This is a genomic window from Pseudoalteromonas sp. HF66 (assembly GCF_011806445.1).
GTDB classification, from domain to species: Bacteria; Pseudomonadota; Gammaproteobacteria; order Enterobacterales; family Alteromonadaceae; genus Pseudoalteromonas; species Pseudoalteromonas apostichopi.
On sequence record NZ_JAATOU010000001.1, the window covers coordinates 173,015 to 230,685 of the forward strand.

At 41.2% G+C, this 57,671-nt stretch carries 48 protein-coding genes and 1 pseudogene (1 of these 49 cut by a window edge); 33 read left to right on the forward strand and 16 right to left on the reverse strand.

Annotation, left to right across the window (positions count from 1 at the left end; all coding sequences use genetic code 11):
• The 13 genes and pseudogenes from HCZ11_RS00725 to HCZ11_RS00780 all read left to right on the forward strand — a co-directional run.
• On the forward strand, window positions 1–1,215 hold the 3' portion of the coding sequence (locus HCZ11_RS00725) for a S46 family peptidase (protein ID WP_167657336.1). 945 nt of this gene lie to the left of the window's left edge; 1,215 of the gene's 2,160 nt are visible here — the last part of the coding sequence; its start codon lies off the left edge, out of view; it ends in the stop codon at window positions 1,213–1,215.
• Window positions 1,216–1,401: 186 nt separating this feature from the next.
• On the forward strand, window positions 1,402–2,043 hold the full coding sequence (locus tag HCZ11_RS00730; protein ID WP_130052985.1) for a thermostable hemolysin: 642 nt from the start codon (window positions 1,402–1,404) through the stop codon (window positions 2,041–2,043).
• Window positions 2,044–2,084: 41 nt separating this feature from the next.
• Window positions 2,085–3,035, forward strand: a pseudogene (locus tag HCZ11_RS00735) (AMP-binding protein); the annotation flags it as partial.
• 474 nt (window positions 3,036–3,509) lie between these two features.
• Window positions 3,510–4,199, forward strand: a complete 690-nt coding sequence (locus tag HCZ11_RS19535) for a TenA family transcriptional regulator (protein WP_205987957.1) — start codon at window positions 3,510–3,512, stop codon at window positions 4,197–4,199.
• On the forward strand, window positions 4,196–4,972 hold the full coding sequence (locus HCZ11_RS00740) for an SDR family oxidoreductase (protein ID WP_130052983.1): 777 nt from the start codon (window positions 4,196–4,198) through the stop codon (window positions 4,970–4,972). Before HCZ11_RS19535 ends, HCZ11_RS00740 begins: the two co-directional genes overlap by 4 nt.
• 47 nt (window positions 4,973–5,019) lie before the next feature.
• The gene (locus HCZ11_RS00745) at window positions 5,020–5,640 is read left to right on the forward strand and encodes a hypothetical protein (protein ID WP_239978018.1); all 621 of its coding nucleotides are present in this window, start codon (window positions 5,020–5,022) and stop codon (window positions 5,638–5,640) included.
• A 3-nt stretch (window positions 5,641–5,643) separates the two neighbouring features.
• A complete protein-coding gene (locus HCZ11_RS00750) occupies window positions 5,644–6,303 on the forward strand; it encodes a response regulator transcription factor (protein WP_167657339.1) in 660 nt (219 codons plus the stop codon).
• Complete coding sequence (locus tag HCZ11_RS00755) at window positions 6,303–7,613, forward strand: ATP-binding protein (protein ID WP_167657340.1); 1,311 nt, start codon at window positions 6,303–6,305, stop codon at window positions 7,611–7,613. Before HCZ11_RS00750 ends, HCZ11_RS00755 begins: the two co-directional genes overlap by 1 nt.
• Window positions 7,606–7,953 (forward strand): cupredoxin domain-containing protein, encoded by a 348-nt coding sequence (locus tag HCZ11_RS00760; RefSeq protein WP_256854101.1) that lies wholly within the window; start codon window positions 7,606–7,608, stop codon window positions 7,951–7,953. Before HCZ11_RS00755 ends, HCZ11_RS00760 begins: the two co-directional genes overlap by 8 nt.
• Window positions 7,937–8,686: an iron transporter gene (locus tag HCZ11_RS00765; protein WP_250662072.1), complete on the forward strand. Its 750-nt coding sequence runs from the start codon at window positions 7,937–7,939 to the stop codon at window positions 8,684–8,686. Before HCZ11_RS00760 ends, HCZ11_RS00765 begins: the two co-directional genes overlap by 17 nt.
• Window positions 8,686–9,378: a hypothetical protein gene (locus tag HCZ11_RS00770; protein ID WP_239978019.1), complete on the forward strand. Its 693-nt coding sequence runs from the start codon at window positions 8,686–8,688 to the stop codon at window positions 9,376–9,378. The genes HCZ11_RS00765 and HCZ11_RS00770 overlap by 1 nt, the downstream gene beginning before the upstream one ends.
• Window positions 9,379–9,578: 200 nt before the next feature.
• Complete coding sequence (locus tag HCZ11_RS00775; RefSeq protein WP_036972536.1) at window positions 9,579–9,788, forward strand: cold-shock protein; 210 nt, start codon at window positions 9,579–9,581, stop codon at window positions 9,786–9,788.
• A gap of 172 nt (window positions 9,789–9,960) precedes the next feature.
• Window positions 9,961–10,656, forward strand: coding sequence for an ABC transporter substrate-binding protein (locus HCZ11_RS00780; RefSeq protein ID WP_167657341.1), 696 nt, complete (start codon window positions 9,961–9,963; stop codon window positions 10,654–10,656).
• On the opposite strand, the gene HCZ11_RS00785 is transcribed toward HCZ11_RS00780, so the two are convergent.
• From HCZ11_RS00785 to udk, 3 genes are all read right to left on the reverse strand, one after another.
• Window positions 10,653–11,381, reverse strand: a complete 729-nt coding sequence (locus HCZ11_RS00785; RefSeq protein ID WP_167657342.1) for an ABC transporter substrate-binding protein — start codon at window positions 11,379–11,381, stop codon at window positions 10,653–10,655. The genes HCZ11_RS00780 and HCZ11_RS00785 overlap by 4 nt on opposite strands.
• A gap of 157 nt (window positions 11,382–11,538) precedes the next feature.
• Window positions 11,539–12,762, reverse strand: a complete 1,224-nt coding sequence (locus HCZ11_RS00790; RefSeq protein ID WP_130052976.1) for a NupC/NupG family nucleoside CNT transporter — start codon at window positions 12,760–12,762, stop codon at window positions 11,539–11,541.
• Window positions 12,763–12,780: 18 nt separating this feature from the next.
• A complete protein-coding gene (udk, locus tag HCZ11_RS00795) occupies window positions 12,781–13,410 on the reverse strand; it encodes a uridine kinase (protein ID WP_130052975.1) in 630 nt (209 codons plus the stop codon).
• A 191-nt stretch (window positions 13,411–13,601) separates the two neighbouring features.
• Here udk and HCZ11_RS00800 point away from each other — a divergent pair, with 191 nt between their 5' ends.
• The 4 genes from HCZ11_RS00800 (at window position 13,602) to HCZ11_RS00815 (ending at window position 17,328) form a co-directional block, all read left to right on the forward strand.
• Window positions 13,602–14,831: a phosphopentomutase gene (locus HCZ11_RS00800; protein WP_130052974.1), complete on the forward strand. Its 1,230-nt coding sequence runs from the start codon at window positions 13,602–13,604 to the stop codon at window positions 14,829–14,831.
• Window positions 14,831–15,532 carry a purine-nucleoside phosphorylase gene (gene deoD / locus HCZ11_RS00805; protein ID WP_130052973.1) on the forward strand — a complete coding sequence of 234 codons (702 nt, stop codon included), beginning with the start codon at window positions 14,831–14,833 and terminating at the stop codon, window positions 15,530–15,532. Before HCZ11_RS00800 ends, deoD begins: the two co-directional genes overlap by 1 nt.
• Window positions 15,533–15,743: 211 nt before the next feature.
• Window positions 15,744–16,484 carry a ferredoxin--NADP reductase gene (locus HCZ11_RS00810; protein WP_130052972.1) on the forward strand — a complete coding sequence of 247 codons (741 nt, stop codon included), beginning with the start codon at window positions 15,744–15,746 and terminating at the stop codon, window positions 16,482–16,484.
• Between the two features lie 70 nt (window positions 16,485–16,554).
• Window positions 16,555–17,328, forward strand: coding sequence for a nuclear transport factor 2 family protein (locus HCZ11_RS00815; protein WP_254869043.1), 774 nt, complete (start codon window positions 16,555–16,557; stop codon window positions 17,326–17,328).
• Window positions 17,329–17,522: 194 nt separating this feature from the next.
• On the opposite strand, the gene HCZ11_RS00820 is transcribed toward HCZ11_RS00815, so the two are convergent.
• A complete protein-coding gene (locus HCZ11_RS00820) occupies window positions 17,523–18,413 on the reverse strand; it encodes a tetratricopeptide repeat protein (protein WP_130052970.1) in 891 nt (296 codons plus the stop codon).
• Between the two features lie 271 nt (window positions 18,414–18,684).
• Here HCZ11_RS00820 and HCZ11_RS00825 point away from each other — a divergent pair, with 271 nt between their 5' ends.
• Complete coding sequence (locus HCZ11_RS00825) at window positions 18,685–20,058, forward strand: ATP-binding protein (RefSeq protein WP_167657343.1); 1,374 nt, start codon at window positions 18,685–18,687, stop codon at window positions 20,056–20,058.
• A gap of 63 nt (window positions 20,059–20,121) precedes the next feature.
• Here HCZ11_RS00825 and HCZ11_RS00830 read toward each other — a convergent pair whose 3' ends face one another.
• On the reverse strand, window positions 20,122–20,379 hold the full coding sequence (locus HCZ11_RS00830; RefSeq protein WP_130052968.1) for a hypothetical protein: 258 nt from the start codon (window positions 20,377–20,379) through the stop codon (window positions 20,122–20,124).
• Window positions 20,380–20,640: 261 nt separating this feature from the next.
• Between HCZ11_RS00830 and katG the strand changes: the two genes are divergently transcribed.
• Window positions 20,641–22,818, forward strand: a complete 2,178-nt coding sequence (gene katG / locus HCZ11_RS00835) for a catalase/peroxidase HPI (RefSeq protein ID WP_167657344.1) — start codon at window positions 20,641–20,643, stop codon at window positions 22,816–22,818.
• Between the two features lie 558 nt (window positions 22,819–23,376).
• On the opposite strand, the gene HCZ11_RS00840 is transcribed toward katG, so the two are convergent.
• Both HCZ11_RS00840 and HCZ11_RS00845 read right to left on the reverse strand, forming a co-directional pair.
• Window positions 23,377–25,302 carry a hypothetical protein gene (locus HCZ11_RS00840; RefSeq protein ID WP_167657345.1) on the reverse strand — a complete coding sequence of 642 codons (1,926 nt, stop codon included), beginning with the start codon at window positions 25,300–25,302 and terminating at the stop codon, window positions 23,377–23,379.
• Between the two features lie 138 nt (window positions 25,303–25,440).
• On the reverse strand, window positions 25,441–27,039 hold the full coding sequence (locus HCZ11_RS00845; RefSeq protein WP_167657346.1) for an ABC-F family ATPase: 1,599 nt from the start codon (window positions 27,037–27,039) through the stop codon (window positions 25,441–25,443).
• A 517-nt stretch (window positions 27,040–27,556) separates the two neighbouring features.
• Here HCZ11_RS00845 and HCZ11_RS00850 point away from each other — a divergent pair.
• On the forward strand, window positions 27,557–29,182 hold the full coding sequence (locus HCZ11_RS00850; RefSeq protein WP_130052964.1) for a methyl-accepting chemotaxis protein: 1,626 nt from the start codon (window positions 27,557–27,559) through the stop codon (window positions 29,180–29,182).
• A 56-nt stretch (window positions 29,183–29,238) separates the two neighbouring features.
• On the opposite strand, the gene HCZ11_RS00855 is transcribed toward HCZ11_RS00850, so the two are convergent.
• The 3 genes from HCZ11_RS00855 to HCZ11_RS00865 all read right to left on the reverse strand — a co-directional run bounded on the left by HCZ11_RS00855 (window position 29,239) and on the right by HCZ11_RS00865 (window position 31,927).
• Window positions 29,239–29,646 carry a phosphate ABC transporter substrate-binding protein gene (locus HCZ11_RS00855; protein ID WP_130053041.1) on the reverse strand — a complete coding sequence of 136 codons (408 nt, stop codon included), beginning with the start codon at window positions 29,644–29,646 and terminating at the stop codon, window positions 29,239–29,241.
• A 12-nt stretch (window positions 29,647–29,658) separates the two neighbouring features.
• Window positions 29,659–30,804: a porin gene (locus HCZ11_RS00860; RefSeq protein WP_130052963.1), complete on the reverse strand. Its 1,146-nt coding sequence runs from the start codon at window positions 30,802–30,804 to the stop codon at window positions 29,659–29,661.
• Window positions 30,805–31,156: 352 nt separating this feature from the next.
• The gene (locus HCZ11_RS00865; protein ID WP_167657347.1) at window positions 31,157–31,927 is read right to left on the reverse strand and encodes an EAL domain-containing protein; all 771 of its coding nucleotides are present in this window, start codon (window positions 31,925–31,927) and stop codon (window positions 31,157–31,159) included.
• Between the two features lie 669 nt (window positions 31,928–32,596).
• On the opposite strand from HCZ11_RS00865, the gene HCZ11_RS00870 reads away from it, so the two are divergent.
• Both HCZ11_RS00870 and HCZ11_RS00875 read left to right on the forward strand, forming a co-directional pair.
• Entirely contained in the window at window positions 32,597–33,190 is a 594-nt protein-coding gene (locus HCZ11_RS00870; protein WP_167657348.1) for a bifunctional 2-polyprenyl-6-hydroxyphenol methylase/3-demethylubiquinol 3-O-methyltransferase UbiG, read from the forward strand.
• 242 nt (window positions 33,191–33,432) lie between these two features.
• Window positions 33,433–34,521, forward strand: a complete 1,089-nt coding sequence (locus HCZ11_RS00875) for an HNH endonuclease (protein WP_167657349.1) — start codon at window positions 33,433–33,435, stop codon at window positions 34,519–34,521.
• Between the two features lie 4 nt (window positions 34,522–34,525).
• Here HCZ11_RS00875 and HCZ11_RS00880 read toward each other — a convergent pair whose 3' ends face one another.
• Window positions 34,526–37,678, reverse strand: a complete 3,153-nt coding sequence (locus HCZ11_RS00880; RefSeq protein WP_167657350.1) for a DUF3427 domain-containing protein — start codon at window positions 37,676–37,678, stop codon at window positions 34,526–34,528.
• Window positions 37,679–38,036: 358 nt separating this feature from the next.
• Here HCZ11_RS00880 and HCZ11_RS00885 point away from each other — a divergent pair, with 358 nt between their 5' ends.
• Together HCZ11_RS00885 and HCZ11_RS00890 are read left to right on the forward strand one after the other, a co-directional pair.
• Window positions 38,037–38,909: a nuclease-related domain-containing protein gene (locus tag HCZ11_RS00885; protein ID WP_167657351.1), complete on the forward strand. Its 873-nt coding sequence runs from the start codon at window positions 38,037–38,039 to the stop codon at window positions 38,907–38,909.
• A 152-nt stretch (window positions 38,910–39,061) separates the two neighbouring features.
• Window positions 39,062–39,787, forward strand: coding sequence for a hypothetical protein (locus tag HCZ11_RS00890; protein WP_167657352.1), 726 nt, complete (start codon window positions 39,062–39,064; stop codon window positions 39,785–39,787).
• A gap of 48 nt (window positions 39,788–39,835) precedes the next feature.
• Here HCZ11_RS00890 and HCZ11_RS00895 read toward each other — a convergent pair whose 3' ends face one another.
• On the reverse strand, window positions 39,836–40,690 hold the full coding sequence (locus tag HCZ11_RS00895) for a LysR family transcriptional regulator (protein ID WP_167657353.1): 855 nt from the start codon (window positions 40,688–40,690) through the stop codon (window positions 39,836–39,838).
• Window positions 40,691–40,771: 81 nt separating this feature from the next.
• On the opposite strand from HCZ11_RS00895, the gene HCZ11_RS00900 reads away from it, so the two are divergent.
• Entirely contained in the window at window positions 40,772–40,993 is a 222-nt protein-coding gene (locus HCZ11_RS00900) for a DUF2798 domain-containing protein (RefSeq protein WP_130052956.1), read from the forward strand.
• The gene (locus tag HCZ11_RS00905) at window positions 40,990–41,271 is read left to right on the forward strand and encodes a putative quinol monooxygenase (RefSeq protein ID WP_167657354.1); all 282 of its coding nucleotides are present in this window, start codon (window positions 40,990–40,992) and stop codon (window positions 41,269–41,271) included. The genes HCZ11_RS00900 and HCZ11_RS00905 overlap by 4 nt, the downstream gene beginning before the upstream one ends.
• 736 nt (window positions 41,272–42,007) lie before the next feature.
• On the opposite strand, the gene HCZ11_RS00910 is transcribed toward HCZ11_RS00905, so the two are convergent.
• Window positions 42,008–42,313: a hypothetical protein gene (locus HCZ11_RS00910; RefSeq protein ID WP_130052954.1), complete on the reverse strand. Its 306-nt coding sequence runs from the start codon at window positions 42,311–42,313 to the stop codon at window positions 42,008–42,010.
• An 82-nt stretch (window positions 42,314–42,395) separates the two neighbouring features.
• Here HCZ11_RS00910 and HCZ11_RS00915 point away from each other — a divergent pair, with 82 nt between their 5' ends.
• The gene (locus HCZ11_RS00915; RefSeq protein ID WP_254869044.1) at window positions 42,396–43,349 is read left to right on the forward strand and encodes a LysR substrate-binding domain-containing protein; all 954 of its coding nucleotides are present in this window, start codon (window positions 42,396–42,398) and stop codon (window positions 43,347–43,349) included.
• A 136-nt stretch (window positions 43,350–43,485) separates the two neighbouring features.
• On the forward strand, window positions 43,486–44,178 hold the full coding sequence (locus HCZ11_RS00920) for a hypothetical protein (protein WP_130052952.1): 693 nt from the start codon (window positions 43,486–43,488) through the stop codon (window positions 44,176–44,178).
• A 400-nt stretch (window positions 44,179–44,578) separates the two neighbouring features.
• Here the strand turns inward: HCZ11_RS00920 and HCZ11_RS00925 are convergent, their stop codons facing one another.
• Complete coding sequence (locus HCZ11_RS00925; protein WP_167657258.1) at window positions 44,579–47,137, reverse strand: hypothetical protein; 2,559 nt, start codon at window positions 47,135–47,137, stop codon at window positions 44,579–44,581.
• A gap of 108 nt (window positions 47,138–47,245) precedes the next feature.
• Window positions 47,246–48,703 (reverse strand): dGTPase, encoded by a 1,458-nt coding sequence (gene dgt, locus HCZ11_RS00930; protein WP_130052950.1) that lies wholly within the window; start codon window positions 48,701–48,703, stop codon window positions 47,246–47,248.
• A gap of 218 nt (window positions 48,704–48,921) precedes the next feature.
• Between dgt and HCZ11_RS00935 the strand changes: the two genes are divergently transcribed.
• The 4 genes from HCZ11_RS00935 to HCZ11_RS00950 are packed head-to-tail and all read left to right on the forward strand — an operon-like array spanning window position 48,922 to window position 55,647.
• Window positions 48,922–50,334, forward strand: coding sequence for a glycerophosphodiester phosphodiesterase family protein (locus HCZ11_RS00935; RefSeq protein ID WP_254869045.1), 1,413 nt, complete (start codon window positions 48,922–48,924; stop codon window positions 50,332–50,334).
• Between the two features lie 10 nt (window positions 50,335–50,344).
• A complete protein-coding gene (locus HCZ11_RS00940) occupies window positions 50,345–52,660 on the forward strand; it encodes a carboxypeptidase-like regulatory domain-containing protein (RefSeq protein WP_167657355.1) in 2,316 nt (771 codons plus the stop codon).
• A 17-nt stretch (window positions 52,661–52,677) separates the two neighbouring features.
• Window positions 52,678–54,435, forward strand: coding sequence for a hypothetical protein (locus HCZ11_RS00945; RefSeq protein WP_167657356.1), 1,758 nt, complete (start codon window positions 52,678–52,680; stop codon window positions 54,433–54,435).
• 12 nt (window positions 54,436–54,447) lie between these two features.
• Complete coding sequence (locus HCZ11_RS00950; RefSeq protein WP_130052949.1) at window positions 54,448–55,647, forward strand: alkaline phosphatase family protein; 1,200 nt, start codon at window positions 54,448–54,450, stop codon at window positions 55,645–55,647.
• A gap of 230 nt (window positions 55,648–55,877) precedes the next feature.
• On the opposite strand, the gene HCZ11_RS00955 is transcribed toward HCZ11_RS00950, so the two are convergent.
• Window positions 55,878–56,414 (reverse strand): hypothetical protein, encoded by a 537-nt coding sequence (locus HCZ11_RS00955; RefSeq protein WP_167657357.1) that lies wholly within the window; start codon window positions 56,412–56,414, stop codon window positions 55,878–55,880.
• Between the two features lie 195 nt (window positions 56,415–56,609).
• Here HCZ11_RS00955 and HCZ11_RS00960 point away from each other — a divergent pair, with 195 nt between their 5' ends.
• Entirely contained in the window at window positions 56,610–57,557 is a 948-nt protein-coding gene (locus HCZ11_RS00960; protein WP_130052947.1) for a RimK family alpha-L-glutamate ligase, read from the forward strand.
• Window positions 57,558–57,671 lie beyond the last annotated feature (114 nt).

The window sequence follows — 57,671 nt, forward strand, 5'->3', positions numbered from 1 at the left end:
GAAAGCACGATTGCGGGTTACAACAATTACATTAAAAACTATGGCTCAATGATTGAGAGCTTTAACAAAGGTTCAATGTATAGCCGTAAGCAACAATTCGAAAAAGATCTCACAGCGTGGATCAATCAAGATAGTAAGCGCAAAGCTAAATACGGACATGTACTTGCTGATTTATCAGCGCTAGTTGCACAGTCGCAAGAGCATAACCAGCGCGACCGTATGTTAGGTTACGTACACCGCTCACAAATGATTTCAACTGCTCGACGTTTATATCGTTTAGCGTACGAAAAACAAAAGCCAGATGCTGAGCGCGAAAGCGGTTATCAAGAGCGTGATATGCCACGTATCGAGTCACGTTTAAAAAGCATGAGCCGTCGTTATGATGAAGCTGTTGATAAAGCAATATTGCTGTACTTTATTGAGCAGTATGCGGCATTACCAAAGGACCAACGTGTTGCAGAAGTTGATAAAGCGCTTGGTTTAACAAACGGTTTTGACAAGCAAAAACAACAAGCTTTACTTGATGAAATGTATGCTAAATCTGTTCTTGCTGATGAGAGTAAACGCTTATGGATGGCAGGCCTTGACCTTGCACAGTTAAAACAAAGTAGCGATCCTTTCATTCAGTACGCTCAGGCTATTTTTGCTGCCACTAAAGATATAGAAGATGCGAAAAAAGAGCTGGCCGGTAAACAGCAAGCCGCTCGCCCTGCATTAATGGAAGCAATTATCGCTTATAACAAGGCACTTAATAAACCTGTTTATGCTGATGCGAACAGCACCCTACGTGTAACTTACGGCACGGTAGGCGGCTATTCACCGCAAGATGGCATAGTGGCAACCCCCTTTACAACTCTAGAGGGACTGCTTGCTAAAAACACCGGTGTTGAACCATTCAACTCACCAGAAAAGCAAAATGAGTTAATTAAGCAAAAGCTTTATGGTGATTACACCGGCGGTATGAATACTGTTCCGGTTAACTTTTTATCAAATGTAGATACCACAGGTGGTAACTCAGGCTCACCAACGTTAAACGGTAATGCTGAACTGGTTGGTTTATTATTTGATGGTGTTTACGAAAGCATTATTGGTGATTGGGATTACGATGAAAACTTAAATCGCTCAATTCACGTTGATTCACGATACATGTTATGGGTGATGGATAAAGTTGATAATGCGCAAAATCTACTGAAAGAGATGACTATCGTTAAGTAATCTAAGTTTAACGTTAATTTAAGCATTAAAATGCCAGTCTAACAGACTGGCATTTTTGTTTTTAATAAAAATAAAATCATTAAATTTCATTAGTTTGAAAAATATTTATAAAAATTAATTTTTCTTAAGTTTTATTTAAGTTTCGCTCGATAAATTTTACACATAACCTAAGTGGAGCGAACAATTATGCTTTCAGTTCAACAATTACAACAAACTCAAGTTCAAGAGCCAGCCTTTGTTTGCACTCGTGAAGGAGGTCAATTCCGTGACCGCCTTGAGAGCAATATCAAGCAAGGCTTTGCTGCTGCGTATGACGCGAAAATTTCGCAATTCATGCCGCTACTTTGCGAGCTTAATGTTGATGATGAAGTATGTACTTTAGGTCTTCGCTCTGCATCACAGCCTTTGTTTATTGAACAATACCTCCCTGCGTCTATTGAGCACTTTGTCAGTGCCAAGCGTGAGCACATTTTTGAGCTAGGTAATTTATGCTCAACGCATCGAAAAGCCACCTTGGCACATTTTGTTTTAATGAACGAAGCACTTTATCAGGCAGGAGCAAAATATTTAGTGTTTTGCGCAACCCGTAAAGTGAGAGCGTTATTAAAAATGCTTGGTGTGAATTGCAAAGAAATCGGTGTTGCCAATGCACAAGCACTTCAAGATCCAGCCAGCTGGGGTAGCTATTACGACAATCAACCAACCATTTGTGTGGTTGACCTAAACGAAGCACATCAACGTGTATTAAACACCCCAGTTTTATTCAATATCAAACAGCAGTGTTTGCAGTCATCACTTGAGCTTGCTGTATTTTTGGAGGCGTTATGAGCTGGTTAACACAATTACCGCATAAGGATAGCGACACATTGATGGTTTGCCATCAAAGTGATGGTGTACGCTCACTAACTAAACAAGAGTTTACTGAGCAAGTAACTCGTTTACTGCCAACCTTAGCTGAATTTGATGCCCAAGGCATCGCTTATCAATTAGATAACACGCCAGCATGGTGTGTATTGGAAGCCGCGATTAGCGATCTTAAAAGAGTCGCGATTCCGCTACCAACGTTTTTTACTGCTCAGCAAATTGCATTTGGTTTGCAAAACAGTGGGGCAGGGCTATTTGTATGTGACCGCGCATACGAAGGTGAGCATGCTAAGTTAGTGGCGTTAGTTGACGTGTGTAAGCATTACCCTTTATGTGTTTATCAACTGAGTAATACACAGCCTGTGCCTTATTTTGCTAACACGCAAAAGATTACCTTTACATCGGGCTCAACGGGTACACCAAAAGGCGTGTGTTTATCTCTTGAAAGTCAAATGCAGGTAGCTACATCACTCTATCAAAGCATTGGTTTAGAAAAACCAAACCATTTGTGTTTATTGCCGTTACCGGTTTTGCTTGAGAACTTAGCAGGTGTTTATGCGCCGCTATTAGCTGGTGGTACGGTTAATTTGGTCCCTTTAGCTGAACTTGGTTTTTCTGGTGCGCAGTTACTTGAACCTCACAAATTGATTGCTGCAATTGAACGTACTGAGCCAAATACTCTTATTTTAGTGCCAGAACTTCTTACCTGTTTGGTGGCTTTTGCAAAGCAAGGCTGGCAAGCGCCTAAAAGCTTAAAGTTTATTGCTGTAGGTGGCGCGGTTGTAAGTCAGCAGCTTATTAAGCAAGCCCGTAAATGTGGCTTACCTGTGTATCAAGGTTATGGTTTGTCTGAGTCTTCATCCGTGGTGAGTTTAAACACTAGTAATGATGATGACATCGAAACTGCAGGCCGAGTACTTAAACATATTCAATATAAAATTGAAAATGGCCAACTTTATATCAAAGGTTCATTATTTTTAGGTTATTTAGGTCAAGCTGCACAAAATACCGACGATTGGTATGCCACTGGAGACTTAGTTACTGAGCAAGAAGGCCGTTTGGTTATCCAAGGCCGCTTGAAAAATCAGCTTATCACGAGCTTTGGACGCAATATCAGTGCTGAGTGGCCGGAGTCATTATTGCTCAGCCACAGTCAGGTACAGCAAGCTGTCGTTATTGGCGAAGGCCAAGCGTTTTTAGCTGCGCTTATCTTTGCAAACCAAGCGATGAGTGACAATGAGCTTGCAGCACACATTGCTAAACAAAACGCGCAGTTACCCGAATACGCACAGATAAAAAAATGGCATCGTCTGGCAGAGCCAATGAGCCACACCCAAGGTTTATTAACTAGCAATAATCGCCCAAAACGCGATGTTATTAACCAATTTTTTGCTAGAGAAATTTCAGCATTTTACAAAGAGGCGACGAGCATGAGTCAATTTTTCAATACATTACAAGCCGAAACACAAAATGAGCGCGACTATCTTTTAGCTGCGCCGATTATTGGCCGAGTTTTTAAAGGTGAAGTAAGCCTTAGTGAATATGCATCGTTTTTAACTCAAGCATATCACCATGTTAAGCACACAGTGCCACTACTAATGGCTGTGGGTGCAAAGCTTACCGATAAACAAGAGTGGCTGCGTGAAGCTGTTGCAGAATACATTGAAGAAGAGTTAGGCCATCAAGAATGGGTATTAAATGATATTGCTGCATGCGGTTTTGATAAAGAGTTGGTACGTAATTCTCGTCCACAGTTTTCGACCGAATTAATGGTGTCGTATGCCTATGATGCAATTAATCGCGGTAATCCTTTAGCTTTCTTTGGTATGGTTCATGTGCTTGAAGGTACTTCTATTGCATTAGCAGATAATGCTGCAGGACAAATCCGTGAGGTTGTTGGGCTACCTAAAAAGGCTTTTTCATACCTTACTTCGCACGGTGCACTTGATATTGAACACGTTAAGTTCTTCGAATCACTAATGAATAAAATAGACAACGAGGACGACCAACAAGCCATTATTCACGCCGCTAAATGTTTTTACAAACTATACGGCAATATTTTTCGTGACCTCGACTCAGAACCTTTCTTTACAGAGGCGGACATGGAGCAAAGCGCATGAGTAGCCCAGTTTGTGTGCTAACCGGCGCAACTGGGGGCATTGGCCGTGCTATTGCTCTTAGCCTTGTGAAAGAAGGGTGGCGTTTATTGCTGGTAGGCCGAAATGTTAAGCAACTTGCTGCACTGAAGTTGGAGTGTGGTAATGACGCAGAGTATTTTCAGGCTGATCTAAGTAACAGTGAATCCCGTGATGATCTTGCCAAGTTTGCTCAGCAAATTGGTGGTGCAACATTACTTATCAATAATGCAGGCGTCAATGTGATGCAGGGCTTTAGTGAAATCAGTGAGCAGCAAATAGATCACCTGTTAAATATCAACCTGCATGTGCCAATTAAATTATGCCAGCTATTTTTACCACAAATTACACGCAACAAAGGCACGATTGTGAATATAGGTTCATCGTTTGGTAGCATCGGATATCCATATCAAACCTTGTACTGCGCCAGCAAGTTTGGACTTAGAGGTATGACAGAAGCCCTTGCCAGAGAGCTCAGCCACAGCGATGTGAAAATATTGTATTTAGCACCTCGCGCGACTGATACCGCGATCAATTCGCCACAAGTGCGCGCGATGAACAAAGAGCTTGGTAACACGATGGATCCGCCTGAAAAAGTGGCAGATGCATTAATAGATTTAATTAAATCAAAAAAACGTCGCCGTTTTATCGGCTTCCCTGAAACATTATTTGCCCGTATTAACGGCGCATTTCCATCACTAGTTGATAACGCAATAGCAAAACAACTTCCTAAAATTAAAAGTTTTTTTGCGAACTAAATTGATTAAGGTGAATGATTATGACTAAACTAAATTTTAAAGCCCTAATGATGTTAGGTGTTATCATGGCCGCGCCTGCAAAAGCCGACTTTAATAGTGATTTAAGTTCGGTGCAAAAAAAGTGGGCAGTGGTTAATTACGAATTAGTTGATGATGCGCAATTAGATGCCTTTGAAAAACTAGCCAACGAAACGGCTGAATTTACAAAAGCGAATGACCAGCAGGCTGCAAGTCATATTTGGTACGGTATCGTGCTATCGAGTTATGCGGGAGCGAAAGGGGGCTTAGGTGCTCTTGGTCTTGCAAAAGATGCTAAAGCGCAATTTGAAAAAGCGCTAAGCTTAGATCCAAAAGCGCTCGACGGTTCAGCATACACCAGCCTTGCTACCTTGTACGGTAAAGTGCCGGGTTGGCCAATTGGTTTTGGTGATGATGATGAAGCGAAAAAGCTGTTTCAGCAAGCGCTTGAGCTAAATCCTCGTGGTATCGATAGTAACTATTTATATGCTTCATTCCTATATGACGAGCGTAAGTATAAATCAGCTAAAGAATTTTTATTGGTTGCTCAGCAAGCGCCAGCGCGCCCTGATAGACCAAAAGCAGATCTTTACCGCCAACAAGAAATTACTAAACTATTGGCTAAGGTAGAGAAAAAAATAAAGAGATAAACTATGCATTTATTGCTCGTTGAAGACGACCATTTAGTGGCTGAAGGCCTGTGCCGCTCTTTGCGTCAACAAGGATATAGTGTTGAACATAGTTCGACCGTTAAGTCAGCGATGCAATGGCTGCACAACGATGAAATTGAGCTGGTAGTCCTTGATTTAGGGCTACCTGACGGTGATGGCATCGACATTTTAAAGCATATAAAAAAACATCGTAAAAACATTCCTGTGGTGATTTTAACTGCTAGGGGTAGTATCGACGATAAAGTTATGGGTTTAGATTTAGGGGCTGATGATTATCTTGCAAAACCGTTTGATCCCGCTGAATTATTTGCACGTCTTCGGGTTGCAAGCAGGCGCCTGACACAAGCACAAACCAGCACCTTAAAAGTCGGTGATGTTGAAATGGATACCGCGGCTTTTACCGTGAGTTATCAAGGAGAGCCCGTTAATCTTCCGCGTAAAGAGTTCATGCTCCTTAAAGCTTTGTTAGAAAATCAGGGCCGCGTGCAATCAAAACAGCAGCTAGAAAGTAAACTCTATGAGTGGGGCGAAGAGGTGGGATCAAATACCATCGAAGTGCATATTCATCACTTACGTAAAAAATTTCCTAAAGAGTTCATAAAAACCTTACGCGGCATTGGTTATGTGGTAGGTAAACGCTAGTGTCAATTCGTAAGCGACTCACCTTACTTATCTTGTCTATGGTGATCTTAACCTGCTTTTTGGCTTTTACTAAAGGTTATCGAGAAAGTATGAATCAGGCTGAAGCACTGCTTGATAATGAGCTAGTAACGCTTGCGCATGTGTTGATTGAACAGCCGTTAAATAAAGAAACTCCTGCCTATACGAGTAATTTACCGCAGTTATTATTTCAGGTTTGGGTGGATGACAGTTTGGTCTCAAGCTCAAAGTCATTACAAAATAACCCAATCAATCAAAATCACTGGCAAACCGGGTTTAGTGTTGAGAATTTGGCAGGGCAACGAGTCAAAGTATACCGTTTAAGCGAAGGAGATAAGCGGGTGCTTATTGCTGAGCCATTGAGTAAACGTGTGGCACTAACAGAAACAGTGATTTTATCGGCTATGACGCCATTGTTATGGAGCGTACCAATCTTAGCACTGCTTATTAGTGTTTTTGTAAAACAAGGGCTTGCGCCACTCACTCGGTTATCTAATCAACTTAAACATAGACAAGCAAATGACTTTACTGCGATCCCTTGGCAGACCCCAGAACAAGAAATTAAACCCGTAATCAGCCGCTTAAACGATCTATTTAAGCGTGTTGAAAGTGCCTATTTACGAGAACGATTTTTTGCCTCAGATGCGGCCCATGAGCTGCGCACACCGCTTAGTAGCTTAAAAATAAATGTACATAATTTACTTGCCCAAGGTGTCGATAGTGTAGAACTTGATGCGATGGAAAAAGGCGTTGATAAACTGAGTAATATCGTTGAGCAGATGTTGATTTTAGGGCGAACATACCCAGAGCAGTGGCAGGCGCAATTTAGCCCTGTATCGGTATTAGAGGTTAGCCAGCAAGTTGTAGCACAACTTTATGACCGTATCGATGAAAAAGAGCATACAATTAGCATAGATGGTGATGATTTTATTATTGCTGGTGATGAATTCACTTTGATCACTTTATTTGGCAATTTACTGAGTAACGCCATAAAATATACACCAGCTGTGGGAGAGATTTGTATTACTCTTAAAGCCGAAGGTAATCGTTTTATCTGGCAAATTGATGACTCCGGTCCAGGTATTGATGAAGCTCAAAAGCAGCGCATTTTTAACCGTTTTTACCGCGTGGGTGGCGATAAACATCCATCCGGTGAGCAAGGAGCCGGGCTTGGTATGGCTATTGTTGAACACATAGTATCGATTTATAACGCTGATATTGCGCTTGCAGATAGTCACCTCGGTGGCTTGCGAGTAAGCGTCTCTTTTATGCAAGGAGAGATTAGTGAATAAATGGATTTTGGCATTCTCTATGCTGCTACTATGTATGTCGTCTTGGCTTGCTTATGCCAAAGAGTACAAACTGATCTTAAGAGATCATCTATTTTACCCCGCTGAAATTAAAGTACCTGCCAATAAAAAGCTGCGACTATTAATCGAAAATCAAGATGACACTCCTGAAGAGTTCGATAGCTTTGACTTAAACCGCGAAAAAGTGCTCTACCCAGGCCGAACCAGTGTGATTTATATCGGCCCATTAAGCCCTGGGCGTTATGATTTTTTTGGTGAATTTTCGCCTAACACTGCTCGAGGGACTGTTGTGGCTACGGAGGTGGATGATGCTGATAACTAGTCTGCTGATGAGTATAAATCAGCTTCTGCCTGTGGTTATTTTAGCTGTGCTTCTGGGTTTGATTGTGCCTTTAAATCAGCGTCAGCTATGTATTTATGCCGTTATTGGTATTGTGATGAGTTTAGTGTTTGTACAAGGCGCTGCATGGGTGAGCCAGTTATTTGATCATAGAGGCTTAGAGTTCATGCAAATGTTGCTGTGTATTGTGATTTTTGCAGCTGCATTAATTAGTTGTCAGCAACGAAGTCAGGCCGCAGCTGTCGCATTGGTTGCTACCATGACGTTGTATTTAAGTCACTACATGATTTATTTAGTCAGTTTCTGGCACAGCAAAGATACTGCTGAGCCACTGATACTTGGTACCTTATTAGGGGTTGGTATTTGTATTAGCTTTGGTGTGTTACTGTTCTTTTTACTTGAAAGTGTTGTTAAACGCGCAGGCGTGCAGCCTTTAGTTGTGTTGCTTGCCTTAAATGCAACAGCAAAGTTATTGATACTTCTTGATTTAGCAAGTCAGGTAGACCTACTCGATGTGACTTCAAATTATTTAGATTGGCGTGGGTTTCTAGTTGAAAACTCAGAACTAGGGCGGGTATTAAAAGCCTTATTGGGTTACGAAGCCACACCAAGTAAAACAGCGCTTTGGGTGTATGTAGTTGCAGCGTTGGTATTTATCGCCTTAGCGCGTGTTTTAAAAATTAAAAAGACAGAGGAGCCAGTATGCGGTTCTTAATGATTAGCTTAAGCTGTTTGCTGTTAGCAACTATTAGTCAAGTCGCACATGCTGATGGCATGGTGGTCGATAAAGTATATCACCCTTATGTAATGCCTTTTGAGCGCGAAGTAGAGTGGCGTTTAGTGTCGAGACAAACTGATAGCGGCAATGTTTTAGCGCAGCGCGCAGGTTTTGGTGGGGCAATTAATGACACCATGAGTCTTGAAGGTTATTTGGTTGGCGAACGAGACGATAACGGCGATTTTGGGTTATCTTCATACGAGGTCGAGTTACGTTGGCAGCTTGTTGAACAGGGACGATTATGGGCTGACTGGGGGGCACTATTTGAGCTTGAAAAACAACATACAGTGGATGCTTACGAAGCAACGACTGGCTTTTTATGGGAAAAAGAGTTTGGCCGTACAAGCCTGACTATGAATGCATTTTTAGTGTATGAATGGGGCGCAGATATCGAGAATGAGTGGGAAAGCGAGTTTCGTTTGCAGTATCGTTATCGCTATCGATCAGCATTTCAACCATCAATAGAAATTTACGCTGGTGAGGACTTTGTTGGGGTTGGTCCCGGCTTTATTGGTTTACATAGGTTTAGTCCAAAACGTCAGTTAAAATGGGAAGCTGGTTTTATCAGCGAACTGAGTCAATCCGGTAAAGATCATAGCTTTCGCTTAGCATTGGAATTTGAGTTTTAATGACGATAGTGTTTGACTTATCTTAGTAACTCTATATAGTGGGCACCAGCTAGAAAGAAAGCGTGTAATTAATAAATCTTTATTTCGTTGTTGTATAAGTAATACTTGTAGTACCGTCCTGAAGTTTTTAAGTACCATCTCATTTTTTGCTACACCCGCCCATTAGGGCATTTTTAATTTTTTATATCAGGAATAATACTATGTCTAACATCGTATCAGGTACAGTTAAGTGGTTTAACGAATCTAAAGGTTTTGGTTTCATCGAGCAAGAAAATGGCCCAGACGTGTTCGCACACTTCAGCGCTATTAAAAGCGACGGTTTCAAAACTTTAGCTGAAGGCCAACGTGTAGAGTTCACTCTTTCACAAGGTCAAAAAGGCCCACAAGCGGATAACATCACTCCGTTATAATTTTTACTTTTAGTAAAAATTAAGAAGAAGCAAGCTACGGCTTGCTTTTTTTGTGCTTAAAAATTGACTGAGCTAATGAAAATTTCTATATTTAATGCAGCTATTTAATTAGGGTGTATTAATTATCTTAAAATTATTGTTGTTAGCATGCCTAAGTTTTGCACCCGTAGTAATGGCAAAGGATAGTGTCACCATTTACACCGAGCAATTCCCGCCATATAATTTTTCAAACAAAGGGCACCTAGAAGGCATTAATCTTAAATTTGTCAAAGCAATGTGTGTTGATGCAGACATTGAATGTCACTTCGAGCTTTTACCTTGGTCTAGGGCATATCACTTTGCACAGAAAAAACCACAATCAGGCCTAGTCTCTACGGCACGAGTTCCTGATCGAGAAGAGTTATTCAAGTGGGTTGGTCCACTGGCTTCATCACGTAACTTTTTTTATCGCTTACAATCAAATGATCGCATTAATCCTATCGACTTATCTCAAGTAAAAGATCATAGTTTATGTGTTGTCAGAGACAGCATTTACGAAAAATTCGTAGAAAGCATTGGCTATGAAGGTGATAAAAATCTTCTAAAAGTGAGTCACTATTACGAATGTATTAACCTATTTTTTAAAAATAAAATTGAGCTGATCATAGGCTCAGAGCTATCGTTTAAATATCAATTAATGCAGTATGGTCACCAAGGCAGAGAAGTGGTTAAGTTAGTTGAATTGCCTCTGAATGGCGCCGTGGGTAACTTTCTAGCGCTAAATAAAGCATTACCTGATGAGTTAGTTGCTCGATTTCAAGCAAGTTATAACAAGCTGAGTAAACAAGGACTACTAGAAAAGTATATTGAGCAATATAAGGCGAATTAAGGTCGCTGTAGTAACATCACGGTATTGTATTTTGGCGTCACCATCACTTCATTAAATGCTTTTTTTAACGCATCCACATAGCGTTGTTCGGTATTAATATTTGCCGCGAGGTAGCCTTTCATGGTTAAAAAGTCGATACCATGCGTAAAGCTAAAGCGGCGCTCATCTAATGCCAGCTGCTCAGCCATAGCTGCAATATAATTTTTATCATCGATAATTAAATCAACCTTGCCCGACATTAACAGTTGATATGATTTATTGATATCCGAAGTATAGACCACAGTGTAACCACGGTCTGTTAGGCGCTGTGCCGCTAAATCATTACGCTGTACGGCTATTTTGTAATCTTTTGCTTGCTCGTTTGAGGTGATGTTTATATCTGTGCGAGAGCTTAATTTAACAAAGCCCATTTGATAGGTAGCCACTTCACCAATCCAATGAAAGTGTTTTTCGCGCTCAGGGGTCTTCGCCATACTATAAATAAAGATATTAGGTCTCTTAAGTGCCATATTGTAGGCACGGGCCCAAGGATAAAGCTCTATATTTGGGTTTATGTTTGCTTTGGCAAAAATAGCTTTAACTAATTCGGTGCTTTCACCGGAAACTTGGTTATTGATTAAAGTTTGGTTTGGTGGCGACAGCTCAGTCACAACGGTCAGGGTCGGTTCGCAAAGTGCTGGCCAACTAAAGAAAAGGATTAGTATATAAACTCGTAAAAATTTCATTTATGTACTTAAATAGACTTAGTAATTAAATCTTAGCACATAAAACGATAAAAGGGCCTTGCGGCCCTTGGTGAAGTATCGTTCAAGTAAGATAGACCTTTAACCCCTTAAAGTCCTATCCTATTGTTTTGCAACTACGGCTCATCTCATTAAGTTTCTAAGCTAGCGAGAGGAAAAAACCTGCAATTGCTGCACTCATGAGGTTAGCCATAGATCCTGCTAACACTGCTCTGAGCCCTAAGCGTGCGATATCCTTTCGCCGACTAGGCGCCATACCGCCTAATCCACCTAGTAAAATTGCTATCGATGATAAGTTAGCAAACCCACATAACGCGAATGTGACAATCGCTTGTGTGTGCGCACTTAACGTATCGCGATAATTAATAAAGTCGAGGTAAGCAACAAATTCGTTTACTACAACCTTCTGACCTATAAAACTGCCTGCGATTACTGCTTCGTTCCAAGGTACACCTAATAACCATGCAACTGGCGCGAATACGTAACCTAAAATTTCTTGTAGCGTTAATGTTGGATGATCAAACCAACCACCAATACCGCCTAATAGCCCATTTAAAAGTGCAATAAGTGCTACGAAAGCAAGTAACATAGCACCTACATTCAGTGCTAGATGCATACCGTTTGCGGCACCTGATGCAGCTGCATCAATTACGTTAACCGGTTTTTCTTCTTGTACGTCTAAATCAGCTAAATCTTCTTTTGGTGTTTCGGTCTCTGGCACAATCATTTTTGCCATTAAGAAACCACCTGGTGCCGCCATAAAGCTGGCTGCGATTAAGTATTTAAGCTCTACACCAATTGTTACGTAACCCGCCATAACAGAACCTGCTACGGTAGCAAGGCCACCTACCATTACCGCAAACAGCTCTGACTTAGTCATGCTGGCAATAAATGGCTTAACAATCAATGGTGCTTCTGTTTGGCCAACGAAAATATTGGCGGTTGCAGAAAGCGATTCAGGGCGAGAGGTTTTCAATAGCTTTTGTAAGCCACCGCCGAGAATCTTGATTATCCAATCCATTACTCCGATGTGATACAACACAGCAACTAATGCTGAGAAGAACACGATAACGGGCAATACTTGTATCGCAAAAATAAACCCTAAAGTATCTTGCGATGCCAGTGAGCCAAATAAGAAGCTTATACCGTCATTGGCATATCCAATAACCGATGAAACTCCTCGTGACATACTTGCTAGTACGTTTTTGCCCACTTCGAAGAACAAGACAAAGCCACCAATTAACACTTGTAGTAAAAAGGCGATGCCTACTGTTCTTAAATTAATCGCTTTACGGTTAGTTGAAGCCGCAAAAGCAATGCCTAGTAGCACAACAATGCCTACTAAGCTCATAAATGTTGTCATACTGACTATTTCCCGTTGTTATTGTTGCAGTAAATATTTTATTTTACTTTTAATTATATCAATGGCAACGCGATTCATACCGCCGCGAGTGACTACGAGATCAGCTTTGTGTTTTGATGGCTCAATAAACTGATAAAACATAGGTCGCACTGTCGCTTGATATTGATCAACAACGGACTGTAATGTTCTGCCACGCTGCTCCATATCTCGTTGCATACGGCGCATAAGGCAGATATCTAACGGTGTATCAATAAACACCTTAATATCAAATTCTTTTCGAAGTGCCGGATCACTCAGTAGCAAAATACCTTCAACGATAAGTACTTTTGCAGATGCAACTCGGCGCGTTTCATCGCTACGGGTATGCATTGCATAGTCATAAGTTGGTACGTCTACCGATTTTCCAGCGCGCAATTGAAGTAAGTGCTCATGCAAAAGCTCATGCTCGAAAGCATCAGGATGGTCGTAATTGGTTTGCGTTCGATGGTCAAACGGCAAATGCGACTGGTCTTTGTAATAAGCATCTTCTTCGATCACTGCGATCGCGCCCGGTTCAAGCTCATTGACTAATTCGTTATAAATTGTCTTGCTAAAAAGAGACTTGCCCGACGCAGATGCGCCAGCAATAGCTATAATTGTTCGTGTCACTAAAGTTCTCGCCCACACAGAAGGAAACATTGTTAGGTAGATCACAATAGCAAAAAAGACACGATTAATCTCTTTTGCTTCGCTTAGGGATGCAAATTTATAATGTTTCTGTTTTATGAAACAGGACTTATGTCCTGTACCAAAAATTCGAAGAGCATATAAAGTATTCACATATTGATAACGAGGTACCCATGGCAAGAGCACTCATCTTAATGGCAGATAGCCTAGGAATAGGCGCAGCACCTGACGCAGAGAAGTTTGGTGATGTAGGCGCAAATACTTTTGCTCATTTACTTAAAGCCTATGCAGAAGAAACTGGTGAGCATTTATCGCTGCCCAATCTTACCCGTCTAGGTTTAGCTGATGCATGCGAAGCCGCAGGTAAAGAACCTTGTTTAGTAAGTGACCGACAAGCACCTACTGGCGCGTGGGGTTACGCTAAAGAGTTATCAAGTGGTAAAGACACACCTTCTGGACATTGGGAAATGGCCGGTGTACCTGTGTTGTTTGATTGGGGTTATTTTCCAAATACACAGCCGTGTTTTCCACAAGAATTTGTTGATGAGCTTATTGCTCGCGCAGGTATTCCTGGCATCTTAGGTAACTGCTATGCCTCAGGAACGACCATTTTAGAACAACTAGGTGAAGAGCACATGCAAACTGGCATGCCAATTTGCTACACCTCAGTTGATAGCGTGTTTCAAATAGCCGCGCACGAAGAATCATTTGGACTGGAGAAACTTTATCAGGTTTGCGAAATCGCACGGGCGCTGCTTGATGAAATGAACATAGGAAGAGTGATTGCGCGGCCATTTTTGGGTTCGAGCAGCGATGATTTTGCCCGTACAGGTAATCGTCGTGACTACTCGGTGCTTCCACCGTCGCCAACTTTGCTAGATAAATTATCGCAAGACGGTGGTGAAGTGATCAGTATCGGTAAAATTTCTGATATTTATGCGCACCAAGGCATCACCCAAAAACACAAAGCGCCAGGGCTGATGAACTTACTTGAGAAAACCTCAGAAGTTATCGCAAGTGCACCTGATCATAGTTTGATTTTTACAAATTTAGTTGATTTTGATGAAAAGTACGGTCATCGCCGTAATGCAGTTGGCTACGCTAAAGCATTAAAAGAGTTTGATGATTATCTGCCGACCATTTTAAATCAGCTAAATAGCGATGATGTGTTAATCATTACCGCCGATCACGGATGTGATCCAACAGCAGCAGGCACTGACCATACACGTGAATACGTGCCAGTCCTTGCTTACCAACCGGGAATGACAAACACCCCGCTTGGAGAACGAGCTAGTTTTGCAGACATAGGTCAAACCCTTGCCCAGTGGTTTAATCTTCCTGCACTTGAATACGGTGATAGCTTTAACGACAAGCTATTAGCGAACAAAAAAGGAAACCAATAATGAGTACTCCTCATATCAGCGCCGATGTAGGCGAATTTGCAGAAACGGTATTAATGCCGGGTGATCCGCTTCGCGCTCAATACATTGCTGAAAACTTTTTAGATGACGCAAAACAAGTAACAGGCGTTCGTAATATGTATGGTTTTACCGGTACCTACAAAGGTAAACCAGTAAGTATTATGGGCTCTGGGATGGGTATTCCATCAATGTCAATTTATGCCCGTGAATTGATCGTTAGTTACGGCGTTAAAAATCTAATTCGTATTGGTACCTGTGGTGGTATTGGTAGCGATATCAAAATCCGTGACGTTATCTTTGCACAAGGTGCAAGTACTGATTCAAACGTAAACCGTGCGCGCGTTCGTGGTTACGACTTTGCCGCAATTGCTGATTTTGGTTTATTACTAAATGGTGTAAACGCAGCAAAAGAATTAGGTATTGAAGCGAAGGTAGGTAATGTATTTACAACAGATACATTCTATCAAGCAGATAACACTTTTTATCAAGAATTAGACAAGCTAGGCGTACTTGCTGTTGATATGGAAACAGCTGGCATGTACGGCGTAGCCGCTGAATACGGCGCAAAAGCGATGGCACTATTTACTGTAAGTGACCACGTAATCACTGGTGAAGCAACACCAAGTGAAGAGCGTCAAAGCACTTTTAACGAAATGGTTAAAATTGCTTTAGAATCAATTTAAATAAGTTCCTTGGTAACGTATTCACTGAAATTTGGAAACACGCCCAAAGTGAAGTGAGACTAACCTCAAAGCCGCATTTATGCGGCTTTTTTTATAGCTGCCTGTTTACCTCGCGTAAAATCCTGCTCGCAACTTGCAACCGCCCCTTAAAACTTGAAAATTCAACTAATTGTTGCCACTTTTAATAGAGGAACAACAATTGAGGATGTGTATGTCTAATTGGGTTGAAGCTAAGGTTAAAGACGTTAAATGGTGGACTGAGTCATTATTTAGCTTAATCGTTAATGCCGATGTTGAGCCATTTACGGCAGGGCAGTTTACTAAGTTAGCTATGCAAGTGGGTGATAAACGTGTTGCACGCGCATACTCTTATGTGAATGCGCCTAATAATCCCGATCTTGAGTTTTATCTTATTAACGTCAAAGACGGCCAACTTTCTCAGCAGCTAGCACAATTAAAACCAGGTGACTCAGTTACAATTGAACGTCGCGCCACAGGTTTTTTTACCCTTGATGAAGTACCTGGCAGCGAACAACTTTATATGCTGAGTACTGGTACAGCGCTTGGACCTTTTATTTCAATATTAGAGCAGGGTGAAGTGTGGCAAAAATTTGAGCATGTTCACCTAGTGCATGGTGTTCGTTTTAACGAGGACTTAAGCTATCAAGAGCGTATTAAAGCGCTTCAGCAACAGTACCCGAACCTTTACTATTCACCCGTAGTCAGCCGAGAGTCAGCCGAAGTAGGTTTTAATGGCCGGATCACAGATGTAATTAAAGACCATCGTTTGTTTGATGTAATAGGGCATCCTACTGTACCTGATACCGCACAGTTTATGATTTGCGGTAATCCAAAAATGGTAAAAGACACCACAGCTATTTTATTAGAGCTGGGTTTTAGCCGCAACAGACGCCGCGAACCTGGGCAGATAACAGTAGAGCAATATTGGTAAAAAACTATGCCAAGCAGTCATAATTTGCTACCTTAGCGCCTCAATCAGGCATGATGCATTTAGGAAAACTATGAAACCGTTATTTTTTGCAATCAGTTTATTATTCTCTTGGCAGTCAATTGCAAGTGACGAAACAGTAGAGCAAGTCCAACCTCAAATTAGCAATGAACAAAAAGCCGAAAAGAAGGACGTACCTAGCTTAGAGTTTATTGAAGAAAAGCCTGCAACAGAACAAAAATCAGCGTCTGAAACTGAAACAGCGAAAGCAACAGCCGAAAAAACTCAAAGCAGCGATGAGCAAAAAGCCACCGCAGAAGCTTTAAAAGCGGCTGCAGAAGTTGATGACAGCAAAGTGCTAGGCACGCAAACTCCCGCACCTGCAGAGCAACCAAAAACAGTTGCTGAAAAACAGCAAGCAGTTGCAGAAGCTGAAAAAGCCGTTAACCAAGCTAAAGAAGCCCTTACAGCTAAGCAGCAAGAAAAAGCGCGTCAGTCACGTGAATCGATGGCGGTGATTGAACAGCTGATTGCAGCTTATAATGCACGAAACATCGATGCATTCATTAAGATGTATGACGAAAACGTAGAGTTTTATACATTCCCGAATGAGTTGATGTTTAAAGGTAAAGAAAAGCTTATTGCTCGATATGGCATCATGTTTAAAAAGCTAAAGTGCATTAAGTCATCACCAATTAAACGCATTGTGCTTGGCAACATCGTGATTGATCATGAACTCTCTGAAACATGTTCACAAGACCCCAAAGTCGTCGACAAGCGTTCTGAGTTTGTCACCAGCTACAAAATAGAGAATGGCAAAATAACCAAAGTGTTATTCTTCCGTTAGAAAAAGAGCAGCTAAGCTGCTCTTTTTTATGGGTGAAAGTTAGTTGAATTCAAGTTGCAAGGGGAAAGGCGAAAGTTACGAGGTACTAGGTAGCAGCGATTTTACATCGCGTCCCAGCGCCTAGGACCTAGAGCCTAGAACCTAAACCCTAGCGCCTATGACGCGGGATAAACCCGCTGCTACATGGGTTTCGGCTAAGCCATTTCGTTTAACAACGAATTAAAGCTGTCGTTGTCGTGCAGGCTGGCAAAAGCGCTTTCGTGTAATAGCTCGTTACGAAGGTTTGGAGAATACTCAAGTGCCATGCGAATGTCTGCCATTGCATCAGCATGTTTATGCAGTAATGCATACGCACAAGCACGTTGCCAGTAGGCATAGCCGTAGTCGCTATCAATTTCTAGCGCTTGATTACAAAGTTCAATGGCTTCACCTGTTTCGTTAATTTCTAATAGCGCATCCGCTTTATAGGCAATTGCTTCAACGTCTTCAGGTTTACGCTTTAATATTTCGTCAAAAATCTCGATCTTATTCGCAACATCGCTTTCTAAGTTGGCACGCATCCATAAAGAATGAACTTCGTTAGTGATCGAGATCTTTTGTTGGTTTAATAAGATCTCTTCAGATCGCTCACGTAACTTTTCTTCAAGTACTTTCAAGCGATCTTCGTATTCTTGTGTAATCGCACTAACACGTGTGTTTACAATGTCTTCTACTTTGTTTTTCACATCACGCAAGGAATTCCAACCAACCAACACCAAAATTGAAGCTGTAATAGTAATAATGAAAAACACATTATTAATGGTGTCTGTTGTATAAGTAATCGCACGATCTGCGGTATCAAGTTGTGTATGAGCTACTTGCTTAGTTACGTCTTCGCGTAATTTTTGCTGGTCTTGGCGCACTGCTTTTAATTCATCAAGAATATATCGCTCTAACAGTGGCTTATACATTGGTTCTTGAAGCTTATCGAGAGCTTGTTGCTGCTCAACATCGGTTAACGCAGGGCGGTTTTCAGGTTCATTTTGAGCAACTGCAAAAGTGCTAAAGCTCATTAAAAATGTGATTAAAATTAAGGTATAACGCATGAGATATTAATTTTTGATGATTTCTAAGGTAACTGTAACATGCGTTAGCACTGTGGACTAGGCAAAAAAAAACCAGCTCGGGGGAGAGCTGGCCAAACTGCTTAAACAACATAAAGTCGTAAAGGGTATTAACAGGAGTTGGGTACAATATACTCTTATTTATCTGAACAACTACTTAATACTAAATGAGTTTTTAAAAACTTATATTCATTCTGTCAGATTTATAATGTTCGTCTAGACTTAAAGTGTCGTAAAACTAAAAGGTGAGAGTATGCGCCAACAACTAGTCCAACTGCTGTATGGAGTATCAATTTCTTCCGATCTTGACAGTGGCAATGTTGAATTAGCTGAACGCTTAATTCTGAATGCGGTACTAGATGGCCTTGAAATTGGCAGAGCAGGGATATGGTTGTTAAATGCCGAAAATACCGCGATTGAGTGCCGATTACTACTTGATAGAGAAAACGGCAAAGAAATTCAAATGTTAGTATTGCCTCGTGATGCATATCCAGCTTATTTCAAAGCACTCGATACCCAGCGTACTATCACCGCAGAGGATGCTCATACTGACCCTGCCACCTTTGAGTTTAGTGAAAGCTACTTAAAACCACTTAATATTGGCGCTATGTTAGATGCACCAATTCGCTATAAAGGTAAAATGATCGGGATATTTTGCTGTGAGCATATAGGTGGATCACGGCAATGGACAGAAGATGAATGCTCCTTTATTGGTGCATTAGCTGACTTATATGGCAGAGCACTCTCAGCACAAGAGAATGAACGCATGAATGCTGAGCTTGAACGTGCTAATCTGCATTTAGAGCAACGTGTTGCAGAGCGTACTCGTACCCTTGAAAAAACCTTATCTGAGCTTACTGCAATGCAAGAAAAACTAATTGAAGCCGAAAAAATGGCGTCACTTGGTAATCTCGTGGCGGGCATTGCTCATGAGGTAAATACGCCTATTGGCATCGCTGTAACAGCAAATAGCTCGGCTAAGGATAAGCTAAATAGCCTTAATCAACTTATAGAGGCAAATACGCTAACAAAAGCGGCCTTACTTGAGGGTATGAATCATTTAAACGAGTGCATCAAAATTTCCTTTGCGAATCTTGAGCGAGCTGCAAAGCTCATTAGTGATTTTAAGCAAACGGCGGTTGATCAATCATCACTCAATTTACTCGAAACGAATATTAAAGACTATTTTGAAAACATTTTACACAGTCTAATGCCACTAACCCGCAGTAATAATGTTGAAGTGAACATTGACTGCGTTGATGATTTTTCGCTCATTACCGTTCCGGGAGCCCTTAGCCAAATATTCTTAAATCTTGTGAATAACAGCTGTGTTCATGGGTTTATAGGGCGTGAGCAAAATCGAATCGATATTACTGTAAGCATTGATGATGACACCCACAGCTACACAGTCACCTACAAAGACAATGGTCATGGCATGAGTGAAGATGTAATGCATAAAGTGTTCGAACCATTTTTTACTACTAAACGTGGTAGTGGCGGTAGTGGTTTGGGTATGTCGATAGTTTATAACCTTGCAACCCAAGCACTGCAAGGTGAGGTGAGCATTGATAGCATGCCAGATCATGGTGTTACGCTAACCTTTAAATTGCCGCAAAAACTCGCATAACTAATTAATATTCATACAAATTGAAGGCTAAATAATCTGGTGACTGGGTAATAAAATTAAAAATTAATCAGTTTGCTTAGCAAGACAAGAAATATCAGTGCATTTGTTGTCTTTACAAAATTGCTTAATACGCTTTTTAGAATATAAATAATTAATGCTGAAAGGCGTAATTAATAGTGCTATCCAAAACAATGCAGAGCTTCTGAAAATTAGCCCCACAAGCGACGCCACCACAAATCCCGATAACATCAAAATAGGTAAATGGGCGATAAAAAAGTTAATACTTAGCTGTCTAGCAACTTCAGGATTAATTGTTTTCATAAGGGCTACTCGCTGTAAAAAATACCCTTATAAAATGGACGCTTTAATAAAATGAATCAAATCAAATTTTCCTATCGGTGCAATCGATTTAAAACCATCTTTTGCATCTAGCTTTATTTAAATACAACTCCTATAGTTTCAAACAACAGGAACTTATTCGCTATTAGTTATTCATAACTAGTAGAAAATCTCTCTTTATGACGAAAGAGATAAAAGTAATTTCTAGCGTTTCGTCATATTTTAGCTTTTTAGGAGCACGCAATGAGTAATGGAAAAACGGGCGGGTGCCCGGTAATGCATGGTAGTAATACTGTCACAGCTCAATCGAACACTGACTGGTGGCCAAACGCACTTAATTTCGACATTCTTCATCAACACGACAGCAAAACGAACCCTTACGGCAAAGACTTTAATTACGCAGAAGCATTCAAATCACTTGACCTTGAAGCCGTTAAAACCGATTTAAAAAACCTAATGACCGAAAGCCAAGAATGGTGGCCAGCCGATTGGGGTCATTACGGTGGTTTGATGATCCGAATGGCGTGGCACTCAGCAGGTTCATATCGTTTAGAAGATGGCCGTGGTGGCGGTGGTACAGGTAATCAACGGTTTGCACCGTTAAACTCATGGCCAGACAATGCTAACCTAGATAAAGCTCGACGATTACTTTGGCCAATTAAAAAGAAATACGGTAACAAACTTTCTTGGGCCGACTTAATTATTTTAGCTGGTAATATGGCTTACGAATCAATGGGTTTAAAAACCTTCGGTTTTGCAGGTGGCCGCGAAGATATTTGGCACCCAGAAAAAGATGTTTATTGGGGCGCTGAAAAAGAGTGGTTAGCACCAAGTGATGGGCGTTATTCAAATGTAGCCAAGCCAGATACCATGGAAAATCCATTGGCAGCGGTACAAATGGGCTTAATTTATGTTAATCCAGAAGGGGTGAATGGTAACCCTGACCCGCTTAAAACTGCTGAGCAAGTTCGCGAAACATTTGCCCGCATGGCAATGGATGACGAAGAAACAGCTGCGCTGACAGTTGGCGGTCACACTGTGGGTAAAACCCATGGTAATGGTAGCGAAGAAAACGTTGGTCCAGAACCAGAAGCGGCCGATGTGTTTGAGCAGGGTTTAGGTTGGAACAACCATAATTCACGTGGTATTGGTCGCGACACCATGACCTCAGGTATTGAAGGTGCGTGGACAACTCACCCAACAAAATGGGATAACGGTTATTGCTACTTGCTGCTTAACTACGACTGGGAGCTTAAGAAAAGCCCTGCGGGTGCGTGGCAGTGGGAGCCAATTGATATTAAAGAAGAAGACAAACCAGTTGATGTTGAAGATCCATCAATTCGTCTAAATCCTATTATGACCGACGCCGATATGGCGATGAAGATGGACCCAACTTATCGTAAGATCATTGAGCGTTTTAACGATGATTTTGAATACTTTAGTGATGTGTTTGCTCGTGCTTGGTTTAAACTAACGCACCGTGACTTAGGTCCAAAATCACGTTATTTAGGTGCTGATGTACCAAGCGAAGATCTGATCTGGCAAGATCCGATCCCAGCGGTAGATTACACCTTATCAGACAGCGAAATTAGCGAGCTTAAAACTAAGCTACTTAACTGTGGTGTAAGCCAAGCAGAATTAATTGCAACAGCATGGGATAGCGCCCGTACTTATCGTGGCTCAGACCATCGCGGTGGTGCAAACGGTGCACGTATTCGCCTCGCGCCGCAAAAAGATTGGCAGGGCAATGAACCAAAGCGTTTAGCTAAAGTATTAAGCGCACTTGAGTCAGTACAAGCGGGTTTAAGTAAACCAGTAAGCCTAGCTGATTTAATTGTACTTGGTGGGTCAGCTGCTGTTGAACAAGCCGCGAAAGCCGCGGGCGTTGATATAACAGTCCCATTTGCGCCTGGTCGTGGTGATGCCACAGACGAAATGACAGATGCTCACTCGTTCGACGTACTTGAGCCAATTCATGATGGTTTCCGTAATTGGCTCAAAGAAGAGTACACGGTATCAGCAGAGGAGCTAATGTTAGAGCGTTCGCAATTAATGGGCTTAACAGCACCAGAAATGACCGCTCTTGTCGGTGGCATGCGTGTTCTAGGTACTAATCATAATGGTACTTTACACGGTGTATTTACAGATAACGTAGGCACATTAAGTACCGACTTTTTCGTGAACCTAACCGATATGGCTTATACTTGGAAGCCAATAGCGAAAGGCTATTATGACATCATTGAGCGCAGTACTGGTGTAACTAAGTGGACAGCAACGCGCGTTGATTTAGTATTTGGATCAAACTCAATCCTTCGCTCATACGCAGAGTTTTATGCACAAGACGATAACAACGAACGTTTTGTAAAAGACTTTGTCGACGCATGGGTAAAAGTAATGAACGCCGACCGCTTCGATATCTAATTTAAAATTCCGTTAAGTACAAAGGCCACACAGCTGAACTGTGTGGCCTTTTTTATTTAAAGAAGTTAGCGAGTTACAAGGGGAAAGGGGAAAGTTACAAGGGGAAAGGGGAAAGTTACGAAATGCGAGATGCGAGGGGAAAGTTGCGATATGTAGGAGGCGTTTTAACGCCGAACAAGTAGCAGCGATTTTACATCGCGTCCTAGCGCCTAGAACCTAAAGCCTAGCACCAAGGACGCGGGATAAACCCGCTGCTACATGTAGGCGTAAAACTTGTTTCGCGCGGCTGACCTGCAAGCTCTTTTCGACATCCGCTTCGGCACTAAAGTACCTCCTACAATGCCTCGTACAGGGCTTTCATAGCAGAGAAAAACTCTCGAACTAACCAACCCCACAGCTGGACTGACATCTAACATCTGACGACTAAAAGCCAGCGATTTTACATCGCGTCCTAGAACCTAAAGCCTAGCACCAAGGACGCGGGATAAACCCGCTGCTACATGTAGGCGTGAAACTTGTTTCGCGCGTCTGACTGAAGGCTGATAGCTGAAAGCGCTTTTACTTCTCAATACCTAACCAATAACTGTTTTGGTATATGTTTTCTTCAACTTCTTTATCGCTGTAGTTATAGATACGTTGCCAAAACAGGCGGTCGAAAATGAATTTATCTGCATCTTTATGAATAATTTTAAAATTAATTAAAGAAGCATATAAATTTTCATCATCACCTAACACATCATCCTTACAGCTAGAGTAATCAACTGCACTTGGGCACTGAGACATCATTGCAAAACTAATACTGTTATCAGCTTCAAATTGCCAATAGGTATTTGGCGTAAAGTTAGCTCTGTTTTCAAGGCCATATTGATCAGCATAATAAAAGCTGCCTTTACCATCATCATTTATAAACCAGTATGTTTTCAGGTTACCGCTGGTGTAGCCTTGACGTAAGTAGCTAAATAGGTGCTTATAGTCATCAAGAGTGATGGTTGAATCATCAATCACTTCCATGAATTCATACCCTAAGCGAGCCTGACGCTCTTCTTTATTTCGCTCGCGCACCATGAGTGTTTTACCATCAGGCAGAGTGAAAAATTGTAAGCTGGTATCTAGGCCATTGCCGGTTACCTTAACGGTTTCGCCATTATTGTCTAAGTTGTAATGCCACTTGAACGAGTCAGTGCTTCTTGGCGTATTGAATGTTACCGTTGCAGTGTTGGCTGCTGTGATGGTGAAAAATGTTGGTAAATAACGAATCGTTAATCCTTCGCCTGTATCTGAATTTTTATTATTTAAGCGACCAGTATACGTTTTACCCACTTTAAGATCAGGAACCGCAATAGGTGTCAGTTTTTGTAATGCAACAACCGATGTTTGCACCTTCATAGCTTCAGTTAGCTCTTCTGACTCAACAATATTCGCAGCGTCAGCTTCATCATGATAGCTAAGAACATGTTGTAGTTTTAGCACCGCAAAATCATCGAACTGCGCAACAACTTCGGCATTAACGAGGTTAAGGTCAAACTCTACATTCACCTCGTAGCCTTCTTTATTTAGCTGATTTGCATAGGTGTTCGTAAGAAATTTGTCGCCATTAATCGTTAACGTTTTACCTTGTAAGGTCGCCGAAAACTCTGCATAAGGGAATGATGTGGTACTGCCTGAAGCCGTCGGAATATAGCTTGCTATCGATACTTCAAAATAGCTCTCTTCACCTTCGGTATTTAAATGATTCACCGTGTGAAAAGTAGTGTGATCCATATCAGCATAATACGCAGAGCTAAGCTCTGTATTGGATTTATAAAGGGTAACTACTTCGCCTTTATCGGTTGAAACATTAAAAAGCTCAACACGAATAGCATCATCGCGCTTAGCCAACACTTCCATTTCAAGAAGAGCTTGTTGATTACACTCATGCAAGCAATCAATCGCTTGGGTATTTAATGCAATCACATCAGGATTCGACCAATCAAAACGGCTTAACTCACCATTTTGAGCAATCACCCCGGCATCTTCAGTAGCAAATGCCAGCTTTACGCTACCATCGCTTGATTGCCAGTTACCCATCACTTCGCTATTGCTAAGCTCAATCGGTTGCCATGCTGCACGGTTTTCGGCAACATTAATGGTTAGGGTATATTGGTTACTTGCTTTACCATCAGAGACTTCCACAGTAAAAGCATGGTTAGCTACTTCGAATAGGCTTGGCTGTGCACTAAAAGTTACTTGATTACTGCTGGTGGTTACATTTAGCCACTCTGGCTTATCAATAATCGTTGTAGTAACACTGTCGTTTTGCTCATCTTTTAAATCAACAACTAAATTAGCTGATTCAAGTGCTTTAGTAGAGAGAGTGAGCGAGCCAGAAAGCGTCGGTGCAGTATTTTGCTCTACTTTTACATCAGGCGTTTTATCTGTTGATGAACCGCCACCACAGGCTGTTAGAGCCAGAGTCAGTGCCGATACGCTGAGGAGCTTTTTCATTTAGGTCCCTTAAATTTATTGTTCTATTGAAGTCAAAGAAATTTAAGTTACCTAAAATGGGTAATTCAGTAAAGTGAATATGTAACTGAACGTAAACAAAAAAGGTGAGCTAACTTGCTCACCTTTTCGAAGAAGGGGTTATTGCGCTTGTTGCGCAACATGGTCCATATATTCGTCAAACGTGCCCTGAAAATCGATAAGTTGTTGGTCTTTAATATCGATGATACGAGTCGCTAATGAAGATACAAACTCACGGTCGTGGCTCACAAAAATCAGCGTGCCTTGGTAATCTTTTAATGCGTTATTGAGTGCTTCAATGGCTTCCATATCCATGTGGTTGGTTGGCTCGTCCATAATTAGCACATTGATGTCTTGCATCATTAACTTACCAAACAATAGACGGTTCTTTTCACCACCCGAGCAGTTACGCGCTTTTTTGTTAGCGTCATCTGCGGTAAATAGTAAACGGCCTAACATAGCGCGTACCATTAAATCGTTGTGTTTAGCGGTGCGCCACTGCGACATCCAATCGAATAGGGTTAAGTTGTTATCAAAGTCTTTGCTGCTGTCTTGCGGACAATAACCAATGCTGGCATTTTCAGACCACTTAACTATGCCTTCGTTGCTTTGTAATTCATTCACTAGGCAACGAAGTAGGGTGGTTTTACCTACACCGTTTTCACCAATAACCGCAAGCTTAGCGCCAGCTTCAAGTAATAACTCACCACCACTGAACAGGGTTTCACCATCAAAGCCATGACCTAATTTAGTTAGCTCTAACGCTTGGCGATACATCTTTTTGCCTTCATCAAAACGTAGTGATGGACTAATACGACTTGATGCTTTTACTTCATCAAGTTTAATTTTATCCATGCGCTTAGCACGAGAGCTAGCTAGTTTTGCTTTTGATGCATTAGCACCAAAGCGGTTTACGAACTCTTGTAGTTCGTCTATTTCAGCGCTCTTCTTTGCGTTTTCAGCAAGCAGTTGTTCACGCTGCAAGCTTGAAGCTTCGATCCACTTTTCGTAGTTACCAGGGTAAATTCTAAGCTCACCGTAGTCGATATCGGCCATGTGAGTACATACCGAGTTTAAGAAGTGACGGTCGTGCGAGATGATAATCATCGTACACTTACGCTGGTTAAGCTCGTTAGCTAGCCAAGTAATGGTATGAATGTCGAGGTTATTGGTTGGTTCATCAAGTAGCAAAATATCAGGGTTTGCAAACAGTGCCTGTGCTAATAACACACGTAGTTTCCAACCCGGCGCAACGTTTGCCATTAAACCATAATGAAACTCTTGTTCTATGCCCGCTTGGAGCAAAATTTCTTCTGCACGGCTTTCTGCTGTGTAGCCATCCATTTCAGCAAAAATGCTTTCAAGCTCAGCTACTTTCATACCGTCTTCTTCACTCATTTCTGGTAGTGAATAGATACGGTCGCGTTCTTTTTTAACTTTCCAAAGTTCTGCATCACCCATGATCACTGCATCAACCACTGTGTATTGCTCAAACGCAAACTGGTCTTGACTTAGCGTACCTAGCTTTAAACCCGGAGCAATTGACACATTGCCAGAGGTTGGAACAAGCGCACCGCTTAAAATTTTCATAAAGGTTGATTTGCCGCAGCCATTTGCGCCAATTAAACCGTAGCGATTACCGTTACCAAACTTAGCTGAAATGTTCTCAAAAAGGGGCTCTGCACCAAATTGCATGGTGATATTTGCGGTTGAAATCAACGAATTGTTCCTAGAAAAATACTGACAGGGTTATGGGCGCAGTAACTGCGAAAATAAACAAGCAATAGGGTAAATAATAGGCCGCGGATTATACAGAACAGCCCCAAAGAACGCTATTAAAAAGAAGAAAGTTTCAAGGGGGAAGAGTAAAGTTACGACAATTAAGCCCTTAGGACTGGCTTTAGCCGGGAAAAGTATTAGTTAGCGAGTCTCCAGTTGCGAGATTCGAGTGAGCAGCGATTTTACATCGTGTCCTAAAACCTAAAGCCTAGAACCTAGAACCTAGAACCTAGAACCTAGAACCTAAAGCCCTGCGTCTAATGTTTGTTTCGCGCGTCTGGGGCTTATGGTTGAAAGCTGACAGTTCCGTTTTTGTGAATATTGTCTTTTTTCATCAAGTCCCGCTTCCTACAAATGAAACAAATATGAAAAAAAACCTGAAAATATATAAATATAGTTAATACTTTAGGGAAATCGGGCGATAATACTAAGTAATATGACAGTAGAGGTGGATTCAATGTCTGCAGGTATTTCTTTCAATAACTTGAGCATTACAAAAAAAATACACGCCATAACATGCATTGCTATAACGGCATTCGTGATCATAGTAGTAACTAATTTTATAGCGATGAATGACAACAAAATCTCGCTCGACGAGCTAGAGAAATCGTCATATCAGGTAGTTAAACTTACATCTGCAAACGTTGCGCTACTTGAAAAACTAGATGAGTTATACACTCAAGCGGTCACGTTTGGTGAATCAGACTTAGTTGATAGTGCTGCGCAAACGTATAAAACGATTAATGAAAATCTACAAAATATCATCAGCATTAACGACAGCTATGTGCATGCCGATACCAAAAAACAATTAGAGCTTTACGCACAAACCTCGTCGAGCATTGCAACCTCAATGATCGATGGTACTGCCGATTTCAGTAAAATTCAGCAGCAAGCACAGCAAAAAACACAGCAATATGAGGCTGTACTAGCAGGCTTTAAACAAGCACAAACTCGCGCAGATGATCGCTTTTTTGAGCTGGTTCAAGCAACTAAAGCTCGTTCAGATAACGCACTTAATTTAATGCTTGTAGTGTCTGTTGTATCGCTGATCTTACTAATTGTTACCTCTATTTGGATTGCTCGTGGAATTGGCTCATCAGCAAGTGCTGCAGCAAATAACTTACGTCTATTAGCAGATGGTAAAGGGTCGTTAAGCACGCAACTTGAAGTACATGCAAAAGATGAGATTGGTCAGGTATCGATTAACTTCAACGCGTTTATTCAACTGTTAAAAGCTGCGGTACTTGAAGTAATAGCGGTTTGTGAACCATTAATGGAGAACTCAACGCGACTAGTGCAAGGTATGGAGCGAGCTGAACGCGCGACAACTAAACAAACATCAGATGCTGATATTGTTAAGCAGTCGATGGAAGAAATGCGTCAAAGTGTTGCTGATATCTCTCATTCGGCGGCAAACGCATCACAAGCTGCGCAAACAGCCGAGCGAGAGGTTGAGCAGAGTAAAACGCAAATACAGCGCTCTGTAACCGAATCTCGCACATTGAGTGAAGAAATAAATCAAGCTTCATCAACGATTAATCAACTAGCTAATGACACCAAAAATGTGACGCAAATCTTAAATGTGATCACCTCAATTGCCGAACAAACTAATTTACTAGCGCTAAACGCGGCTATTGAAGCCGCGCGTGCAGGTGAACAAGGACGGGGCTTTGCGGTTGTTGCAGATGAAGTGCGTGAACTGGCTTCTAGAACATCGCATTCAACAAACGAGATCAGAGAGCTACTTTCTACCTTAACAACTGCGGCAAGTGATGCTGTAAATGCGATGAATTCAGCACGAGACATGGCTACAAATAATGCAGAGGCTGCTGAAAGTACTGGGCAGTCTATTGATAAGATCTCTGAACAGATCTTAGAAATTAACGGTATGAACTCACAAATTGCAGCAGCAACTGAAGAGCAAACATCGGTTGCGAGCATGGTAGTCGAAAATGTGTCGAACATGCATATGTCATTTGAAGAAACGATGGACTCATTGTCGGCGGTACGTGATGTCGCGAAGAATCTTCATTACTTATCTGATTCACTACTCGACGCCACTGCAAAATTTAAAGTTGAGTAATTTAAGCGAATAAAAAACCAGGCAATGCCTGGTTTTTTATTATCAGGAGTTGGTACTTAAAAAGTACCAACCACTTTTACTTTGTCTGTGACTTTTGCAGCATCAATATAACCAATGGCGTCGCTGTTGGTAGCAACAAAGTCAATAACAGCTTGATCGTTGCCAAGTTTTTCAGGTGGAGTGCCTTTGCCTGTAAATACCAGTTTTGACCAATAAGCGTTTAGCTGGCTGCTCGACTTGCCAACCACCTTATCGTTAAACTCATCGCTTACGCTGTTGCCGTCTTGGTTTACCGGGTTTACTTTCGTGCCATCATCAAACGATTTTGCTTTACCGAGGTAAATCTTTTTGATTGTACCTTCATCAATAGCATTGCCATTTGCAGGGTTCACAATTACAGCAACGTCAGCAAAAGCTGCGTGCGAACATAAGGTGACCGCTGTAGCGATTAATAATTTTTTCATCATGAACTCCAATTAAAAAACTAAATCAACAGCAACAGCAACAACGTCGGTTTCTGTATCTGAAATGTCATCTTTAAAGCGACTGAAATCCACTTTTAAAGCGGCTGATGGGTGGAAGTCATAACGAGTACCAATGGTATACACATTGCTTTTCGCTTTTACGCCCTCAAGAACCTGATTAATACCGGCATTTAAAGCAGGTACTGTAGGTAGTGCGTTATAGCGGTTGCTATCGTGTTTGTCGTCGTTATTTTCGTAAGTTAAGTGCACAATCCACTCATCCATACGGTAACCAACAGATGTATAGTATTGAGTTTGTTTAGCAAGAGCGCTGTTTTCTACTTCAAACTCAGTGTATTCAGCGTCAAACAGAATGTTGTTGTAATCAATCGAAAAGCCCACTGCGAAGAAAGAGCCATCATCTTCGTCTACAGCAATATCATCTGCTTGATCAACAAAACCTGCGGCTCTCAGTGTTTGCTCTAGGCCATTAAGCGCAATACCCGCGTCAGTGTCGTTTTCAATGGCAATGCTTGTATCTGCTACAAAATATGCAGCACGGGCGCTGAACCAGTCATAGCTCATCGTCCAGTTAATACCTGCAATATCGTTAAGTTCTGTATCGCCATTAACAGATACCACTGCAATATTGCCATCGAAGCTACCGTAGATAACTTGGACTGTTGAGTCCCAATCGCCTAATTGCGTATTGTGTAAAAGGCTAATACCTTCATACGTTGAAAATGGTAAGTTATAAACAGACTGTGGCGGACGAACCCAACGGTAAGTGTAACCAACATCTAAAAAGTCTGAATAGCGATAAAAAGGAACGCGTAATTTACCCGCACTGACTTGTAGCTCATCAGTAAACTCATAGGTTAAATAAGCCCATTCAAACTCAGCATCAAAATCATCACTGCCACGAGCCACAATTTGTGCTGTAGCGCTTAGCTTTTCTTGTAAGTCAGCGGAGAGCTGTAATGCGAACATACTTTCGTTTTTAAACGAAATATCATCATCGTAACCATAGAGGGTTGCGTTGTCGTCAAGGGCTTTACCGCCGACAATTGAAGCGAAGCCGTTTATGCGAACTTCTGCCATTGTGTTTGCAGACACAAAAGCAGCACATAGAGCCAATGCAATAGGAAGTTTTTTCATTGTGTATCCCTAGTATTTAGTATGGAAATGTTGATTTCACTTAATATTATAGTCGTGCGTAGCGAAATGGGCGACACAAGTTACAGATAATTTGTAACTACATCAACGAATAAGTCGCTATTTTCACTAAAAAAGGGACTAAAAGTGGATAAAGTTGCGAGTTTTAAGTTACAAGAGGGGAATGAGTAAAGTTACGAGATTCGAGGTAGCAGCGATTTTACATCGCGACCTAGAGCCTAGCACCTAGCGCCTAATGACGCGGGATAAACCCGCTGCTACATGTAGGCGTGAAACTTGTTTCACGCGTCTGAAAGCTCTTGCTTTGTCGCAACTCGATTCTCGTTGTGCTTACTTACTCAAACTTACTAAAATCAACTTCTGGCAAGCTCTCAAACCCCGGGCGGGCGAAGAAATACCCTTGCATCAAACTTACGCCGGCTTGGCGTAACCATTGATATTCTTCAACTGTTTCAATCCCCTCGGCAAGGGCGGTTATGTTGAGTTCTTCAAACATAGCAATACAATGATTAACAATAACTTGGCGCGCTTTATTAAGGTGAATATCACGAATTAATTCCATATCCAGTTTAATAATATTGCTCTGAAAATCAGCCAATAAGTTTAAACCCGAATACCCAGAACCAAAGTCGTCGGTTGCGGTAATAAATCCGAGTGATTGGTAATATTCGATCACACGTTTGATATGTGTACTGTCTTCAACTTGCTCAACCTCGGTAAACTCAAACATAATTTGTTCTACCGGAAAGCCATATTGTTTAGCAGCTTCAAGGGTTGTTCTAATACAGCGCTCAGGCTTGTAAATCGCGTTAGGTAAAAAGTTAATACTCAAAATCGAATCAAGCTTCAGCTTAGCTGCAAGCGAAATCGCTTTAATGCGACAAAGCTGGTCGAAGGTATAGCGGTTCTCATCGTTAACTTGTGAGATAACAGAATAAGCCGACTCATTATTAGGCCCTCTAACCAAAGCCTCATAGCCAAAAATGTGTTTATCGGTGCAATCAATAATTGGCTGAAAAGCCATTGTAAAATCAAAGCCAAGTTCTAAATTGTCTTTACAGTTATTGCAACCAGTAGGCTGGCAATGAGTTTGCTTGTCGTGCATGCTTACCTCAGACTAAAGTCTTCTTAATACATAATAGTGCTAGTAAATTGCCAATTGTGCAATGTTGTTGAGTTAAAAGTATAAAACTATAGGGAAAATGCGTAACTGAAGTTTTTCTCTGTGTAGCGCTCAGCTTTTGTTTTTCGCACAAAGAGAAGTGAACGAGAAGGCAATGAGTGACCGAAATAGGCTGCTACTTGTTTTGTAATCTCTAAAGCGAAGCGTCTCTTATCCTCTTTGTAAGAGTGGTTTTTCTCTGTGTAGCGCGAAGCGCCTCGGTGTCCTCTATGGTTCCAATATTTTTTTGCACAAAGAGAAGTGAACGAGAAGACAATGAGTGACCGAAGTAGGCTGCTACTTAATGTTAACCCTCTAAAGCGAAGCGCCTCTGTGTCCTCTGTAGTTCAAATATCTTTTTGCACAAAGAGGAGTGAATGAGAAGACAATGAGCGTTCGAAATAGACTAATACTTGTTTTGTAATCTCTAAAGCGAAGCGTCTCTTATCCTCTTTGTGAGTATTATTTCTTCTATACAGCGCTTCGTTACTTACGCTTGAATATATAAAAATTTCCCGCTAAAAATACTTAAAATCAATTTGATATCTTTTTAGTACCTAGCTTTAATGATATTTTAGCGCCAAGCAATCTTGCCAATATAAAGGAAGTAAAATGGCATCCAAAACCGTCGAATACTACAACCAAAATGCACAAGCATTTGTAGATGCCACACTCGATGTAGACCTCAATGAACTTTATGACGAATTCTTACCGCTGCTCCCAAAACAAGGCGCTTTACTTGATGCCGGTTGTGGCTCTGGCCGCGACGCTTTCATCTTTAAAGAGCGTGGTTATAGCGTAGATGCATTCGATATCAGCCCTGCTATGGCAAAGCTGGCGTCAGAATACTTAAACCAAGACGTTGCAGTAAGCAGTTTTCAAGAGCTAAAAGACGTTGCCAAATACGACGGCATTTGGTGCTGCGCAAGCCTTATTCACGTAGCAAAAAACGACTTAACCGAAGCATTCAACAACCTTGCCCGTGCATTAAAGCCACAAGGCATCGTGTATGTATCGTTTAAATACGGCGACGGCGAGCGCGAACACAACGGCCGTGAATTTACCGACCTAAACGAACAAGCCCTTGAGAGCATTATTAAAAACACAGACCTGTTTATTCTCAAGTCATGGCAAAGCGCCGACCAACGCCCAGAGCGCGCCACAGAAACATGGCTAAACGCCATTCTGCATAGAAGAACGATATAGTAGTTTAATGCGGTATAGCAGGTTATACCGCAATTCTCCCAGTATTGTATGGGTTTTAAAGAGTGACTCTACCTAAAATCCTATATTTGCAATAGCTTTTCATGCTAGATTGTTCCTAAACTAAATAGCCAATATTCAAGCCACAACAATGCGTTATGAGCATAAATGGCAAATAAATCGGCGTAAACAGGGAACAGTTCATGAACTTTAATGCACTATTCAAAAGTACATACAAGGCTTGATTGATGATAGCCATGCAGCAGCAACTCGATTTTATTGCTTACATTCAGCGTATGCTGGTGGAAGGTGATTTTAGTGCTACCTATAAGTTTGCACTATTGCATGCGTTGGCTGATGTTTGTGTTGAGCAGCCAATGATGTATGAAGCTAGCGAGTTAAACATTGATCTTGCTAAGCTTGCTGAAAAGTTAATAGAGCTTTATTGGCACCATGCAGTGCCATTTTCTTCTGCCCATAGTGGTGAAAGTGCTTTACTAAAACAAAATTCGGGGGCGCAATCAAAGGTAATTGCGGTGCTATATGAGTGCCAGCAAAACAATATTCGTAGCTTACGCCAGCTCAAATTAAGCCCTTACTGGCACACTACTTACAAAGCAGCTTTAGATACTTTAAAAACAGGCCCGTTGTGGCGCTTACAAATTCTCGCCAAACAAGAAGAGTGCTTTTTATACCCACACACAAAAGGAAAAAGCTATATCACTCTAAACGCAGGCATAGCCGCTTGTTTTAGACGCTTTTACGATTTAGTTGTCTATTTAGCTAAAAATGCATGGCTACAAAAGATTCAAAGCATTAAGCACAATCAAGCACTTATTGGCCCGCAAAGCCAACTGCATGACTTTTTATTTGGTTTCGACCGCGCAGCACTTAACAAAGCAAAACCAGTTTTAGTCGAAATACAAAAAGGCCAGTGCTTTTATTGTCAAAAGCCACTCACTAGCGCGATAGAAGTTGATCACTTTATTCCATTTGCCCGCTACGCTAACGATTTAGGTCATAATTTTGTTGCTGCCCATAGAAGTTGTAATAACAGCAAACGCGACTTTTTAGCAGCCCAGCTGCACCGTGAACGTTGGCAAGATCAAAACCTAGATCGTCACAGCCAGCTACTCACTGATGAACTAACTCGCTATTTTCATTGTGATGTAGACAAATCCCTTGCAGTAAGCAACTGGGCATACCAAGTTGCCAGCAGCAATGGCGCTAAACTCTGGCTAGCAAAGGATAGGTTCGAGTTGGCGGGAAGTAAAAATGTCCACGCGTTAGATCTAGTCGCGCAGACAAAGTACAAATATGATTCTTTAAGCTAATGCTTTAACCAACCGCTAACTTCCCTGCTTCATGCCACATTTCGCTTGGCATGGGGCTTACTAATTCCCATGTTATGTTCATTGGCTGGCTGCCGCTGTGGCTTTGATATTTAACCTCGCCATAGTTCACAAATCCCATGGTTCGGCCGTTTTCACCTTTGCTTTGTTCACGTACAAACAGCAAGATGGTTTTGCCTGTTTGTTGGTGCTGAATGTAGCTTAGACCGCGGCCGTGTTCTGGTCGGGCGCTGTTTTGCGTTTGCCAATGAAACAGAGTGGGGCTGATCGCAAAGTCATGGTATAGCGTTGTTGGCGAATAGGTTTTCTCGCATTTGTTGAGAGTTACAAAAAGTAATTCTAAATTTTGTTTTTTGAACTCTAATACGCCTTCACGTGCAGTCGATTTTTTATCAAACGTATGTGCACCAAATGCAGCTAATATTTGCTGGCGAGTGTAACGGCTGTGTAATTTTATTGCGTGATTAGGGAGGCACGTTAAATCACTTTCTTGTTGGTGAATACGATTTATTAAAAGCGTAATCACTTCTGATAACTCGTGTTGTAATAGCGGGTTTTTTAGTGCTTGTAAGCTTTGCTTAAGAGATTTAAATCCTAAACTTGTGCCAGTGTTATCCCAAAAATTGTAATGAGCCATTAGAGCGTATTGTTGATTTTGTTGTGTAGGTATAAAGCTAAAGTCGTTATTGCATAAATCTCTTAAGAAGCATAAATAACTGAGCGAATCACAGCTAAGTAATTGCGTATTTATAGCTCTGTAATAGGCACTATATATATCAACTTGATCTGCTGGAATATCATCGTCTTTTAACCAATGCCAACCGCCATGCTTTGTATCTTTCGGTTTATAAATATCTTCTAATGTGACTTGTGGGTTTATGCGTAAAAAGTTACTTAGTGTTAGCTTGTCGCTTGTATGATGAGAATAACTGTTTATAAGCTGTTGTAAACGGCGTTTGCTGTTTGTTGCTTGTTGTATATTACGTAAAATAGTTTTTTGCGTGCGTTCTTGCAGCTCAATACGACAGCCCAGCGGCAAGTGCGGAAAATTATTTTCTATTTCGGTTTTTATTGGCTGGTTAGTTTTGCCAATTAGAGCGCGAAACTTATTGGCAAAGTCGTATTCGGGGCGAGCGTTACCAACAAAGTCGAGTACGGTACAGCATTGCTTTTGACTGTTGTCGGGTAAACGTAGGCCACGACCTAATTGCTGTAAAAATAGCGTTAGGCTCTCGGTTGGTCTCAAAAAGAGCAGGGTATCTACTTCTGGAATATCGACTCCTTCGTTAAAAATATCAACAACGCAGAGTATGTGTATTTCACCTCGTCTAAGCGCCTGCTGTTTGTGTTTTCGTTCACTAGTATTTTTACTGGTAAGTATATCTGCACTTATACCTGCAAGGTTAAACTTACTGGCCATAAACTCAGCATGATCTTGGCTTACACAAAATGCTAATGCCTTAATAGCATTGATATTTGTAACGATGTCGTTGAGACTCGATATGATTTTATTCGCGCGGTTATTCTCGCCTGTATATAAATTACTAAGCTCACTAATATCGTAACGACCGCCCCGCCACGTTACCGTGCTTAAATCTGTATCGTCATCAAGGCCAAAGTATTGGAACGGGCATAAATGGCGCTGATTTATGGCTTCTGGTAAGCGGATCTCAGCGGCAATAACACCACAGAAATCTTCTAAAATATTTGCCCCATCTTGCCTTTCAGGTGTGGCCGTTAACCCTAATAAAATGTTTGGCTTGAAGCAATTCAGAATGCCACGGTAACTGTTAGCACTTACGTGATGCACTTCATCAATAACAATATAATCATAAAAATCAGCACTCAATTTTATGTTGTCGATTTGGTTGTTAAGGGTTTGAATTGAGGCAAATAATTGGTTGTATCTTTGAGGTTTGTAGTTGCCAACCCAAAGCTCGCCGAAATCATTATTTTTTAGCACACCACGATATGCGCTTTGTGCTTGAGTGAGGATTTCTTCTCGGTGAGCGACAAATAAAAAGTTGGCATTTGGTTTTTTGTCATACACAGTTTTAAAATCGAATGCCGATATAATAGTTTTCCCAGTGCCTGTTGCAGCCACCACTAAGTTTCTAAATCGATTATGAACGCTTCGTTCAACATTTAGTTTTTCTAAAATAGCTAATTGATGGGTTTTTGGAGTTATATCAAAATAGAACTGGTTGCTTGCTTGTCCTTTACCACGCTGTTCATTCAGTGAGTTTATTAGCTTTTCTTTACATTCAACTTTACCACTAAACAGCTCAAAGTCTGGTGATTGCCAGTAGGTTTCAAAGGTGCTTTTGGTTTTAGCGATAATATGAGGAATTTCTTGCGCGGTGATTTTTAAATTCCACTCAAGGCCGCTGGTAAGAGCCGAATGCGATAAGTTAGACGAACCAATGTAGCCAGTGTGAAAACCAGTGTTACGCATAAATAAGTAAGACTTTGCGTGTAAACGTTCTTGCTGATTGTTATAGCTTAGTTTTACTTCAGTGTTTGGCAGGCTTGCCAAAAACTCAACCGCTTTAGCATCTGTTGCCCCCATGTATGAGGTGGTGATAACTTTTAGTTTGTTACCTTGTCTTGTAAAGGCTTCTAGCTCACTTTTAAAAATCCGCAGTCCAGTCCATTTGATAAATGAAACGAGCCAATAAATGGTATCAGCTGATTTAATTTCTCTTTTAAGCTCAGTCTCAAGAGATAGGCCGGCATTTGCGCCACTAAATAACTCACTTTGTGTAAGACCTGTTAGTGGGAAAATGCTGCTTGAGTAGTCTTTGAGATTAGTGGCTACAGGGTTTTCAGTATTGAATAGAGCTGTAAGAATTTTGCCTTGGCTATCTATGAGGTTTTCATTGATTAGCTCATCGTCTTTAATATGATCTTTAAGCCATAAAACTAAGTTATTAGCTAAATCAATTTGTTCGCTTAATCGATCTTTAGAGTTGGGGATGGCATCAATCGCATGTGCGACTAATTTTCCTAAAAATCGAGCTAACCAAGTTGCGGCTTCGGCAGATTCTAGTTGGCGTTCTCCTACATAAAATTGCTTACGATCTAAATTCTGCTCAATCACTTGAGTAATAAGCTGCTCGTAAATGCCAACCTGTTCCATAAACCACTCCCTGTTATTTACAGCCAGTTTACTGAAATAGCTAATGAAAACAAGAAATAACTCATTGTTCAGTTGTAGGCGATTGCTGAGGTTTTTCCCGTGTTCACACCCGAAATTGAATTAATTATGAGTAATTTACAGCATGGATGCTGTTAAAAGCGTAGCTTGGCCACGGATGGCCTATCTACGCTGTTTACGTTCATTTAATTAATTCAAATTGAGGGAACAGTGTGAACCTCGGGGCGCCGAGAGATTCCAAAGAGAAGTCGGCGTTTACTTCTCTTTGGTTGCCGTCGCCAACGCGACATTATTAAATAATTGATGTATAAAGAGGGAGTTAACAGAACAAGGACCTGAAATGGATAACTTCATAGCACAAGGACTCAGCCTCTTATTTGTAATAGGAGGAATATATTCAATATTAGGTGTTATTTTTTTAAGAGTATGGCTTCATCAGAAGCAAGCCAAGTTACCTGTAGATCGAAAAAAATTTACTCGAGTAGCCGCACAAACACTTAACGATCAAGTAAACGATAAGGTCTTTAATGTTGTTGGTTACATAGGTTTAGCTGCATTGATTATTACAATGCCGTTTGCCCTCAAAGGGATTACCGAAATGTTGGCAAGCGGTCAATTGAACTACTTTTTTATAATTGTAATTATTGTCGGTTTAATTTACACCGCCAGAAAATCGTGGTTTGAATCAGACCAGTTAATTAAACTAAAACTAGGGCGAGACGCTGAGTTAGCTGTTGCATCTGAATTAATTGAGCTTCAATCTCATGGGTATCAAATATTTCATGATATTCAAGCTGATGGGTTTAATATTGATCACTTAGTTATTGGGCCTAATGGTGTTTTTGCGATTGAAACAAAAGGAAGGCATAAGCGCGTTAAAGATGATACAAACTACAAAGTCCGATTCGAAAATAATCTACTAGCCTTTCCATCTTGGAATGAAAACAAGCCAATTGAACAAGCAGAAATACAAGCAAATTGGGTTTATAAATGGTTAAGTGAAGCAACTGGTTTTCAAACAAAAATAACCCCAATATTGTGCTTTCCAGGTTGGTTTATAGAGTTGAAGCAGCGACCACCATTTCCTATTGTTTCCCATAGACAGTTAGCAAAAACTATATTGTCGATGCGCCAAAACCAAATAGATGGAGCTATGCAAAAAGCTATTTGCTATCAAGCTGTGCAAAGAAGCTTAAATATTTCTAAGGTTTAATTGATAGAGACTAAATTTAATGCTTAGTTTGAGTAGGCAATTTGCATCGAAAGTTTTCTAAAGCAATTGTTTTAGCTAGCTTTTATCGAATAAGTACTTCCCTAGCTAACACATAGGGAGTAATTACAACCAAATTACACAGATGTAATGTTATGAATAAATGGATTTTATTACTCGCTACTTTGGTTGCGAGTTTCAACACAGTTGCTGATGAGCAATATTCAAAAAGTCGCTGCGATAGTATTGAGGCTGAGCGCGAGGGTATTCGTAAAAGAATGAATCGTAGCTACACGGCAAGGCAAGGTGAACGTTGGAATCAGCGTTTAGATGAGCTTTTTACGCTGCTGGCGAGACACTGCAAACACCCAAAAAGAAGCTCTGGTAATGGCGGTAATTATACGTATCGCTCAAACCCTACTTCACTTTTAAACACCAAAGTACATAACTCTACGGTGTATTCAAATTCATATAATGACGATAAAAAACGCCATGCTTGGGGGCAATTTTATCAGTTACCGGACCGCTGTAGAGCTAAGAATATTCAGCAGGCTGATTTTGTATGGTGTAGCGAAAATAAAGCTGAGCAAAAGGCACTATTTGAATCGGTTTGGAGCGGTAAAGCAAAAGCAGACAATAAAGATGTTGTTATTACAGTAAAGCCGACCATTACAGAAATAAATACAAATAAAGCCACAAACCAAGTCGTGATAAAAAGCCCGATAATCGAAGCACCCGTTAAAAACGCTACGGCACCTTTAAATGATAGTGTTAGTCAGCAATCTAATAAGTTGAGTGATCTTAAAATTTGGCAATTAGCCTTGGCAGGCTTAGCGGCTATGTTGTTTGTGTTTGGTCTTTATCGTTGGTTTAAAGATTGAGTTGTTATACAGGCTAAAGCCCGACCTACAATGCCTCGCAACGCGCAACTACAGTTTCAACACCTCTCCTTGTAAACTCGGTGAGTCTGCAATACTGGTTTGGAGTTGTTCAATCAACAACTGGGCATTCGCTGATGGTGTGCGTGAATGTGGCCATAGGGCGTAAATTGGCCTTGCGGGAATACTGTCGGGGGAGTCGATATAACTAAAGTTGCTGGTGTCGTCTATACAGCAAATTTCACTCATTGGTAGTAAGCCAATGCCATAGCCTGCTTCAACCATTTTTCTGGCGATTGTAATATCAAAACAAAAGCTTATGTGTTCATACTCGGTTTTTAATTTGTTAAGTAAACTGCTGGGTAGTTGTGACTCTGAATAGGGCAGTATCAACCTTGATGTTGGGGCATCTTTCTTTGAAATTAGCTTTATTGCGATCATGCCTAGGCGCTTTTGAAAATAGCTTGAGTCTTGTTGTTCGCCGATGCGAATGGCTAAGTCAAAGCGCTTTTGACTTAGTTGGCTGTTGGCATTACTTGGGTAAATGTGGAGATTTAACGCAGGGTTTGCCATTGCAAACTGATTAACTGCACCCATCAGTGGGCCCGCAATGATGTTTTGTGGGCACAACAGGTAAAACTCTTTTGCGGCGGGCGAGTCATTTAATTGCTCAAGCTGGCTGTTAAGAGCAAGTACTTGCTCGCCTAACTCGTTATACAGTGATTCGCCTTTGGCGGTTAACACAATGCCTCGGGCTGTGCGTTGCAGTAATGGTTCGGCGAGCTTTTCTTCTAAAGCCTGAATGCGCCGTGATAGGGTCGATAGATTCAGTCCTAAATCTTTTGCTGTTTGGCTCATGCTTTTACGGCGCGCTATTTCAATAAATAAATGCAGATCATCCAGCATACGACTCCCTCAATCTTAGTTTGCATTTTCGTGACTGTTGCCACTTGCGTTGTATAAATATAGTAACGCCAAGGAGGACATATGAAAATTCATTTTACTTTTACTGCGGCATTTTCGTTTTTAATGTCGTTTTTACTTTCGGCATGGGTCACTTATGTCAACTTAGGGCTGAGCGATACATTTTTTCTAAGTTGGATGAAGGCGTTTGTCAATGCGTGGCCTGCTGCATTTGTGGTGGCTTTTACGGTTGCCCCGCCAATTCGGGCATTGGTTTTAAAGTTATATAGTAAGGAGTCAGTATGATTAATATCGTGGCAAAAATTATCCCAAAGGCGGCATTATTTGACGACTGTAAAGGGCGTTTACAGGGCATTTTAGCAGCCACTCGTTCAGAGCCAGGTTGTAATCGTTTTGAGCTGTATGCGAGCAAAGAGCAGCGTTGTTTGTTTTTAGTTGAGCAGTTTGAATCGCAAGCCGCCCTTGATGAGCATTATGCTCAGCCCTATACCAAAGCGGTGTTCGCGTTTTATGAAAACGCGTTGGCGGAGCCGGTTGAGGTAGAGGTGGTGGAGGAGTTTTAGATTTAATACTCACAAAGAGGATAAGAGGCGCTGCGCGCTAAACAGAGAAAAGCCAATACTCACAAAGAGGATAAGAGACGCTTCGCTTTAGAGACAATTAACTAATTGGCTTAATTAGTATCTCATTGTCTTCTCATTCACTTCTCTTTGTGAATAAAGATATTTGAACCACAGAGGGCACAGAGGCGCTGCGCGCTACACAGAGAAAAGCCAATACTCGCAAAGAGGATAAGAGACGCTTCGCTTTAGAGATTACAAAACAAGTAGCAGCCTACTTCGGTCACTCATTGTCTTCTCGTTCACTTCTCTTTGTGAATAAAGATATTTGAACCACAGAGGGCACCGAGGCGCTTCGCGCTACACAGAGAAACTTAATGCACAAAGAGATTATGAGGCGCTACGCTTTAGAGACAATTAACTAATTGGCTTAATTAGTATCTCATTGTTTTCTCATTCACTTCTCTTTGTGAATAAAGATAATTGAACCACAGAGGGCACCGAGGCGCTTTGCGCTACATATAGAAGGTAATTTCACAAAGAGGTTATGAGGCGCTGCGCTATAGATAACTCCTTGTCTTCCTCTATGCTCTCTATGTCCTCTGTGGTTCGAAAAAAGATCTAGCAAACCGCTCGTTTCTTCATTTAAACGCACGAAACACGTTTCATACATACAGAAAAAACTAGGCTACTGGGGAAGTACTGCTATTCGTAGCCTAGTTTAACAAGGTTGAAAGGGTTACAGCATATAGAGAATTTGCTTGGCTTTTTTTCGGGTTAAACAAGCGGCCATTGGGCGTTTTGCAAACAGCTTGGCTGAGACAGTATGCTCTTTGCCCATGTATTGGTTGTGCAGAGTTTGCACATTGACTTTGCAGGTCACCGAATTTGTGTTTTCTACATAACGAATTTCTACTCGTTCTACTTTTTGAATTAAGTTTTTATAAGGGTAGCCTTCATCGGTATCAAGCTGCGTTATTACCGGTTGATTGGCATAACTAAAGCTTGAGGCACACAAAAGTAATAAAATAATTAAGTATTTCATGGTGGTTGTCCTTGTCTTGTTGCGGTTGGCTGTATGAGTATTACTTGTGTTATGACTACTGACAAACGATTAAAAATTACCTATGCTTAAGTTTTTATTAACCATAAAACGTATGCAGTTACCTCCATTAAAAAGCCTTTGGTATTTTAAGCACGCGGCAGAGTTAGGTAGTTTTAAGCTTGCGGCAGAGCAATTATTTGTTAGCCAAGCTGCGGTTAGCCAACAAATTCGTCTGTTAGAACAACAGCTTGATTGCAGTTTATTTACTCGTCATACCCGCTATGTAGAACTAACTCGCCAAGGCGAACAGCTATTACCTCATGTACTTAAGGGGTTTAGTCATTTACAGGCAGGCGTGCAGGCTGTTAGCCAAGATAGCCACCCAAATACGTTAAACTTAACTGTGTTACCTTCTTTCGCCAGTGGCTGGTTGCTTGGTCGTATTAGCGATTTTCAAAACAAATACCCCAATATCAAAGTGCGTATAGAGCCTAGTGACCAACTTGCTGACTTTTCATCTGGGCAGGTCGATTTAGGTATTCGATTTGGGCAAGGTAGTTACCCGGGTTTGCATAGTGAGCTTATCAGTGACGACAGCCTATTTTTGGCTTATAAACCTGGTGCCATTGATGTTCATAAGCCCCTAAAACCACAGGTTCTGGCACAAAAATTAATTAAAGATGTGTGCCCAGATGCAGAGAGAGGCTGGTTAACTTTGGCTCAGCAACTAGCTGTCAGTCCAGATGCGCTCCCCGCACTTGAAATCGATAATGCAGCATTGGTTATTCAAGCCACGTTAGCAGGGCAAGGTATTGCATTGGTAAGACGGCGCTTAATCGAAACTCAACTTCAACTTGGTCAGCTAGAGATTTATCCAAACTTTGAATATCAATGCCAATTTAAGTATTACCTTGCTGCGCCGCCCGATCATTTTAAATGGCAAAAAGTACGGCTGTTTAAAGCTTGGTTGCTTGAGCAGTTTGCTATGGATGATCAGCAGTTTGATAGTGGAAATAATCAATCTGAAGACTTTTAATAAGTATTGCTCGTGGGATATGTAAAAGCTTGCACTGGTAATTTATCAGTCTTTTAGGTGGGTTTAGCGCAGATTTCTTGCAGTTTTATTAGAAACTGCTAATCTGTACCCCTAACTTTTACAGTGACGTAAATTAATGATTAAACGGATTTTAATGACAACAGCGTTGTTGTTGCCTAGTTTTGTCTGTGCGCAGCAATCAACTCCTTCAGAAGCTTGCCAATCTATGCAAGCAGAACGTGTAGAGTTACAAATAGCCCTGCGCAAAACCAATCTTCTCGACAAAATTGAAGCTTATAAACAACGCATCCAAAGCTTGTCGGCACGAATATCTGAAACATGCTTTAGTGAAGAGCAAATAGCAGAGCTTAAATCGTCTTTGTATAACCCTGACATTAATGAGCTTGAAAACACTTTGGCAGAGCCATTAACTGAGCAAGCCTACATTAGCAAACAAGCTGCATGGGAGCGCTTTTATGTTATGCCGCCACGTTGTGCTGCTCGCTCACTACAGCTGCAAAATCTAGAGTCGTGCTTTGAAAATAAGCAAGTTCAGTTTCAGCAGTTTGATATGTTATGGCAGCAAAAAAATGCTCAACTTGCCCGAACAGAAGCAAAGCCTACTGACCCTTTTCATGAGTTTGTATTACCCAGTAAAGCTGAGCGCGCAAAAATTAGTATGGAGCAAGAGCTAAAGCGCTACAGTTATGGTACAGATTCGTTTTTACCAACTAACATTATTGTGTTGTGTGTTTTAGCTGTACTGGTATTTTTTGGTTTGATATTTGTGTTTCATTGGATAATGCGCCCACGTCCAATTGTAAAGTGAGTCAAATGGGAAGTTAGCAAGAGTAAAGGGGAAAGGTTCTAGGCAAGATAAACACTGTTTTTAGTCGTTAGATGTTAGGTGTCAGCCGAGCTGTGGGGTTGGTTAGGTCGGGTGTTCTCCTCAGCGATTTAAGCCTTGTAGGAGGTACTTTAGTGCAGAATAGAATCAAACATAATCCATGTAAACCTTTTCAAATTTTCTATATTCAGACGCGCGAAACAAGTTTCACGCCTACGGGGGAAGCATAGGCGCTAGGACGCGATGTAAAATCGCTGCTACAGACTCGCATCTCGTTTCTCGCTACTTTCCCCTCGTAACTTAAGACAATTCCCGGCTAAAGCCAGTCCTACGGGCTTTAGCCTCGAAACTTGTAACTTTCCCCTTGTAACTCGTAACTTTATCACTCATCCGTTTTAAACTGTTTGGCGCGCTCTTCTGCGTCAATCAAGGCTTGTGATTTTGGCTGTTTGGATTTGCTTTCAATCACAGGCTTCTCGTCTGAACTAGGATCCCAAGCAGGGTCAAGTGATAAGTTGGCAAATGGGTTATGTGGCTTATCATCTTGTTGCTCTAACTCTTTATCAGCTTCTTTAAGCTCATCGTCGTCATTTAACTCTTTAGAAACATCAACCGTTTCTTCAATTGGCTGTGTCGGCTCCTCTAAACTAAATGAAGCGGGTTCATCTTGCAGCTCTTGCTCAAGTGCTTGTAAAGCTTTAGCTAAATCATCATCGCTAATATCGTCTTGATCAGCTGTTGTATTTGGTGCAGTGACTGTTTGATCTTGTTCAGTGAAATGATCAGTAAAAGATAAATCATCATCCATTAATGAAGATAAGTCATACTCAGGTACCTCATCTTTTGCAGGTTCATCATCAGCGGAAGGCTCTTTAGCTGAATATTCATCAAAACCAAACGATGAAGATGCAGTAAAGCTAGGCTCTTCTATTTCTGGTTTCTCAAGTTCGTCAATTTCAGGTTTTTCAAGCTCTTCTACCTCAGCTAAAACTGGCTCATCATCAGCGATAGGCTCTTTAGTTGAGTATTCATCAAAACCAAACGATGAAGATGCAGTAAAGCTAGGCTCTTCAATTACTGGCTTTTCAAGTTCGTCAATTTCAGGTTTTTCAAGCTCTTCTATCTCAGCTAAAACTGGCTCATCGTCAGCGATAGGCTCTTTAGTTGAGTATTCATCAAACCCAAACGATGAAGATGCAGTAAAGCTAGGCTCTTCAATTGCAGGCTCATCAAGCTCACTAATTTGAGGCTTTTCATGCTTTTCTATCTCAGCTAAAACTGGCTCATCGTCAGCGATAGGTTCTTTAGTTGAGTATTCATCAAAACCAAACGATGAAGATGCAGTAAAGCTAGGCTCTTCAATTGCAGGCTCATCAAGCTCACTAATTTGAGGCTTTTCATGCTTTTCTTTCTCAGCTAAAACTGGCTCATCGTCAGCGATAGGCTCTTTAGCTGAATATTCATCAAAACCAAACGATGAAGATGCAGTAAAGCTAGGCTCTTCTATTTCTGGTTTCTCAAGTTCAGTTATTTCAGGAGCCTCTAGTTCTGGCTCTTCAAATGGCTGGGTCTCAGTGATTCGTGGTTCGTCTTCTGCGATAGGCTCTTTAGTTGAGTATTCATCAAAACCGAAAGAAGATGTAGTAAAGCTTTGCTCTCCTAAGGCCGGTTCATCTTGCTGAACGTCATCAGATTGACTATCTACTTCTTCGTTAACGGTGAACGATGAAGAAAGGTTTGCGAGTTTAAGCTCTTGCTCTAGCTCGCGTTGTTCATCTAAAAAGTCATCTTCAGAATCATGCGTGTTTTTCTCGTCGTAGCCAAGTTCAAGATCTTTAAATTGATGGGCATTAGCAAAATCATCTTCAGGAGCGGGTTCTGCTGATGTTTTAGATTCTTGCTCGTCTGTATCATACTGAGCACTAAAGTGCATAAGTTCAGATAGTTCATCACTGCTTTGTGTTTCGATTGCCGAAAAAGCATTGTCAGGTACTATATTGCTGTCCGCATGCGGGTGATCTTGTTCTTCACTAAGCACGGCGGCAGTTGCATTTTTTAACTCTTCAGCTTCTTTTTCAGCGGCAGCTTGCGCTTCTGCTGCGGCTTTTAATGCTTTAGCTTGCATCAAGCTTTGTTCAAGCTCTGAGTCTTCGTCTGCTTTTTTGCTTTGACGAATACGCACAATCACTAAACCTGCAACAAGTAGCACCAACAACACAATTAGGCTTGGCATAAATAATGAACTTGAAGAGCTATCATTGTTTTCTGGAATAGGAGCTGGAGTTGGTGCCGGAATAGGTGTTAGCGCCGAATCTACTTTTGTTTCAGGTTCAACTGGTTTTTCAGCAGGTGCTGTTTCAGCTTCAGCACTTTGGGGTTTAACTGCAACAGCTTGCTCTTGAATTGCAGGGTTGGTAGTTGATTCTACTACAGGTTCTTCAGGAGCATCAGAAATCGTAATTCGATCAACTTTTGCTGGCATTTCTGTTTGCTCTGCAGGTGTAGAACTTTGCTCTATTTGCTGTTGCTGTGATACAGGCTCTTGAACTTGGGGTTCTGCAGCTAATTGCTCTGACTGAGTTTGCTGTTCGTTGATTTCAGAAGGTTGCTCAACAGCTGGTGTAGTCTCTTCTTCAGGCGTAGCTAGAATTGCACCAGAATGTACATTAGGGTTGGCTGCTGTGGCTGAATTAACAGGAACGATTTCTTTAGTTTGTTGTTCTAGTTTTTCAAAGCCAGCTGCATTATTGACAGGGGTGGGATTTTTACAGTTTTTTTCATAGTTTCTGGCAGCAGATCGGTAGTTCTTATTGCTGGTATTAAAGCGATACTCGTGCATTTGCTGTTTTAACAAAATACACATAGCTTCGTTGTACTGCGCTTTACTCGTAAAGCTTAAGCTTAGGAGTAATAAGCAAAAAGTTGTTCTAATAATTGGCATAAGTTCAGACCAGTAAGGTTTAATTGATGAGCCGACAGTTAATTAATTCTAAGCTGAGACGGGTAATTTATCCACATTAGGTTAACAAATTACGACTATTCGTATTAGCTAATCAATTACCATGAGCGCACGGTATTCGTCGTAAGCAAATTGGTCGGTCATACCGCTGATATAATCTTGAATTAGGCGGCAGCGATAATAAAATTCGTAGGCGGCAAAATGATCTGGTTCGGCTTTTAGGGCATCAATGGCTTTTTGGTAACTATTTAAATGTTTATTAGACAGCTTTTTAACTAGGCGTGTTTCAATTAAATAGTTTTGATCGCCTCTTAAAACACGCTTAAAAGCTTCTGCATCAAGGGTAAGTAAAGGTTTATAGCAATCGAGTAAACCGCTAATAATACGGTAACCTTGCAGCTCTAATCGCTCTACTTCTTTGTGGCAAAATACATGCTTTAAAGCTACCTGTTTTAAAGTGAGCGTAACGGCGTGCAAGTGACTGCGGTCTTCTAATAAAGCCTGATTAAAATCACCGTGATAAATGGCTTCTATATTATTAATAAACCGGTCTGCCGCGTAACTTACCAATGGGTGTAGCAAAGTAACTCGCAGATAGATAAAAAACTCACTGTTAAAATTGTAGGGCTGCTCTTGAGCTTTACTTAATGCATAATCAATCGCTTTTTCGGCAAAGTCACTGTGCTTAGTATCGTTAATGGTTAGGTTAGTGAGTGTGCGGGTGTATTGATCTTTTAGCTTTTCACATAGCGACTCAACACTAATAATGCCCTTTTCTACGGCATCTTCAATATCGGCTAAACAATACGAAATATCGTCGGCAGCTTCCATAATATAGCTAGCAGGATGACGGCAGTATTGCTCAATTTCGAGCTCAGTTTGCAGTGCATCTATAAAAGGTTTTTCGCTAAAGTAATAACCCACTTTTTTCATCAGGTAATTTTTATCTTGCGGACTGTCTTTTTTCGTCATGCTGGCCGGGCGGGTGTATTTTAAAATTCCGGCACTTTGGCTGTAGGTTAAGTTTAGTGATAGTAATGAATGAATTATGCGAATACCTTGGGCATTACCTTCAAAGCTTTTGATGTCTTGTGCTAGGTGTTTAAAGATCACACTAATGCCAATACCTTTACAGCGCTCTGGTGTTAGTGCGTCTAAGTGTTTTTCAAACCATTGGTTGATGGCTGCCTCGCCAAAGTGACCAAATGGCGGGTTGCCGATATCGTGCATTAGGCACGCCATTTCTACTAGGCTTTCAAGCGGTCGTTCAAGCCCCGCTAGGCCATACTCTTTTTGTTTTGCATCACTAAGCTTATTAAAAATTGTTTGTACTATAAAACGGCCTACTTGTTGTACTTCAAGCGAGTGAGTTAGTCTTGAGCGCACTGCGGCGTTGCGTTCGAGTGGAAAAACTTGGGTTTTTTGTTGCAAGCGGCGAATTGCAGCGCTGTTAATAATGCGGCCCCGATCACTTTCAAGCGCAGTGTGTAAATTATTGGTAGAACGCATTTCGCGTGCTGGAGTTATTTTCTTACCAAAATCGATCATTTCTCATTCCCACAAAGCGGTAAAATCGGGCTTTTGCGTGTTGTTAGCAAAATTTTGCCAGTTATTAAATTAAATCTAACAGCTTGTATCTTAAATTAAAATATCCATTTTTATTAAAGTTATTACTTTAAATAAGGACCTTTATTCATATATTATTCAGTTTTACGCACTTCTTTATTATCTTTAATTAGAAAGGAAAGCCTTTTGGCTGTATAGCAATGATGCAAACTTTGTCTCAAAAACCATGGCTAATAACATGTATTCTTCTGTGTTGTATTAGTTTAACTGCTTGTAAAAGTACCCCTGAGCCAAGTGCTGAAAGCACCTTAACAGTTGCCGAAAAAAATGCCATTAAGGCCAAACATGATGCACTGCGTGCTCGCGGTTTTTATGAAACCCAACTCGGTAATATCAACTATGCTTCGGTAAGGCAATGCAGTAATTTTAATTTGCAAAGCCACCGTGGCTCTATTCGTTATGCAGAAAACTCCCTCAATGCGGTGATTGATGCAATTGACAACAACTTTGATGTAGTTGAGATTGATGTGCGTATTACCCGTGATGATGTTTGGGTTGTGCATCATGATGCCCGTACTGGCCGTGAAACAGGCACGGTTGATAATAAGCGTCGTAAAATTGAATCGATGAGATATGAAAAAGAGTGGGGCTATTTACGTCATCGTAATCAAGAAACAGGGTTGCTAACCGATGAAATGCCGCCGTCATTTAGAGAGCTTGCTGCCACATTTGCGCGCTATCGCAAGCCTCATCAAAAGCTGAATATTGAAATAAAATCAAATGCCTCTGTAAACGACTTAAAAATGCTTGATTACTTAGCTTATGAGTTTGTTGGCGGTGGTAACTACTTTTTTAGTAGTTTAGAAATGCGCAACCTCAGCCGTATGCGCGACATCAACCCAGATATTTACTTGGCATTTATTCAGTCACCGGCAAAAGCTTCGATGAATAAATTAGCAAGCGACCTTAAACGCGGCGCTGGTAGCGATCCAATTTACGAGCGTAATAAAGAAGAACTTGAGAGTTTACAAGCTCTTGGCAACCGTTATCATCGTGAAAAGCGTTACGATAGTCCTGTTAAGCTCGATAAATTAGCAAAACAGCTAAAACGTAACTTTGGTTATGTGCTTGATATTCGTCACTACAAGCAAAGCGCAGCACGCTTAAAACCAGTTGCTAAAGCTCGAGGCATTATGATTGCTACCTATTCTATTAATGGCCACGATTATCATGAACGAAGCCTATTAGCACAGTCGCGCTCACTTCGCCCTGATTCTGTGATCATGGACGACACCGTATATGGCTTTTGTTCTGTATTCGAATTACCAAAAATGCAGCCGTTTTTTAGTGATGAAGCAGACGCTAAGTTAATTGCCAGCATGCCGGTAGATCTTGATTTAGAACGCCTTGATGAGCTGTATGCTTATAAAGGGAATCAGCTTTACCCTGCGGTGGGCGGCACCCTTAAATCAACCCAAGCACACACTTATATTCCAAAAGTAACATCGACTCCTTCAGCACCTAATTTAGAAATAGGGACTCGCCAAGCTGATGAAGATTTTAGCTTAGAAACAGATCCTGCTGTTGAACTAGAACTACGTAAAAAACAATAAGAACAAACCTATGACTGATTTAATAAAGCCGTTTTGGTGGCGCTGTTTGCTACTTTTTTTAGCTACTTTATATTTATTACCTGAGGCAATTTTTAATGCCCAGTTAGTTTCTTTAGTCGGTTTAGGGACGCCTTCTGCAGAAGATCTTGAACACCTTGAAATATATGGCCGAGCAGTGTCTGGAGTGGGTGTTGCGCTGCTTTTAGCTGACTTTTTACCTAAAGCAATGGTTGCCAAAGTGGGCCGTGGGATTATCTCGTTTATCGCTTTATTATGCCTAGTTTGGCCTGTGGTCTTTTTCGGCCAAAAATATGCTATTGAAAAGACTTTAATTGAGCCTTCAACCGCAGAGCAGCGACAGTTTGCTACCTACAGTGCAGCACTTAGAGATGCATTGGCGATAAACTCAATTAAAGTGAATGATCTTGATTACGACCCTGAGCAATTACATAGCTCAGAGAACCTGACCTTTTTGGCGCTGTTTGGTGGCTTACTGTATAGCGATGCCGCGCTTTCCGACAACTTAGAGCAGGATAAGCGTAAAATTATTGCTGCTTTTGTGCAGAAAAAAGCGTATCAAGATTTTGATCAGCACTATAAAAACTATAGTCAGTTATATGATGAGCTGGTGGTTAAATACAAAGCCTATGCTGATGGCAGTAAAAAGTTCAACAGCACTTTGGCAGGCATAGGTGAGCGCGAACAAGGGTACTGGCAACAAGTTGAGCAAGAAATAAATAGCGGCTGGAGCAAATACCAACAAGCGCAAAAAGCCCATATTGCAAAAGCGTCAGCACGAGCACAAAAATATGGGCCGAAGATTTATGATTACCACCACAGCATTGCAAAATGCCGTGAGCGTTATGACAAAAGTAGTGAAAAAGACCGTCGAAATCGTTGTTATGAACGCGAAGCCGCTGACTACCGAAGCAATATTTTAAAAGCGGGTATTGGCTACATTGAGCCTGATTACTGGCTTATTGAAGAAGATGTTTCGGTTGCTGAAAATGCCGCTGGCACTATTTTAATGGGGGTGCTCACTGGTGGTGTTTATACAGCACTACAAGCTGCAAGTTTAGCAACCGGTGGCGATGGCGGTTTTAAAGATAAGCGCTACAAATACACTGATGATCCAGATCATTATCAGCTGCGCTTTTTACAACATCCGAACTTTCATAAGATGTTTATTAGTGAAACGGGTTACCCATTTACGGTTGAAAATTTAATGGCGTTTCGTGCTCACGAAACAACTCAAAAGAAGCTTCGAACACATTTTGCGAGCAAAGGGTTACATCTTGAAAGCAACTGGAATGTGAATCAACGCCAGGCATTTGCCAACGCTGTAGCCTCTAAGGTAACCAGCGAAGCAAATTTGCAATGGCAAAACGAAATGCGCAAACGCGGCATGAGTTTAGAGCCAAACTTAAGCTGGGTTGCGTTTCAATTACACCCGCAAATTCAAGCGAAAATTGCCGACAGAATGGGCGATTTATACGTGAAAAATATTCGCGCCGATTGGAATAAAAAGAACTTCAAAGACAAGGTGCTAGATCCAAACATTGCAAAACGCACTGACAAATACCTCGCCATGCTCAATAGTTCAGAAGGTAAATTTGCTGATGGTGGCGAGTATGCCGAGTACGGTAAGCAAGCGTTACGTTCGGTCATTATTCCGCCTATTTCGATGTCGCTGTCACTGTTTTTGATTTGCTTAACCTTTAGTAAGTTACCGTTAAAACTGTGGCAACTTATTAAACCAAACCATGAAAAGCAGCCAACGACTGCTGTATCTGTATTGCAAAAGCTCATTATGCCAGCGCTGATTTTGATTGCACCGGTACTCTTTATTCATAACACCTTTACCGAAGACGAACAAAGCCCTGTTAACTACTTTTTAGACAAGGTCGATGAGTCGAGCAATCCGGTGTTTAGTTATGCTATTCGTTGGACCTTACATGCACAACCAGTGTTGCATCCTCTGGGTTTAGCGTTTGAAGAAAAACTACACATTTACGATAGCTTTAGCCCGGTTAGCCATGCTCTAGCTAAGGTGGATATTTTGCGTCATGGCGATGGCAATTTAAGCGCAGAGCAACAACAGCGAAGACAATATATGGTCGAGCAAAAAACCAAGCTAACCATTACCACAAATGCGCCGAATGCCACTATCCGTATTATGAATATTGGTCCTAAATATCGCCCTGGTATGACTTTAAAAGCTGGCGCTTATGATATTCAAGTGTCGGCGCCAGGCTATAAAACGTATCGACGTTGGCACCAAGTAGATGCTGGCGAACAAACAATAACCATTGATTTAAGCAATTAATTAAGCAAGGAATGAAAATGCAACATTGCCAAAATACGGTTTATGCCACCGATCTTCACTGTTGTGATTGTGGAGAAGCTCTTGAGCAAAAAAGACAAATGCATACGGTTGAAGAACTCAGCCCTGACTTGCTGGTTGATGTAAAAAACTATGCGCCACAAGCGAGCACGATCACAGGTGTTGTGAAATCGATGTATTACTATAAGCGCCGCTATAAAACCAACAACGACAACATGCTATATGGTTATTGGTGGCTAGAAGTTGAAGATAAAAACGGCATTATTCATGAGTTTAGTGTTGATGCTGAAAAAGATGTGATTGCTAACCTACAAAAGGGTAATGTGATCACCGCATTTCAAGAAACACCGCTAACACTTAATTATCGCATTGCTGATGGCAACGCCAAGCGAGTCGTTAAGAATGACCGTTTTATGCCAATTGTTATTGTGCATTTTGCCGATCAACAATATCGCAGCTGGGATAAAACCATTAGCCGAAACTACACTGGCGGAACCATATTGTGGCTTGTACTGAGTGTTATTACATTCTTTATCATGTTGTTTGCTGCAAAACTTGAGTTTTTGCCTGCATTACTTGCTTCATTACCCGTGGCAATCGGGGTGTTTATGGCTGAGCACAACTACCATAAAAAAGCTAAAGCCAAACAAGAAGCAAAGTATGATGCAATTTTAGCGGCAACAGATGTGATTCTATCGACCACCCTAAATCAATTGGGTTATAACATGCTGGCAAGAACCCCGAGTAAGTCAGATGTTATTTGTATTTCATGCCAGCAACGTATTAGCCAAGATGCGGCACATTGCTATTGCTGTGGCGCTAAGCAACACGTTGAAGCGAATGCTGCAAACGAACAATCGCTTGCAAAAGATGATGAGCAAGCCATTAGCATTCAAATGGCGCTAGAGCCGAGCATAACTAAACCAACCAGTATTGCTGAGCTTGAACATGCCATTATGGACGAGTATAGCCTTGCATATGAAAACGATTATGTGCATAAAAATGTTTGGGCACGTAACGAGAAAGGCACCATTCGTCATCGTGCAGTGCTTGGCAAAGTATTAGAAAAAGAACAAAGCGCACATGCCAATGAAACTCGCCAAACAGTGACCACAACAGAAACCACAACCACTTATCGAGGTGGCACGTATGTTGGTAGTGATGTAAAAGAGCGCGTTGAGGTTTATCGTAATCGTAGCACCACCTTGAAGGGTGAAATCATGCTTGAAACCGCATCGGGTGAACCGTTTATTTTTAAAGCGGGTGAAGATTTACTTGGCTCTGTAGATATCGGCGATTGGGTGTATTATGCATATAGCAGTGTTGATACAAAACGTTATTATGAGTATTACCGTGAATATGCGGTCAATGTGAGCAAAGACATTAAGTACGACCACTCTTCTGTTAGAAACTTTGGTATGGTGCATGGTTTTAACCGTATGGTATTGCTTGGTCTTACGTCAATAGGGCTGGCTTGGTACTTTGATGCGCAAGATTTTTATCCTCTAGTTAATACACTTGTGCCAGATGTTGGGATTGATTTACTCAATAATTATCCGCAAGTAGTCGAGCACTTAGATGGCCTACCGGTTGCTGTGTTTATTGTTTTAAGTGTTGTTACTGGCATTTGGGGTTTTATGTATAGCCAAGTAAATGGTTCACGTTTAAAACGTAGTGTGAAAAAGCTAGAAAGCATGATCACAAAATTTTCAAAACAGTTTGATAAAGTCACTGAGAAAATCAACAAATTGAATTAAAAAGGGTTTCGCATGCGTATTTGGCAATTAGTTTTAGCAAGTTTATTAGCGTTCAGCTCGATAGTAAAAGCGGAGCAAGAACAATCGGTCGTACTTATTTCGATAGATGGGTTTCGTTGGGATTACATTGAAAAACACCATGCAAAACATTTAAAAGCAATCAGTGAGCAGGGTGTTAGAGCAACTAAAATGCGCCCTGTTTATCCGACCAAAACTTTCCCTAATCATTTGTCGATTATCACCGGTTTATTACCTGTTAATCATGGCATTGTTGAAAACCGCTTTTGTGATACTGAGCGCAACGATTGCTACAAAATGGGTAAAGGGAAAGACGATAGTACATGGTTTAGTGGCATTCCGCTTTGGAACCTCGCACAAATGCAAGGCTTAAAAGCAGCAACCTACTTTTGGCCTGAGTCAGATGCGCGCTTTAACGGCATGCTGCCTGATTACTTTTATCATTATTCTAAACACAGTGATTACCAAAAGCGTGTTGATCAAATTATTCAGTGGTTAAGCTTGCCAAAAGCACAGCGCCCACGTTTGGTGATCAGTTATTTTTCGCTGGTAGATAGCATGGGACACGAGTTTGGTCCTGATGCTAAAGAAACCTATGATGCGGTGCAAAAGTTAGATAGTTTAATGGCGGATTTATCTAGCCGTTTAAAAGCGCTTGATGAAAACATTAATCTAGTGATTGTGTCTGATCATGGTATGGCGTCTGTTGATCCAAACCTTAGTATTAAAATTGATAGCCTACCTCAAGACGAAAACTTTATAGTGCAAAACACCGGTCCACGTGTTTTATATTATGCAAAACCAGATAGTAAAGCCGACATCAGTGGGTTTAGTAAAAAGCTCGCAAAAGCGGCTGAGGGTCGTTACATCGTGCTAACTGAACAGCAAAAGCGTGGTTATCACTATAATAAAGGCCCGCGAGTTGGCGATATTATTTTGCAAACCGATGCACCTCGTGTGTTCACTGATAGTAAAATGGCAGGCTATTTGGGCACTCATGGCTATGCCTATAGCGAAGATATGGCTGCAACTTTTATTGCCAACGGACCTGCCTTTAAACAAGGCCTACGTGTAGATGAAGTAAGTAATTTAGATGTATATCCGCTTATCGCCAAAATCCTTGGTCTTGAGATTTTAAGCCCAATCGATAGTGACGGCGCAAGTTTATTCCCAGTGGTAGTTGAAAAGCTGTGAGGGGAAAGGAAGCTGTAAGCTTTAAGTCATAAGTTTTAATTTAGTTTGTGGCTGACCTTGCCAAGGTTAAATACGATATCGTAGGCGTGAAATTTATTTCGCGCGAAACAAGTTTCACGCCTACGAGTGAAAACGTTTGGCGCTGGGCGCTAGGATTTAGGCTCTTTGACGCGATATAAAATCGCTGCTACAGACTAATATCTCATATCTCGCATCTCGAAACTCGTAACCTATAACTTTGTCACCCAGCCATATTCACCATGGCTTTGAAATTTATAACTTTGGTTATTGGCATCAAATTGGCCTTGTAGGGTATTTTCTGTGAGGGTCATCACCGCTTGATAGTCAGCTTTAGCATGAGCATTGACCTTCCCAAACACACTTCTATCGCCATTACTGGCTTCTATAATGTTACTGATCTCTACGGTGTAACTAAGATATTCGTCTATTACTAAAATAAAGTTATCGCCGGGTTGTAAGGTTTTAAGGGTATCTAAATCAAACTCGCTGAATGCGGTGTTTGCTAACTGTTCGGGTAAACGGCCTTGTTTATATAGGTAATCGTGTGCGCGGTCAGATAACTGGTTAAGGGGCGCAGTTAAGTTCACAATTGGCTGCGGGGCTATTTGATCTGCTTCAGCTTTGTAAGAGGCAACAAACTGCTGAGTGCTGGGTTTTGTTTTAAAACCATCACTTTGAATATGCCATTCATTCAGTGCAAAGGCTGTAAGCGGCAAAATAAAGATTAATGCAAGCGTCCTGTTCACATGTTTCTCTTACGGGTTTTTATGTTAACTTACTGTTATTTTTTACCTTAAGTTAACAAGTTGGTCAATAGATAATCAGTAAGTAGTTGCTTTTATTATCGTGTCGATAAAATTAATTTGTTTTACTCGATTGCTAATGCTGAGCATAATCCGCGTTTTTTTGTCACTGAAACTCCAAGATTAGAGGTACCGACCATGCGCGGCTGGATCATTTATAAAGATAGCCAAGGTTTGTTAAAGCAAGAAACCTATGAAGTAGAACGTTTACTTGCGGCAGCAAAAGAAGAGGGTATAGAGTTACAGGTTTATTCGCCTGATCAATTTGATCTCACTATCACTCGTGAAGATGGTAAAAGTATTTTAATTGATGGCCAGTCAGTACAACTACCAGATTTTGTTATTCCTCGCATGGGTGCAAGTACAACGTATTTTGCGCTGGCGATTATTCGCCACCTTGAGCGCTTGGGTGTTTACTGTGTAAATAGCTCGCAATCAATTGAAACAGTTAAAGACAAACTGTTCGCGCAGCAAATTCTAGCTGAGTGTAATTTACCAACACCAAATACTATGCTGGTTAAGTTTCCAGTGAATATTGATTTAGTTGAAAAGCAAATTGGCTTTCCTGTGGTTATTAAAACCTTATCAGGCTCGCAGGGCAGTGGCGTATTTTTATCAAAATCAAAAGAAGAGTTTGATGACTTAATGCAGCTTATTGAGGCTGCAAATCCACAAGCAAACATTATTTTACAGCAGTTTGTTAAGTCCAGCCATGGGCGTGATTTGCGAGTACTTACTATCGGTGGTAGAGCGGTAGCTTGTATGGAGCGTAACTCGCAAGGTAAAAACTTTAAAGCCAATGTAAGTGCCGGTGGTACAGGTAAGTCATTCCCTATTACACCAGAAATTGAATGGCTTGCTACACAAACTGCTAACGTACTTAATCTTGATGTAGCGGGCATTGATTTATTGTTTGATGAGCAACACTTCAAAATTTGTGAGGCAAACTCAAGCCCAGGTTTTGAAGGCTTAGAAGGTGCACTGGGTATTGATGTAGCCAAAGAAATTTTGCACTTTATTCGCATTCGCTTAGGTATTTTCGATAAGCCTACCGTGGTCAAAGAGCCTTGTTTAGAGGTGGTTTAATTTTGTAGAAGGCGTGTTACTAACACGCCTTTTTTGTCTCATCTGTATAGTAATCAAATCTTAAAATACTACAAAAGTGTACAGTGCCATTTAGCAAATCATAGGATATGGTAG

Coding starts and splice junctions, on each gene's coding strand:
- HCZ11_RS00840 (WP_167657345.1), bottom strand. CDS start 25,302: ATGAAAAAGCTCCTCAGCGTATCGGCACTGACTCTGGCTCTAACAGCC.
- HCZ11_RS00770 (WP_239978019.1), top strand. CDS start 8,686: ATGATTAGCTTAAGCTGTTTGCTGTTAGCAACTATTAGTCAAGTCGCA.
- HCZ11_RS00905 (WP_167657354.1), top strand. CDS start 40,990: ATGATTAATATCGTGGCAAAAATTATCCCAAAGGCGGCATTATTTGAC.
- deoD (WP_130052973.1), top strand. CDS start 14,831: ATGAGTACTCCTCATATCAGCGCCGATGTAGGCGAATTTGCAGAAACG.
- HCZ11_RS00950 (WP_130052949.1), top strand. CDS start 54,448: ATGCGTATTTGGCAATTAGTTTTAGCAAGTTTATTAGCGTTCAGCTCG.
- HCZ11_RS00745 (WP_239978018.1), top strand. CDS start 5,020: ATGATGTTAGGTGTTATCATGGCCGCGCCTGCAAAAGCCGACTTTAAT.
- HCZ11_RS00790 (WP_130052976.1), bottom strand. CDS start 12,762: ATGACAACATTTATGAGCTTAGTAGGCATTGTTGTGCTACTAGGCATT.
- HCZ11_RS00730 (WP_130052985.1), top strand. CDS start 1,402: ATGCTTTCAGTTCAACAATTACAACAAACTCAAGTTCAAGAGCCAGCC.
- HCZ11_RS00890 (WP_167657352.1), top strand. CDS start 39,062: ATGAATAAATGGATTTTATTACTCGCTACTTTGGTTGCGAGTTTCAAC.
- HCZ11_RS00880 (WP_167657350.1), bottom strand. CDS start 37,678: ATGGAACAGGTTGGCATTTACGAGCAGCTTATTACTCAAGTGATTGAG.
- HCZ11_RS00800 (WP_130052974.1), top strand. CDS start 13,602: ATGGCAAGAGCACTCATCTTAATGGCAGATAGCCTAGGAATAGGCGCA.
- HCZ11_RS00825 (WP_167657343.1), top strand. CDS start 18,685: ATGCGCCAACAACTAGTCCAACTGCTGTATGGAGTATCAATTTCTTCC.
- HCZ11_RS00925 (WP_167657258.1), bottom strand. CDS start 47,137: ATGCCAATTATTAGAACAACTTTTTGCTTATTACTCCTAAGCTTAAGC.
- HCZ11_RS00860 (WP_130052963.1), bottom strand. CDS start 30,804: ATGAAAAAACTTCCTATTGCATTGGCTCTATGTGCTGCTTTTGTGTCT.
- HCZ11_RS00775 (WP_036972536.1), top strand. CDS start 9,579: ATGTCTAACATCGTATCAGGTACAGTTAAGTGGTTTAACGAATCTAAA.
- HCZ11_RS00940 (WP_167657355.1), top strand. CDS start 50,345: ATGACTGATTTAATAAAGCCGTTTTGGTGGCGCTGTTTGCTACTTTTT.
- HCZ11_RS00920 (WP_130052952.1), top strand. CDS start 43,486: ATGATTAAACGGATTTTAATGACAACAGCGTTGTTGTTGCCTAGTTTT.
- HCZ11_RS00885 (WP_167657351.1), top strand. CDS start 38,037: ATGGATAACTTCATAGCACAAGGACTCAGCCTCTTATTTGTAATAGGA.
- HCZ11_RS00900 (WP_130052956.1), top strand. CDS start 40,772: ATGAAAATTCATTTTACTTTTACTGCGGCATTTTCGTTTTTAATGTCG.
- HCZ11_RS00910 (WP_130052954.1), bottom strand. CDS start 42,313: ATGAAATACTTAATTATTTTATTACTTTTGTGTGCCTCAAGCTTTAGT.
- HCZ11_RS00820 (WP_130052970.1), bottom strand. CDS start 18,413: ATGCGTTATACCTTAATTTTAATCACATTTTTAATGAGCTTTAGCACT.
- katG (WP_167657344.1), top strand. CDS start 20,641: ATGAGTAATGGAAAAACGGGCGGGTGCCCGGTAATGCATGGTAGTAAT.
- HCZ11_RS00915 (WP_254869044.1), top strand. CDS start 42,396: ATGCTTAAGTTTTTATTAACCATAAAACGTATGCAGTTACCTCCATTA.
- HCZ11_RS19535 (WP_205987957.1), top strand. CDS start 3,510: ATGAGTCAATTTTTCAATACATTACAAGCCGAAACACAAAATGAGCGC.
- HCZ11_RS00810 (WP_130052972.1), top strand. CDS start 15,744: ATGTCTAATTGGGTTGAAGCTAAGGTTAAAGACGTTAAATGGTGGACT.
- HCZ11_RS00785 (WP_167657342.1), bottom strand. CDS start 11,381: ATGAAATTTTTACGAGTTTATATACTAATCCTTTTCTTTAGTTGGCCA.
- HCZ11_RS00870 (WP_167657348.1), top strand. CDS start 32,597: ATGGCATCCAAAACCGTCGAATACTACAACCAAAATGCACAAGCATTT.
- HCZ11_RS00850 (WP_130052964.1), top strand. CDS start 27,557: ATGTCTGCAGGTATTTCTTTCAATAACTTGAGCATTACAAAAAAAATA.
- HCZ11_RS00895 (WP_167657353.1), bottom strand. CDS start 40,690: ATGCTGGATGATCTGCATTTATTTATTGAAATAGCGCGCCGTAAAAGC.
- HCZ11_RS00865 (WP_167657347.1), bottom strand. CDS start 31,927: ATGCACGACAAGCAAACTCATTGCCAGCCTACTGGTTGCAATAACTGT.
- HCZ11_RS00945 (WP_167657356.1), top strand. CDS start 52,678: ATGCAACATTGCCAAAATACGGTTTATGCCACCGATCTTCACTGTTGT.
- HCZ11_RS00815 (WP_254869043.1), top strand. CDS start 16,555: ATGAAACCGTTATTTTTTGCAATCAGTTTATTATTCTCTTGGCAGTCA.
- HCZ11_RS00740 (WP_130052983.1), top strand. CDS start 4,196: ATGAGTAGCCCAGTTTGTGTGCTAACCGGCGCAACTGGGGGCATTGGC.
- HCZ11_RS00750 (WP_167657339.1), top strand. CDS start 5,644: ATGCATTTATTGCTCGTTGAAGACGACCATTTAGTGGCTGAAGGCCTG.
- HCZ11_RS00935 (WP_254869045.1), top strand. CDS start 48,922: ATGATGCAAACTTTGTCTCAAAAACCATGGCTAATAACATGTATTCTT.
- HCZ11_RS00780 (WP_167657341.1), top strand. CDS start 9,961: ATGGCAAAGGATAGTGTCACCATTTACACCGAGCAATTCCCGCCATAT.
- HCZ11_RS00830 (WP_130052968.1), bottom strand. CDS start 20,379: ATGAAAACAATTAATCCTGAAGTTGCTAGACAGCTAAGTATTAACTTT.
- HCZ11_RS00960 (WP_130052947.1), top strand. CDS start 56,610: ATGCGCGGCTGGATCATTTATAAAGATAGCCAAGGTTTGTTAAAGCAA.
- HCZ11_RS00855 (WP_130053041.1), bottom strand. CDS start 29,646: ATGAAAAAATTATTAATCGCTACAGCGGTCACCTTATGTTCGCACGCA.
- dgt (WP_130052950.1), bottom strand. CDS start 48,703: ATGATCGATTTTGGTAAGAAAATAACTCCAGCACGCGAAATGCGTTCT.
- HCZ11_RS00765 (WP_250662072.1), top strand. CDS start 7,937: ATGATGCTGATAACTAGTCTGCTGATGAGTATAAATCAGCTTCTGCCT.